We start from the raw sequence: 57,671 nt of genomic DNA, 5'->3' as shown, positions 1-57,671 counted from the left end.
TCAAATCCGGCAATCCCGCGGAGCGTGCTGCCGCCGTTGTAAAGGCGACCACGTTCTATGACGACGCTGATGTCATCGCTAAGGTCTCGCGGGGGCTGGGCGAGGCCATGGTCGGTATCAACGTGGACGAAATTCCCGAGCCGCATCGTCTGGCCACGCGCGGCTGGTAACCATGAGAACGGGTCCGTCACCATCCGGTGGCGGACCCGTTCTATCCCGCGTCGCGACCAGCCGGCATCGACGGCAGGGAACGGGATTATGCCGGCAGCCGAGACCCGGTCGTAACGGACGCGGTTGTAGCGGCGGTAGTAACGGACGCGGTTGTAGCGGCGGTAGTAACGGACGCGGTTGTAGCGGCGGTAGTAACGGACGCGGTTGTAGCGGCGGTAGTAACGGACGCGGTTGTATCGGGCCGGTGCGGAGTCCATGATAGGCACCATGGACCCGGAGACTGATGTGTGCATCGTTGGCGGCGGACCGGCAGGCATGATGCTCGGCCTCCTGCTGGCGCGCCAGGGCGTGGATGTCACCGTGCTGGAGAAGCACGCGGACTTTCTGCGCGATTTCCGTGGCGACACGGTGCATCCGTCCACCTTGGACGTGCTGGATCAACTGGGCCTGGCGGAGGCGGCAGCGGAGGTTCCACACCGCGATGTCGCGGAGCTGCGCACAACTTTTGCCGACGGCACGTATCGGGTGGCCGATTTTTCCCGGCTGCACGCGGCTCATGGTTACATCCGCTTTATGCCGCAGTCGGATTTCCTGGCGGTATTGGCAGGTGCCGCCGTGAAGCTGCCTGGCTTCCGGCTGCTGCGCAGTCATGAAGCGGTCGGTCTGCTGGAACGAAACGGGGTTATCCGCGGTGTTCGGGTGGAGGGGCCGGACGGCATCATGGACGTGACGGCGAAACTGACAGTGGCCGCCGACGGGCGGAACTCGGTCCTGCGCCGGCGCGCGGGTCTGCAGCCGCGGGAGTTTGGGGCGCCCATGGATGTACTGTGGTTCCGCCTCAGCCGCAGAGCGGGGGCGGCCGAGGGGCTGGATATGCATTTTGGCCCGGGCCGCGTACTTCTGGCCATCGACCGTGGCGAGTACTGGCAGGTCGCGTATGTAATCCCCAAAGGCGGCGACGAACGGGTGCGTGCGGCAGGCATCGAAGTGCTGCGGGAATCCGTAGCGGATCTGGTCCCGTCGCTGGCAAACGCCGTGGCCGAAGTGCGCGATTTCGGTGATGTCAGCACGCTGACCGTGCGGCTGGACAGGCTACGACGCTGGTCCGTACCAGGACTGTTGTTCATCGGGGACGCAGCGCATGCCATGTCCCCGATCGGCGGCGTCGGCATTAATCTGGCCATCCAGGACGCTGTCTGTGCCGCCCGCATACTGGCCGGCCCGCTGCACCTCGGGACCCCGGACAGCCGGACGCTCGCCTCGATCCACAGGCGTCGTTGGTTCCCGACCGCCGGAACACAGCTGCTGCAGCGGACGGCACAGCGCTTCCTGGTACTGCCAATGCTGGGCAGCACAGAGCCGGTGAATGCGCCCCGAATGCTGCGGCTGCTCGGTCGGCTACCCATGCTGCAGGTCCTGCCGGCGAGAATCATCGGCATCGGGCTGCGTCCCGAACGGTTGGGCCCCGGGCGGCGGGGCTTCGGGCGCCCGTGGCGTCGCCATCTCACCCGGAGGGGCTGACCGGCAGGCCGGTTCCGCTTCATCAGGCAGGCTGCTTCAAAGCTGCGCCAGCTCTTCCGCCGATCATGTCTTCCACCGGTTGGAACTGGCCGCCGAAACTGTCGGTGCTCCTCGCGATGATGAACGTACGGATTTGTTCCACGAAGGAGGACATGATGTGTGACATGTGCAAGGGCGCCACCGCCGAAGAAGCCAATGAGAAGTTCCGCCGGATGCTTGACCGGTACGGAGTTGCCATTCAGGGTGTAGAGGGGGATTCCGCCAACACGGCCTTCGTCTACACCGTGGGGCTCACGGCCCTTCAGGGGCATCCGGAGCTGCTGATGAGCGGCCGCCCGCTGCAGGATATGGCGCGGCTGCTCAATGAACTGGCCGACATGGTACGTTTCGGCGGCCGCCGGCTCGAGGCCGGCATGCTGGTAGCGCTGCAGGGCCGGTCGGTTCAGCTGCTCGACATTCCACGGGCCAGCACCGTGTTGCTGACGGCGGACACGTACTACGGCGAAGGGGTCCGGGCGCTTCAGGCCATTTGGGCGGACGACGACGGTCACTTGCCTTGGGAGCAGCGCGTTCCGGACACGCTCACGCAACCGATGTACTGCATGAACGCCGCCGCGTTTAGCCCGAAGTTACGTGGGTGGTGACGTGGGAAATCCCCGCCGTCCTTGACTTCCGGCGGGGATTTCGTGGTTTTGGGGTTTCTTCCTTCTGTCTACTTCAGGTTCAGCGGGAGGGTTTGGCCGATGAGTTCGAAGGCACGGCGCTGGATGGGTGTGGGCGCCGCGAGCGTCGGGACTGCGGGCATCGTGGTGTCGGTGCCGTAACGGATGTTGTTGCGGGTCAGGGTGGCGAGGTGTTCGAGCAGGGCCCGGAAACTGTAGGCGGGGGCCCCGTCGGCGGTGGTCCGCCGGCTGGCTTTGGTCTGCGCGGCGGTGGAGCGTTGTGCGGGGGCGACGGGGTCGGCCGGTTCGGGGCGGTGTTCGTCGGTGAAGGTCAGCGGCGCCCACGCTTTGCGGAGGTGCCAGGTGAGGTAGGCGGCGAGCATGCAGATGAACACGTGCGCCCGGACCCGGGTTTCGGTGTGGTGGTGGATCGGGCGCAGGGCCAGGTCGATGGCCTTGATGGAGCGGAAGTCACGTTCGACGTTGGCCAGGGACTTATACGTTGCCACGACTTTGGCGGCGTCCATCTGCTTGTCGGGGATGGTGGTGCGGATGATGTAGATCCCGTCCAGGGCCGCCTCGGCGGCGATGTTCTCCTCGTTGCGGGCGTAGGTGAAGGAGGTATCGGTGATGTCGAGTTTGTAGTGCTTTTCCATGTTGTATTTCCCGACGACTTTCCCGGCGCGGATCCCGATGCGCCCGGCGTCCTTGAGCCTGCCCGCTTCGGTGGCGGCGGTGATTTTGGCCAGTTCCTTATCGGTCGCGGCGAGCAGGTCGCCGCGTTTGCGTGAGCGTTCGGCCGCGAGGGCGGGGTCGCGGCAGGCGATCAGCCGTTCGCCGGGATAGTCCGGGTGGCTGATCTCGGCCAGGTTCGTTTCATCGAACAGGGACATCTGCAGGGGCCCGTCGTCGGCGGCCGGCGCCTGGATCGCCGGGGCCCGCAGCGCGGTGACCCAGCCGAGGCCGCCGAGTTCCTTCAGCGCCTCGATGCGGGCACTGGTGATCATGCCGCGGTCCCCGACCATGACCATCTCCTGGAGTCCATACCGGGTTTTGAGGTCCTTCGCGAGGGCCTCGAAAGCGGTCGGGTCCGCCGTGTTCCCCGGCACGACCCGGACGGAGACGGGACGGCCTTCCGGGTCGGTGAGCAGGCCGTATTCGATCTGCGGCAGTCCCTTCTTCCCGTCCCGGGAGTAGCCCCGTGCGGCCAGCGGGCAGTGGTGCCCGGTGACCCAGGAGGAGGACAGGTCGAACAGGGCCAGCCGGTCCGGGTTCGCCCCCGGGGACAGGTGTTTTTTGGCCAGGGCCTTTTCGATGCTCTCCTGCCGGGTCTCGAGCCAGTCCATCGCGGCGTAGACCTCGTCGGTGCCGGCTGCGGTGAGGCCGAGGTCCACGGCCAGGGTGGTGTCGGCCCACCATCGTGTGGTGGCCAGTTTCGAGCCGGGCCGGCAGACCCGGGCGATCACCAAAGCCAGGGCCAGGTCCCGCTGCGGGCAGGCGGGCCCGAGCAGGGCCGGCAACCCGAGGGCCTTCGCCTGCGCGGTGACCGCGGCGACGTGCCCGTGCGGGCGGGAGCGCAGGATCGTGGCCGCGGCATCGGCCGGGACCAGGTGCTGGCCCTTGAGTCCGGCCTCGATCAGGTCTACGACGTGGTCGGGCAGGGCCGAGAGGTTCGCCACCGTCTCGTTGCGGACCTTCCCGCCCTCCCGGAAGCTGCGGCGCAGATAAGCCGAACGGTAATCGCGTTCCAGGCCGTGCTTGTCAGTGTGGGACTTCCTCACTCTGACTACGTGAACCGGCTTCTCCTGCTGACTCATACCAACAAACTACACCCGTGTGTGGTCAGCACCGGTAACGACACGCCAAATATTCTGTCTACAGTTATTGGCCGAAAATGGACCTTCCGCCAGGAAACTCAAGGAATCAGAGCGAAAGGTCCACGTAACTTCGGTTTAGCCGGACCGGCCGTGGCAGCGCCTGACAGGCCAACCGCCGTTTCCTATTGGCGCCTGAACACCATGGACATGGGCGTGGTCTCCGTCGTCTGGCCCTGCGGATTATCCCGGAAGATACCTTCCACGACGGTCTGCGCCAATCCGGTGTCGTGTCCCAGCGCGACCACACCGAGGTCATTGGCGTCCATGATGGCCGTTCCGGCGAATGTGGCGGCGAATTCCTTGGGCACGCGCCCACGGACCAGCGCGCTCAGCCGGGCGGCAACACCTTCGGGATCCAACGGCGCGTACTTGACGGAGTGAGTCGAGGTGCCGACCTGGTAGCCGGCAGCTCCGTCAATGGCGTTGATGTTGTGGCCCACGACCTCGTAGAAGACTCCCGATTTGCCCTGCAGCTTGCCGACAACGCTGCGCCCGGCAGCGTACAGCAGCCGGGAAAGCCCGACCTCGTCGATGGCGAGCTGCATGGACCAGGGGCTGGCCAGCCCGATGCCGCCCGGATTGCGGGTCACAAAGCGGCTCAGTATCCGGGCGGCGGGGGTGACCTTGATGTCCCAGACCGGAATGGACCGTCCCTGCGTCATGGCAACGATCTTCTCGCTGACGAAGAGGTACCACGGGGTTCCGGACGTGGCGGCCTGATGCTCGTCGCCTGCCTCCGGAAGTCCGGCGAAAAAGCGCTCCACATAGCCCATAACGGCCGGGTCGAAGTCGGTGTCCTTGTAGAACACTTCGGTGCGCAGCGGGTAACGGCGGTAAGTGCCGCCACCTGTTTCCTTGCCATCAGAGGCGACCGTAATGTCCAGCTGCTTGTCGGCGTTCGGAACGTAGTCGCTCTTGTCTGCGATGCCAGCCTTGACTTCCGGCTCGTCGAAAAATTCACGCAGCCAGAGCTCGGTGTTAAGCAGCCGCCAGAAGACCATGGTAGAGGCGCTGCTCTTGCCGGTCAGGTACTCCTCAAAGGCGTAAAGGACGGCGTTCTGGTCCCAGTACGGCCGGTTCCCGAAGGACGAGGACAGGAAGATTTCGTAGATTCTTTCCTTCATCAGGATGAACCATTCCGCTTCCGGTGTGGTGAACCCGATCTTGTTGCGGCGGTTGCTGATCATTTCCGGAAGCAGGTCCCGGGTGGCGTCGCGCAGGATCCGCTTGTTCCAGCCGCCCTTGATGATCGATTCATCATCGAGGCTGAAGAGGAATTTCACCACTTCCTTATCCAGGAAGGGAACGCGGCCCTCGAGGGAGAAACGCATCGTGTTCTTGTCCTCATAGCGCAGCACGGCTGGCAGTGACTTGTGGAACAGATCGTCGATCAGCCGCAGTTTGAGGTTGTCGGCAATATTGGAGAACTTCTCGCCCTTGTGCGCGGCGGTGAAATCCTTCTTCAGCAGCGACGAGATGGCCAGCGGCTTTTTGGCCGTTAGCATGCCGCGCACCCGGAAACGTCCCAGCCGGAAGAGAATGTCGGCGCTGGAGGCCATCTCCTTGGCCAGCTTGGCCCGCTGGCCGTTCTTTTTCAGCTGTCGAAGGTAGGCGAAATAGTACGGGATGTAGCCGGCCATCATTTCGTCGGCGCCCTGACCGTCCAGCAGCACCGTGACGTGCTTGGAGGCCTCCTGCATGACCCGGTATTGCGCGTAGGGCCCGGACGAGATGATTGGCTCCTCCATGGTGCGGATGAAGTCGTCCAGGTCCTTGGCGAATTCCTCCGCTTTGGGCAGGAGCTTATGGCTGGTGACATTGCCCGTGCAGGTGGCAAGAACGGCGTCGGCGTACTTTTCCTCGTCATTGATCGAGTTCGGGAAGATCGCCGAGAACGTCTGCTGGGTGGCGCCGAGGGAGTCGGTGGCCGCCGCTTTCTCCTGCATGAGTTTGTTGATCGTCACGACGACGGCGGACGAGTCCAGTCCGCCGGAAAGGGCCGTGCCCACGGGGACTTCGGACTGCAGGCGCAGACGAACACCCTCGGTGAAACGGCTGCGGTATTCGGCTATGACGTCCTGGCTGTACGGGGTGCCGATCCTGGCCAGCTCGGCGAGCTCTTCCTTGAACCGCGTGTAGGGGCTGACGGTGAAGCCCGCCGGGGCGCCGGCGCTGGTATCGACCACGAGTTTTTCGCCGGGCATGAGCTTGTACACGCCGTCGAAGAACGTCTGGGCTTCCTCATCGTGGATGCGGAACTGCAGGTACCGGTAGAGAATCCGCTCGTTGGGGGCGGTTTCCAGTCTGCCCGTTGCCAGCAGGGGCTTGATTTCCGAGCCGAAGAGCAGCTTCGGGTCCTCGGCGGTGCCGGCATTGGCGTAATAAAGCGGCTTGATACCGAAGTGGTCGCGGGCCAGGACCAGCCGGTTGTTCTTCCTGTCGTGGATGGCAAAGCCGAACATGCCGTTGAAGCGGTCGAAGGCGTCGTCGCCCCACTCCTCGTAGGCCTGCAGCACCACCTCGGTGTCCGATACGGTGTTGAAGGTCCGGCCCAACGCCTCGAGTTCGGCCCGCAGATCCAGATAGTTGTAGACCTCGCCGTTATAGACCAGGACGGTCTGACCGTCCTGGCTGATCATGGGCTCCTGGCCATGAGCGACGTCGATGATGGACAGCCGTCGGTGAGCCAGGCCCACCTCTCCGTTGGTGTAGTACCCCTCGCCGTCGGGGCCCCGGTGCACAATGCACGCATTCATCTCCCGCAGGAGAGCTTCATCTTCCCCAAAACCGTAGTAACCGGCGATTCCGCACATACTGCCAACCTCATCTTTAGTACGTCAGTCCTCGGTCAATGCTACTGGGTTGGCGCCGCCGGATTGGCCCGAGTGCCCTCTCGGACCCTAGGGTGAGGGGGCCCACTATGATGACTTGGTGAGCATTCCCAGACCTTCCAACCATCCGCTGACCGTCGGCATTCTGGCCCTGCAGGGGGACGTCCGCGAGCACGCCCGGGCCATAGAGGCCTCCGGTGCGCGCGCGGTGAGCGTCCGCCGCCCGGCCGAGCTGGCCGCCGTCGACGCCCTGATTCTGCCCGGCGGTGAGTCGACAACAATCGACAAGCTGACCCGAATCTTTTCCCTGGCCGAACCGCTGAAGGAGCGCATTGCCGCCGGTTTGCCCGTCTACGGCAGCTGCGCCGGGATGATCCTGCTGGCCAACGAAATCGCGGATCCCGCCACGGACCGTGACGGCAACCCGCAGCAGACGCTCGGCGGGATGGACATCACCGTTCGGCGCAACGCCTTCGGGCGCCAGCGTGACTCCTTCGAGACGGACCTGGATTTTTCCGCGCTCACCGGCTCCGCTGCGACGGGGCACGGCGCGGCCGTGGTGCATGCGGTTTTTATCCGGGCCCCCTGGGTGGAACGCGTGGGCGATTCCGTGGAGGTGTTGGCGACTGTGCAGTTCCCGCCCGCCCCGAAATTGTCCATGCCGGGCTTAACGGGAGCGGAATTACGGGCAGCTGGCCGCCCGGCGCACCCTCAAAACGACCGGACGGCTAGAATCGAAGGTACGAGCCGAGCAGTGGCGGTGCGGTCCGGGAATTTGCTCGCCACCTCCTTTCATCCGGAGGTCACGGGGGAGCGGCGCATCCACGAGCTGTTTATCCGCATGATTAGAGGAGAAGCGTAAAGCATGTCAGGGCACTCCAAATGGGCAACCACCAAGCACAAAAAAGCTGTCATTGACGGCCGGCGTGCGAAGTCCTTTGCCAAGCTGATCAAGAACATTGAAGTCGCCGCCCGCATCGGCGGCGCCGATATGGTGGGCAACCCATCCCTGGAACTCGCCGTCTCCAAGGCCAAAAAGACATCGGTGCCGGCGGACAATATCGATCGCGCGATAAAGCGCGGCTCCGGCCAGCTCGGCGACGCGGTGGATTACCAGACCATCATGTACGAAGGGTATGGTCCGCAGGGTACCGCGATTTTGATTGAATGTCTGACGGACAATAAGAACCGCGCAGCCTCCGAGGTGCGGCTGGTGGTGGGACGCAACGGGGGGAACATGGGCGATCCCGGGTCCGTGGCCTATATGTTCGCCCGTAAAGGCGTCGTGTCGCTGGCCAAGAAGGAGCTGTCCGAAGACGACGTTCTGATGGCGGTCCTCGACGCGGGAGCGGAAGAGGTCAAGGATGACGGCGAGAATTTCGAGGTCATCTCCGAACCCCAGGATCTGCCCGCGATCCGAGCCGCGCTGGCCGAGGCCGGCATCGAGTACGACTCCGACGAGGCCGGTTTTGTACCGTCCATGCAGGTGGAACTTGATGTGGAGCACGCCCGCAAGTTCATGAAGCTCTACGACGCGTTGGAGGATCTGGATGACGTCCAGAACATTTACTCCAATGCGGACGTCAGCGCCGAGGTCATGGCCCAGCTGGACGAGGACTGACGCTGCGTGTTTTGGGTGTGGACCCCGGCCTGACGCGCTGCGGGCTTGGCGTGGTCGACGTGGAGCCGAACCGGCGGGCCACTCTGGTGGCCTTCGGCGTGGTGGGCAGCACCCCCGATAAGGGCCTCGACGCACGGCTGCTGGTGGTTGCTGACTCCATCGAGCGCTGGCTGAATGAATACAGTCCGGATGTGCTCGCCGTGGAACGGGTGTTTTCGCAGCTCAATGTCAGTACCGTGATGGGGGTTGCGCAAGCCTCCGGCGTGGTGATCGCTGCCGCCGCACGCCGGGGTATTCCGGTGGCTCTGCACACTCCGTCGGAGGTGAAGGCCGCCGTGACCGGCAGCGGCCGTGCGGACAAAGCGGCGGTCACCACGATGGTGACAAAGATCCTGCGCCTCGACGCGCCGCCCACTCCTGCCGACGCGGCGGACGCCTTAGCGCTGGCCATCACGCATGCCTGGCGGATGGGCACCCTGTCGGTTTCAGCGGCTGACCCGGTTCTCCCGGGCACTTCCCCGTCAGGGGCGACGGCGGCGCAGAGGCTATGGCGGGAAGCCGAAGCCAAGGCGAAACGGAACAAGGAAAAGTCGGGCCACAGCTGGCGTTGAGCGTGGCACTCCCGCAATGTCCGTCTGGTTCGCTACGCTGTTCGTAGATATGTTCTACATGCTGTCGGTTCAATCCGGACGGCCCTATACAAGAGGTAACCCCATGATCAGCTTTGTTCGCGGACCCGTGGCGCAGGTCGGTCTGTCGTCGGTGGTGATCGATGTGAACGGGATCGGCATGCTGGTCCATGCCACACCCAAAACCCTGGGTGCGCTCCGGACCGGCCAGGAGGCAACCCTGACCACGTCCATGATCGTCCGCGAGGATTCGATGACCCTATACGGTTTCGACAACAGCGGCGAGCGGGAGGTCTTCGACGTCCTGCTCAGCGTCAGCGGGATCGGTCCGCGGCTGGCCCTGGCGGTCCTGGCCGTGCATGAACCCGAAACCATCCGTGTCGCGGTCGCCGGTGGCGACGGCAAAACGTTCACCAAGGTTCCCGGCATCGGCCCGAAGGTCGCCGGCCGAATAGTGCTCGAACTGACCGGAAAACTGCATCCGGAGGGAACCGGCACCGGATCTGCGGCGGGCGCCGTTGCGGTTCGCGCCGCCTGGAAACCGCAGGTCATTGCGGCCATGACCGGGCTGGGCTGGTCCGAGAAGGACGCCGCGGCGAGCATCGACAGGGCCACGGCGGACGATCCGGCCCTGCTGGAGAGCGCGAATGTCGCGGCCATTCTGCGGGCCACGCTGCGCTGGCTCGGCCAGGACAGTTCCCGGGGGTCTGCCGGCGGAGTGCGGGCCCGTGGCTGAGCAGATCCCGGGAAAAATCAAGGGGAAGGCTACGGCGGGGAAGACCAGCACGGGGAAGGCCGCCACGGGGAAGACCCCACCAGTGAGCCCTGCCGATGCGGCGCGGCTGGTCGTTTCCCCGGAGGTGGTAGGGCCGGCGGGCGGCGAGCCGGAGGAGCGTGCCATCGAGTCGGCCCTGCGTCCGAAGAATCTGCATGATTTTGTCGGTCAGCAACGGGTCCGCAAACAGCTCTCGCTGGTGTTGGAAGCCTCCCGGATCCGCGGCCGCAGTGCCGATCATGTGCTGATGTCCGGCCCTCCCGGTCTGGGAAAAACCACCTTGGCGATGATCATCGCGGCGGAAATGAATGCCCCGCTGCGGATCAGCTCAGGACCGGCGATCCAGCACGCCGGCGATCTGGCGGCCATTCTGTCCTCGCTCTCCGAGGGCGAAGTGCTGTTTCTGGATGAGATTCACCGGATGTCACGGCCCGCAGAGGAAATGCTGTATATGGCCATGGAAGATTTCCGGGTCGATATCGTGGTCGGGAAGGGGGCCGGGGCCACCGCTATCCCGCTGGAACTACCCTCCTTCACTCTCGTCGGCGCCACCACGAGGGCGGGCCTGCTGCCGGGCCCGCTGCGGGATAGGTTCGGGTTCACCGGACACCTGGAGTTCTACTCGGTGGCGGAGTTGGAGCTCGTCCTGCGACGCTCGGCCGGACTGCTGGATCTGTCGCTGACGAGTGCCGGATTTGCCGAAATTGCCGGCCGCTCCAGAGGGACCCCGCGCATTGCCAACCGGCTGCTGCGGCGCGTGCGTGACTGGGCCCTGGTCCACGCCGTGGCGAGCATCGATGCCCGGACCGCGTCCGCCGCATTGGACATGTATGAGGTCGATGCGCGTGGGCTGGACCGGCTTGACCGCGCCGTGCTGCATGCTCTGATCACCAAATTCAATGGCGGTCCGGTGGGCCTCTCCACGCTGGCCATCGCCGTGGGCGAAGAACCCGAGACCGTCGAAACGGTCGCCGAGCCGTTCCTTGTGCGGGAGGGCCTGCTTGGCCGGACTCCACGGGGCCGGATCGCGATGGCGGCGGCCTGGGAGCATTTGGGGCTGCAGATGCCCCCGGATGCATCGGGCACCGCACCCTTTCCCATCATCGTGCCCGGGGATGGCCTGCCCGGCGACTTTCCCTGACGATCGTGCCCGTCCCCAGTGCCTGGCGTCACCGCATGGCCGCAGTGCTGTCCGACGGCGACCGGTCGCGGTGCCTGCCGACGGCGACCGGTCGCGGTGCCTGCCGACGGCGACCGGGCGCGGTGCCTGCCAACAACGCCGCCTAAGCCGGTGCCCGGCAGCGGATTGCCGCGAACTGAGGGCCGAATTGGGTGCAACGCGTTCGCTCGGCGAAAATCAGCTTAGACTGGTATGACGTCCGGCACGTTGTAAGCAGCCCCGGAACCCATTGACATAAAGGAACGGACCCCAGCTGTGTTCTCAAGCATTCTGGCCGCCGGCGAAACCCAAGCCGGCGGCTTTGACCCCATGACACTGATCCTCTTCGCGCTCTTCGCCGTCGTCATTTTGATGATGTTCCGCCGGCAGAAAAAGGCCAAAGCGGCGCAACAGCAGCAACAGGCCAAGCTGGCCACTGGTGTTTCGGTGATGACCAACTTTGGCCTGTTCGGAACCGTCCTGGCGATCGACGACGCCGAAAACAAGGTGGTCCTTGAACTGTCGCCGGGGAACACCGCAACGGTGCACCGCCAGACGATCACCAAAATCACCGCACCGGATGAGACTCACCAGGGCGTCCCCGACGACGCATCCTCGTTGACCGGTTTCTCCGGCCCCACCGGCCACGGTGAAGTTCCCGTCAACGAGAGCCCCGATGAGACGATCCTGCGGTTGAATAAAGACAACAACAAAGACAACTAGTCTCATCCAGGCGAGGAGTTCCCACCGGAACTTCGCCGCGACTGCCGCTCCCGCCCCTCCGGCTGGAGCGGCCCCGTTGCGTCGGGAGCGTATGACGAAGAGAAAGATCCACTGATGGCACGTACTGGCCCCACTTCAACGGCCCGCAGGACCCTGCTGTGGCTTGGGATTATTTTTATTGCACTGGCTATGCTGCTTGGCAGCGGGGCCATCTGGGGATCGGCGAGCTGGGCTCCCAAGCTGGCCCTTGATCTTGAGGGCGGCACGCAGATGATTCTGACGCCCAAGGTGCAGGGCGGCCAGTCCATCACCGACGAGCAGCTGAACCAGGCCGTGTCCATCATCCGCCAGCGCGTGGACGGATCCGGTGTGTCGGAATCCGAAATCAGCACCCAATCGGGGCGCAACGTGATCGTCAGCATGCCGGGCACGCCAACGGCGGAAACTCGTGAGCTGATTAAGGCCTCGGCGGATATGTCCTTCCGCCCGGTGATCACCGCCGGGCCCGGCGCGGCAACCACACCGGACAAGATGCTCCCTGATGCCCAGCTGCCCGTGCCGAAGGCGGCGCCGACGAACGCCAGCGATGAAAACTGGATCGATGCGGCGCTGTACAAGACATTTGAGACCACCAGCTGCGTGCCACCGGTGACCGAGGTGCCGACGAACACCGATCCGGCCAAGCCCGTTGTGTCGTGCGAGCTGGATTCCGGCACCAAGTACATCCTGGGCCCGGTCGAGGTCCCCGGCAAGGACATCAGCGACGCCACCTATGGGCTGCAGCAGGGCGCACAGGGCGCCACCACCAACCAGTGGTCCGTCAACCTGAAGTTCAACGGCGAGGGCGCCACGAAGTTCAGGGAAGTGACTTCCCGGCTCAACGGCTTCCTGCAGGCGAACCCGCAGGATCCGCGGGCCCAGTTTGCTATTGTCCTGGACGGGCGCGTCATTTCTGCCCCCGTTTCGCAGGCCGTCATCGCCGACGGGAACTCCTCCATCACCGGTAACTTCACCGAAGCGTCGTCGAAGTCCCTGGCGGATAAGCTCAAATTCGGTGCCCTGCCGATCAGCTTCGACATCCAAAGCGAGGAGCAGATCTCCGCGACCCTCGGTGGGCAACAGCTGGAAATGGGCCTGCTGGCGGGCGTGATCGGCCTGCTGCTGGTCGTCGTCTATTCGCTGTTCCAGTACCGGGCACTGGGCTTCGTGACCATCTTCTCGCTGGTCGTTGCTGGTGCACTGACGTATCTCGCCATTGCCATCCTCGGCTGGACACAGAACTACCGGTTGTCCCTTGCCGGTGTGGCAGGTCTGATCGTGGCCATCGGTCAGACGGCGGACTCGTTCATCGTGTACTTCGAGCGAATCCGTGACGAGCTTCGTGACGGGCGCGGTCTGGTCGCGGCGGTGGAAAACGGCTGGCGGCGTGCCAAGCGCACCGTGTTGGCGTCTAAAGCAGTGAACCTGCTGGCCGCCGTCGTACTGTACTTCGTCGCCGTCGGCAACGTCCGCGGCTTTGCCTTCACCCTCGGGCTGACGGCTATCGCCGACCTGATCGTGGTCTTCATGTTCACGCACCCGACCCTGCAGCTGCTGGCCCGAACCCGGTTCTTCGGCGAAGGCCATCACTTCTCCGGCCTTGATCCGAAGCGGCTGGGGGCCGTTCCGCTGTACCGCGGAGCGGGACGTTTCCGTGATCCGGTGCAGATTTCGCTCGGCGCCAGGGGTGCTGCGAAAGGGAAAAACTCCGGCGCGCAGGCCGAGGCCGAGCGCCGCCAGACCATCGCAGAGCGGCGGCTGGCTGCACGACAGGAACAAATGGCCGGCAGCAGGGGTGCCGGATCGGCGTCCGCAGGGTCGCAGGACGCAGCCAAGGAGAACAAATAATGACCAGTTTCGCCACCTTCGGCAACGAACTCTACACGGGCAAACGCTCCTACAACTTCGTCAGCAAACGCAAGATCTGGTTCACCATCGCAGCGGTGGCCGTGATCGTCTCGATCCTGATCCCGATCGTGCGGGGCGGCTTCAACCTGGGCATTGACTTCCGCGGGGGATCGGAGTTCACCGTCTCGGATGTCAAGGACACCAATTCCGGCATCGGTGAACGAGCGGTCACGGAGATTGTTCCCGGGGCGGTGCCGCGGGTGGCCAACATTGCCGGTAACACGATGCGCATCCAGACGGACAAGCTCAGCGACGACGAGACCCTCAAGGTCAAGGCCGCGCTGATCAAGGACTATGGTGTCCAGGAAGACCATGTGACCTCGACTTTCATCGGCCCCACCTGGGGAGCGGACGTCACGAGGCAGGCGCTGCTGGGGCTGGTGGCGTTCGTGCTGCTGGCGACGCTGCTGATGGCCTTCTATTTCCGCACCTGGCGTATGTCAGTGGCGGCCATCGTGGGTCTGTTGGTGGTCATGATCACCACGGCGGGACTATACGCGGCCAGCGATTTCGAGGTCACGCCGTCGGCCATCATCGGATTTCTGACCATCTTGAGCTACTCGCTCTACGATACGGTGGTGGTCTTTGACAAGATCAGGGAGAACACCGCGGATGTGGAGAGGTCGACCCGGCGGACGTTTGCCGAGGAGGTTAACCTGGCGGTGAATCAGACGCTGGTTCGTTCAATCAACACGATGATGGTGGCGGTTCTGCCGGTGGCTTCGGTGCTCTTCATCGGCGCCTACCTGCTCGGGGCGGGCACACTGCGGGATCTGTCCCTTGCGTTGTTCATTGGGATCATCGTCAGTACGTTCTCGACGATCTTCATTGCCGCGCCGATGTACGCGTGGCTGCGGATGCGCGAACCCGTTTTGGTCAAGCAGGCCAGACGCGTCTCGCAGCGGAGGGCGGCCGAAAAGGCAACCGACGACGCTCCCGGTGGCACGGCCGGTGGCACGGCCGAGGTCAGCGTATAGACGGAAGGTCTGACGCTGCCGGCGGCCGACCGGGGACTTTCCGGGCCGGGTGACGCGGGTATGGCGGCCGGCGCTTCGGCGCCGGCCGGTGGACTTTAACAGCACGGGCCGCGGGACCTTACCGGCGCACGCGGGACCTTACCGGCGCACGCGGGACCTTACCGGCGCACCCCGGCGCACGACCTTTCCGAGACCACGGGGCGGCCATTGCCTCTGCGCTTGAGGCCAGCCGCGTCACCGGTTTGGCGCGCCAATATGCGGGCTTAGACTAGAGGAATTCCATCTGTGGATGAAATGACGACGACTAGCTAAGGACACAGCAGTGGACGAGCAGGGCGCCCCGACCGGCAAGGTTGCGGAACCGACTCCTCCCGGCCCTCGGCAGCCGGGAGTGACGCCCGGGGATCTGGCGGTCCGGCAGACCGGTCAGAGCCCGGCTGAACTGCGCCCGACATTCCCCGGTCGCCGTGAACGCACCCGGGCGCGTCTGGCCCGGCTGACCGGGCGGGGTTCCAGCGGATACTCACCGATTCTGGAGCCGTTGCTGCGCACCGTGCGGGCGAATAATCCTAAAGAGGATTTCGATCTGATCCAGCAGGCGTTCGTGGTCGCCGAGCGCAGCCATCAGGGGCAGAAGCGCAAGAGCGGGGACCCGTACATCACGCACCCGGTGGCCGTGGCCACCATTCTGGGTGAACTCGGTATGACCGGCAGCACCTTGGCTGCCGCGCTGCTGCACGACACGGTCGAGGACACGCCGTATACGCTCGAACAGCTCCGGGCCGAATTCGGTGACGAGGTGGCGATGCTGGTGGACGGGGTCACCAAGCTGGACAAGGTCACGTTCGGCGAATCCGCGCAGGCCGAAACCGTCCGCAAAATGGTGGTGGCGATGGCCAAGGACATCCGGGTACTGGTGATCAAGCTGGCGGACCGGCTGCACAATGCGCGCACCTGGCGGTTCGTTTCCGCCGAGTCCTCCAGCAGGAAGGCGCGCGAGACGCTGGAGATCTTTGCCCCGCTGGCGCACCGTCTCGGAATGAACACCATCAAATGGGAACTTGAAGACCTTTCCTTCGCGGCGCTGTACCCGAAGGTTTACGACGAGATCGTACGGATGGTGGGGGACCGCACCCCGGAGCGGGAGAAGAGCCTGGCCGTCATCCGTAACCAGATTACCGAGGACCTGCGGGCGGCGAAGATCCGTGCAACGATTACCGGCCGGCCCAAGCATTACTATTCGATCTACCAGAAAATGATTGTCCGCGACAAGGACTTTGACGACATCAATGACCTGATGGGCGTGCGGATTCTGGTCGATTCGGTCAAGGACTGCTACGCAGCGCTCGGTCAGATGCATTCGCGCTGGAACCCGCTCCCGGGCAGGTTCAAGGATTACATTGCGATGCCGAAGTTCAATATGTATCAGTCCCTGCACACCACCGTCATCGGTCCGGACGGCAAACCGGTGGAAATCCAGATCCGGACGATTGAAATGCATCAGCGGGCGGAATACGGTGTTGCCGCGCACTGGAAGTACAAGACCGACCCTAAGGCAGGCCCCGCCGCGAATATGGGCGGGGACGACATGAACTGGCTGCGCATGCTGGTGGATTGGCAGCAGGAAACCCGGGATCCGGGCGAGTTCCTGGATTCGCTCCGGTTCGAGATGAACGCCCGCGAGGTTTTCGTGTTCACGCCCAAGGGCGAAGTCATGGCCTTGCCGGCCGGTTCGACGCCGGTGGACTTTGCTTACGCCGTCCACACCGAGGTGGGTCACCGCACCATCGGCGCCCGCGTCAACGGCAAACTTGTGCCGTTGAACAGCGAGCTCAATCACGGCGACTGGGTGGAGATCTTCACCTCCAAGGCAGAAGGTGCCGGGCCGAGTCAGGACTGGCAGAACTTCGTCAAGAGCCCGCGGGCGCGCAACAAGATCCGCCAGTGGTTCAGCAAGGAACGCCGCGAGGAGGCCATCGAGAAGGGTAAGGAGCTGCTGACGCGCGCAATGCGCAAGCAGAACCTTCCATTGCAGCGTCTGATGACGCACGATGCCTTGCTCGCCGTGGCACAGGATTTCCGTTATGTGGACATCACGGGACTGTACGCCGCGGTAGGCGACGGACACAGTTCTGCCCAGTCCGTCGTCGAAAAGCTCGTCGATTCCCTGGGCGGTCATGATGTGGCCGAGGACGAGGTCGCGGAGATCGCCGCTCCGGGCGTTCCGAGCCGACCCCGCTATTCGGATTCCGGCGTCATCGTGCATGGAGTGGGCGATGTGCTGGTCAAGCTGGCCCGGTGCTGTACGCCCGTGCCCCCGGACACCATCATGGGTTTTGTCACGAAGGGTTCGGGCATCTCCGTGCACCGCTCGGACTGCCGGAATCTGCAGAATCTGAAGAACGAACCCGAACGGCTGGTGGATGTCGAATGGGCACCCACCCAATCAAGCGTTTTTCTCGTGGAGATCCAGGTGGAGGCGCTGGACCGGAAGAGCCTGCTCTCCGATGTCACCCGGATACTGTCGGAGAACCACGTCAATATTCTTGCTGCCAGCGTCCACACCTCCAGTGACAGGGTGGCCATGTCCCGCTTCGCTTTCGAAATGGGCGATCCGAAGTACCTGCACCATGTACTCAGCGCAGTCCGGCGCATTGACGGTGTCTTTGACGTCTACCGCACCACCGGATCCCAACGCCGGGTCTGACCCGCCCCGAGCGGGGGCTAGTCACCGTCTCTGTCCCCGAATCTCAGCAGCAGCCGGATCCGTTCCAGTGCGGTGTGTTTGTGTGGCACCCGGCCGCGGGCTTCGAGCGCCTGCCGGACCAATCCGAGGGGGCAGTTCAGCAACGGATCCGCGGCCATCGCGCGCAGGGCCTGCAGCGCGTCGTCGGTCTGTACCTGGAGTGCCAGGTCGACGGCCGTCCGCAACGGTGTCGTCACCGGCATGGTTCCAATGGTTGCAACGTCGAACCTGCTCAGCTTCGCCTCGTGCAGGATGCAGCCGGTGCCAGCGGGTAGCGCCCCGGCCCTGTGCCCCTTGTCCACGAGCAGGGACACGGCGAACGGCGGCCGGGAGCAGCCGTAGACCCAGGCAGCACTCAGGCGGCAGGCCACGCCGCGTCCGGTCAGGTGCGCCGGCGTCAAGAGGGCCAGAGCCTGCCCGCGGAGTTCGGGGCCGATGTCTGTCCCGGACAGCACGTAAGCGTCCCCGAAAACCGGCTCCAGCACACCGTCCAGGCTCATGGCCTGAAGCTCGGTGTGGCTGAAACTCCGGCCGGGGGACAGCACCGCGCCGTACGCCGCTGGCGTCCAGGCTGGATTCGTCGCTGCTGTAGGCATCTGTCCAGTGTGACGTCCGGCTGCAGAGAGTGAAAGGCCCCCGCGGGAAGTGTGGACAACTACCTGCGGGGGCCTCTGGCGCCTTCGCGGACAAGCGCTTTTGTTTCTACTCGAAGTCCTCTGCGGCCTTCTGGATCTGTTCCAGCCACTGCTCCCGCGCAGCCAACGCTTCCTGCGCCGTCTTCAGCTTGCGCTGATCGCCGGCCTGCTCCGCCGTGGCCAAATCATCCCGCAGCCCCGCGATCGTCGCTTCCAGCTGGGAGAGCGCACTGCTGGTCCGCGCCTTGGCCTCCGGGTCGGTCCTGCGCCAGTTGTCGTCGTCGGCCTTGCGGACCGCCTCCTCAATCTGGCGCAGGCCGGCCTCGACCCGCTGCATATCGGCGCGCGGGACCTTTCCGGCCTCTTCCCACCGGTCGCGGATGGACTGCAGCGACTTCTTGGTGGCCGCGAGATCCTTGATCGGCAGCAGTTGCTTCGCCTCGATGATCAGCGCTTCCTTGACCACCAGATTGCCGGCAAATTCCTGATCCAGTGCTTCGTTCACGCTCTGTCGGGCGCCGAAGAATTTATCCTGTGCGCCGCGGAAGCGGGCCCAGAGTGCGTCGTCATCCTTGCGGCTGGCCCGCGGAGATGCCTTCCACTGGTCCATCAGACGGCGGTATTCGCCGGCCGCGTGCCCCCAGTCGGTGGAGCTGGCCAGTTCCTCCGCCTCCGCAATGAGCTTCTCCTTGGCGGACTTGGCCGCCGAGTTATTACTGTCCAGTGCGGAGAAATAGGCACGGCGGTGGCGGTCAAAGATCGTTCTGGCCGCCCGGAACCTCTTCCACAGGGCTTCTTCAGTGTTCCGGCCCAGCCGCAGACCGCTCTTTTGCGCCGTCTTCCACGTTTCGAACAGCTCATTCATCCGGGCGCTGCTGGTCTTCCACTGGATGCCGTCCGGGTTCTGGCGGGCGATCTCCTCGGCCTCCGCCACAATCGCCTCACGGGACTTCAATTCCACAGCGCGAGCCGCGTCATGCTCGGCGCGTTCGGCCGCTTCCAGGGCCTTGACCTTTACGGTCAATGCTTCCAGCCGCTGCTCGGCTGCGCGGATATCGCCCACGGAGTTATGCTCCGAGAGCTGCTCACGGAGATGGCCGATTGTCTTGTGCATGTCGGCGGCAGGTGCTTTTGCGTCGACGCGCTGCTCCAGCAGGGTGATCTGCGCTGCGATATCGTCAAATTTCCGGGCGAAGTAGGAAAGGGCCTCGTCGCGGCTTGCGCCGGGATACTGACCGACGGGATGCTCTTCCCCGTCGAGCACCACGAAGACATGTCCGTCCTCTTCCGCGCGGCCCCACTTGGCCGCCTCGGCCAGGCTCATGCCGGTCAAAACGGGGCCAGCGACCGGTGCGGCCGGGCCGCTGGCCGGCCGTGGAGAAGGCACAGCGGCGCGCGGACGGCCAGCGAAGGCTGCCGGCGAGGGCACTTTCGCGGCGGCGCGGTCGGCGGGGGGTTTCTCAGCCGAATTCTGTGCCGAGGGGATCGGCTTTTCTCCGGGAGCGTCCTCGGAGTCTCTTTCCGGTCCGGGAACGGGGGCTTCTTCGTTTACCCCGGGAGCCGAAGCTTCCGGGACAGCTGATGCGTCCGTTGCAGGTCGGTCGGCCTCTTCCACTGCGTGGATCGTGGCCCTGTCGTCGGGTTGCTGACTATCTGTCACCGCTAAAAGTCTTTCGCTGGAGGGTCATCGTGCACTGCTGAACTATATACACTTTGCTGCGCTACATACTCTGTCGTTTTCTCTTTCGATTAGTCGATCGTTTGGTGGTAGAGCCCGGATGCATATGGCTTTTCCACCAGAGGCAACCGGACCGGGCCACCCGATTTACTGGAGCGTAAACGAGTCTATCGTTACCGGTGTCACAGGGGCCCCATCCGTGGTCCCGCCGGTGATGCCGGCGTCGGCGATCTTCTGCACCACGTCGAGCCCCGAGGTTACTTTGCCCATGATGGTATAGCCGCCATCGGTCTGCGGCAGCACGGTGTCCTTGTACACAATGAAGAACTGCGTGCCGTTGCTGTAGGTGCTGCTGCCGCGGGCCACCGCGATTGAGCCGGCCGGGTATTTCCCGTCCGCCGGCGAGTTTTCCACCGGACCCCACTGGTAGCTGGGATCGCCGGAACCGTCGCCTGTCTTCGAGCCGCACTGCAGGACACCGAAGGTGTCGGCGTTGGTCAGTCGGTGGCAGCTCAGGCCGTTGAAGAAGCTCTCATCGGCGAGGGACTTGAAGACTGCGGCGGCCTGCGGAGCCGCGGTTCCGTTGATTTGGATGCCCAGGGGCGAGCCGTTCAGACTCAGTTCGCCGGTGAATGTTTTGCCGTCCGCGGTCGAAGCCGGCGGGATGTTCGCGGTGTTGGTCCCCGGGGCAGTGGCGGTCGCTCCGGCGGATGGCCCGGCCGAGGGTGTCGCGGAGGTCGCAGCCGATGGCGACGCGGAGGCGTCCAGACCGGCCTCTGCGGTTGCGGTCTGATCCGCCGTCGGATTGTGGCTAAAAACCGTCAGCTGAAGAATCACGGCCAGCACGACGACGGCCACAATCGCCACCGCGGCGGCCACGTTGTCCCGTTTGCGCCGGCGGGCCTGCCGCTTGCGGAGCCCGCGCTTGGCCTCCATAATGGCAATCCGTTTCCGGTTCTCCCGCGCGTCGCGTTTGGTGCTCGCCAAGGTTCTGCTCTCCGTCCTGGCGATTGTGGCGCCGTGGCAGCGGACTGGCCTCCGCCGCGGCAGCGGACCGGCTCCCGATTGGGACCGGCATGTCCGATGGTTCTAATGTCTGTTCGTCAAACTGGTTCGTGATGGCGCCGCTGAACCGCATAAAATGGCTGCCGCAGACAGTTTACCCATGTAATCGCTGTGAGAACCTTAGAAGACTCCCGGTAAACTGCCGTGTTTCGCAGCCTAACTGCACCGTTCATCGGCCCAGCGCGGCCCCTTCGGCGGCCATCCGCCAGAAAAGGAGAGCTTCACCCATGGCACGCAACGCCTCCCTGTCCGGTTTCCCCGAGTGGCTACCTCAGGAACGGCTGGTGGAGCTCCATGTGCTGGACATCCTGCGGCGCACCTTCGAACTGCACGGTTTCTCCTCCATTGAAACCCGGGCCGTGGAAACCGTGGGACAGCTGCTGCGCAAGGGCGAAATCGACAAAGAGGTCTACGCCCTGAGCCGGCTGCAGGAGGAGGAGTCCGATACCAAGCGCGAAACCACGTCCGATGCGAAAGCGGACGCCGCGCTGGCCCTGCATTTCGATCTGACCGTGCCTTTTGCCCGCTATGTGGTGGAAAACGCCGGTTACCTCGCGTTCCCGTTCCGGCGGTACCAGATTCAGAAGGTCTGGCGCGGGGAGCGGCCCCAGGACGGCCGGGCCCGTGAGTTTACCCAGGCGGATATTGATGTGGTGGTCGACGGCGAGCTGCCCTTCCGGTACGACATTGAGCTGGCGCTGGTCATCGTGGAGGCGCTGTCCGCCCTGCCGATTCCGGCGTTTAAACTTCGCGTCAACAACCGGCGACTGGCCGAGGGGTTTTATCGCGGGATCGGGTTGGCGGACACCGCTGGCGTGCTGCGCAGCATCGACAAGCTGGACAAGATCGGCGCGGAGGCCGTCGCGGAACTGCTCAAAGCCGAGCTCGGTGCCACGGACAGCCAGGCCAGGGCCGCGCTGGCCCTGGCCTCGATCCGGACCGAGGACACGTCTTTTGTGGACCAGGTCCGCGCACTGGGAGTTGCAAACGAACTGCTCGAACAGGGGCTCGGCGAATTGGAGCAGGTGGTTTCCGCCGCAGCCTCGCGCGCGCCCGGTTCCGTCGTGGCGGACCTCAGCATTGCCCGCGGCCTGGATTACTACACCGGAACCGTCTACGAGACGGTGCTGGTCGGGCACGAAAACCTCGGCTCGATTTGTTCCGGCGGACGCTATGAGTCGCTGGCCACGAAGGGCAACAGGAGTTTTCCCGGCGTCGGGTTGTCCATTGGCGTCACCCGGTTGGTCTCACGCATTGTCGGACAACACCTGGCTGTCGCCTCACGCAGTGTTCCGACGGCAGTCCTGATAACTTTGGCGGACGATGACAGCTGGCCGCAGGCCCAGGATGTGGCTTCAGCCCTGCGCGGCAGGGGAATCGCCACAGAGGTAGCGGTCAAAGCGGAGAAATTCGGCAAGCAGATCAAATATGCGGACCGCCGGGGCATACCGTTCGTCTGGTTTACTGCCGAGGACGGCAGCCACCAAGTCAAAGACATCCGCAGCGGCAACCAAACGGCAGCGGACCCGGCCAGCTGGGCACCGCCGGCCGAAGACCTCCAGCCGCTGATCGCCGTCGTCCCTTCCACCCCCTGACCCAACTAGGTCGCAGCACCTGCACGCAAACCGCGTTTTGACTGCAGGTGCTGCTACCTAGTTGGGAAGGGGACGGGGTCGGGGCTGGGATGAGGGAGGGCAGGGCATTCGACGGTAAACTCGAGGACGGCTGGAACATCGGGCAGCCACCATATTTGTCATCGGCTATTCGCCATCGGCCCGCGGTGCCATACTGCGGCCGAACCATTGAAAGGAATGCTGTGCTGCGCACACATGACCTTGGCTCGCTAAGGGCCGAGCAAATCGGACAAACTGTAACCCTCTCCGGTTGGGTTGCCCGGCGTCGGGATCATGGTGGCGTGGCCTTCCTGGATCTGCGGGATGCCTCCGGAATCGCCCAGATCGTGGTGCGTGAAGAAGAAGTTTTCCACGCGCTGCGCAACGAGTATGTTCTGCAGGTCACCGGTGCCGTGCAGCAGCGCCCCGAGGGTAACGGGAACCCGAATCTCGCTACCGGCGACATTGAGGTCATCGCGGACACCGTGACGGTGCTCAACGAAGCGGCGCCGCTGCCGTTCCAGATCGACGAGCACGTCGAAGTGGGCGAGGAAGCCAGGCTCAAGCACCGCTACCTGGACCTGCGCCGGCCGAATATGCAGCGGAACCTCCGCCTGCGCAGCGAAGCTAACCGCGTTGCCCGGAATCTTTTGCATGAGCAGGGCTACGTCGAAATCGAAACCCCCACGCTCACCCGCTCCACACCGGAGGGGGCGCGTGACTTCGTAGTCCCGGCCCGATTGGCTCCGGGATCCTGGTACGCCCTGCCGCAGTCGCCGCAGCTGTTCAAGCAGCTGCTGCAGGTGGGCGGCTTCGAGAAGTACTACCAGATTGCCCGCTGCTACCGGGACGAGGATTTCCGCGCGGACCGCCAGCCTGAGTTCACCCAGCTGGACATTGAGGCCAGTTTCGTGGACCAGGATGACATCATCGCCCTGGGAGAGTGCATCGTGTCGGCGCTCTGGAAGCTGATCGACGTGGAAATTCCGCTGCCGATCCAGCGGATGACGTACTGGCACGCGATGGAGAAGTACGGCTCGGACAAGCCGGATCTGCGGTTTGGTCTGGAGCTGACCGAGCTGACGGACTTCTTTAAGGACACGGACTTCGGCGTCTTCAAGGCTCCCTACGTTGGCGCCGTCGTCATGCCCGGCGGGGCCTCGCAGCCGCGGCGGACGCTGGACGCGTGGCAGGAATGGGCCAAACAGCGCGGCGCCAGGGGCCTGGCTTACGTTTTGTTCAAGGACGACGGCGAACTGACCGGTCCGGTGGCAAAGAACCTCACCGATGCGGAGCGGGCCGGCCTGGCGGAGGCAGTAGGGGCGAAGCCCGGAGACTGCATTTTCTTCGCCGCCGGAGAAGTGGGGCCCTCCCGGGCACTGCTGGGCGCGGCCCGCGTGGAAATCGGGCACCGGACCGGACTGATTAATCCAGCAGACTGGGCGTTCGTCTGGATCGTGGACGCACCGATGTTCGAATCCGCGGCAACAGCAGAGGCATCAGGCGATGTGGCCATCTCCGGCGGCGCATGGACGGCCGTGCACCATGCCTTCACGTCTCCCAAGCCGGAATTCATGGAGACCTTCGACACGGATCCGGAATCCGCTCTGGCCTACGCCTACGACATCGTCTGCAACGGCAATGAAATTGGCGGCGGGTCGATCCGTATCCACCGCCGGGACATCCAGGAACGCGTCTTTGAAGTCATGGGACTTTCCGCTGCGGAGGCGCAGGAAAAATTCGGCTTCCTGCTGGAAGGATTCAAGTTCGGTGCTCCGCCGCACGGTGGCATTGCCATCGGCTGGGATCGTGCCGTCTCGCTGCTCGCCGGGGCGGATTCCATCCGGGATGTCATCGCGTTCCCGAAGTCCGGCGGCGGATACGATCCCTTGACGGCGGCCCCCGCACCCATCACGGCTCAGCAGCGCAAGGAAGCCGGTGTGGATTTCAAACCGGAGACCAAGCCGGCGAACTGACGCGGTCAGGCTAAGGGCGCCCGCACGGGGCGCTGGCGCGGGCCTTGCCCGCGATGTTATGCAGCAGGAAAGGCTGGCGGGTCGGAACCCGCCGGCCTTTCGTGCAGTGTTGGGTTAGAACCGCGAGGACAGCCCCTTGCGGTCAGCGGCGGCTTCCCGCGCCTCGAGCTCGGTGACAATCCGGTCGTAGTGAGTCCGCGTTTCCGGATTGGGGAAGTTGCGGTCAAGCTCCTGGAAGAGTCTGTTTGTCAGCGCCCCCAACTCGTTCATGGACAGGCCGGTGAGGTCCCGGGGGACCGACCGGACGCTCGTCCACATCACAGTCGGGGGAAGCGCACTATTTGGGGCCTCATGCTACCGAGTCGTAGCTGAGGAAGTTCGCCGGTTCCGGGCATGCAGGCAGCGGGATGGGAACGATGACGTTGAAGGGATCCGACGCCAAGCCCGTGCCAAGGAACTTCAGGTAGTCCAGCGCGCCTTGGTCAACGTGCCAGGCAGCGGACATGTCCACGCTGATGACCGGGCACCCGATGAGTTCTCCAGTGCGCCTGATGATGGGAAGCAGGGCCGTGGCGTTGGCGTCCGTAACACATCCGCTGACGGCAATAACGGCCGATGCCGGTTCGATGTTCAACCGGACGACGACACGCAGTTTGTGATCCACAAAAACTCCCATTCAAAACGGCTTTGTGGCCAACTGCTTAGCCGCTCCTTGACTATAAATCGTTCCCTACACAACCGCAAGGGCACTACGGGCACAACAGCAAGGGCACTACCGGGGCACCGCCTCTACGTGGGATTCAGGGCAGAGGGCCGCGGCAAAAGGCCAGCGCGACAGGGCAGGATGGCAGGGCAGGACGATAAGAAGCGGTGCCGTCGGCTACCGGAGCCGGGACGGCGGGTCAGTGACGTCGATCCGTACCGCCCGCAGATTCCGTGCTGCCTGCTTGAGGACCGCGGTCTTCGGATCCGCAACGTCCAAAAACCGCAGCTGGGGGAGGACCAACAGAAACGTGGCCCGAGGCTCGGCGAGCAGCAGCCGTGAAAGTTCGCGGTCGCCGCCCAGAACCAGATATTCGGCCGTGCCCGGGGGCGGCCCGGAGTCCTGACCGGTGCCGCTGCCCGTACCCGTACCCTTAGCGGCAGCGGCACCGATCCCGGTTCCAATCCCTGTTTCAGTCCGGGTCCCGGCGCCGGTCCCAGGCTCGGGTGGCTGCGGTCGGAGGATGCGTGCCGCATGGCCGGCGACCACCTCGAGCATGGCATCGGCCTGGTTGGCCCGACGCCGCGCGAATCGCTGTTGGGACCAGCCTCCCGCCGCCGTGCGGGACTGGATATACCGGCTGCCGGATTTTGACACCAGCACCTCACCGTCCCGGCACAAGCCCACGGCATAACCGCCCCGTCGCACCAGGACGACGGCGACGGTACGGCTTTGGGCGGCGAGTGAGGCGAGCCTCTCCAGTGCCGTGGCGCCGCGTCCCGGTCTGCCGTCGGCGGGCCATGGTGGCCGCAGTACCGCGGTGGCGCCGTCGGCCGCCGTTAGCAGGACGCCGTCGTCGTTCTGGTCGCAACGCAGCGCGCCGTGTGCGGCGGCGAACCGTTCCGTCCAGCCGGGAATCCGGTCGGGGGAAACCAATGCTGTGCGGGAGACGGGGGTCATTTGCGCAAGCCTACCCGCGCCCTGCGCGCGCGCCCGCACGTGCGCCTGCACCCGTGCCTCGGACCGCGGAGCGTGGGCGGCAGCGGATCGGAGGATAGCCTTGGCAGGTGACCGATCTTTTCGACAGTGCTTTTTCCGACCCGGACGACGGCCAAGACCCGGCGAACGAGGAGTGGCAGGGCCAGGGCATCCCCGCCCGTCCGCGCAGCCCGCTGGCGGTGCGAATGCGTCCGCGCAGCCTGGACGACGTGGTCGGCCAGCAGCACCTGCTCGGCTCTGGATCGCCGCTGCGTCTGTTGGCTTCCGGCGCCCAGCAGACCGGCCCGGCCGGTCCCAGCTCGGTCATCCTGTGGGGGCCGCCGGGCACGGGTAAAACCACGCTGGCGCATGTCATCGCCCGCGGCCCGGGACGGAAATTCGTGGAACTCTCCGCGATCACCGCCGGCGTCAAGGACGTCCGCAAGGTCATGGATGAGGCGCTGACCGCCCGGGATCTGCACCGGCGGACCACCGTACTGTTCCTGGACGAGATTCATCGATTCAACAAGGCCCAGCAGGACGCTCTGCTTCCCGGCGTGGAAAACCGCTGGGTGGTGCTCATCGCGGCCACCACCGAGAATCCGTCATTTTCGGTGGTTGCGCCGCTGCTGTCGCGCTCTTTGCTGCTGACGCTGCGGCCGTTGACCGACGACGACGTGCGCGCGCTGGTTTTGCGGGCGGTGACGGACCCGCGCGGCCTGTCCGGCAAGGTCAGGCTCAGCGAGGAGGCCCTGGATCATCTGGTCCGCCTGGCCGGCGGCGACGCCCGGCGTGCGCTGACCACGCTGGAGGCTGCAGCCGGCGTTGCCCATGCCGATGGCGGCAGCCCCGGGAAGGCAAACGCCGGATCCAGCCCGGAACCGGTGCTGGTGGAGCTCAGCCACGCCGAACGGGCGGTGGATGCCGCGGCCGTGCGCTACGACCGGGCAGGCGACCAGCACTACGACGTGATCAGCGCCTTCATAAAATCCATCCGGGGCTCGGACGTCGATGCGGCCCTGCATTATCTGGCCCGCATGCTGGAGGCGGGGGAGGACCCTCGGTTCGTGGCGCGCCGCATTATCATCTCCGCCGCCGAAGATATCGGCATGGCGGATCCAACCGCCCTGCAGACGGCGGTGGCGGCGGCCCAAGCGGTGGCGCTGATTGGCATGCCGGAGGCCCGCATTGTGCTCGCCGAGGCGGTGGTTCATCTGGCCACGGCACCGAAATCGAACGCGGCCTATCTGGGCATCAACGCGGCCATTGCCGATGTCCGGGCCGGGCTTGGCACGATGATCCCGGCCCCGTTGCGTGACGCCCACTATCCGGGATCCAAGCAGCTTGGCCACGGCAAGGGCTACATCTACTCCCACGACGAGCCGCATTCCGTCGCCGCTCAGCAGTATCCCCCGGATGACCTGGTGGGTAGGGACTACTATCAGCCCACCGCGAACGGCGCGGAACGTGAGATCTCCGCCCGACTGACCCGGCTGCGCGGCATCATCCGCTCAAACGACGCGAAATAGCGCTGCAAATGCGCGCTGCCAGATGGCTTCCGGGCAGGCCGAATGTTCTCAACCGCCGATGGCCCGGACAGCAAGACCACAGAAACAGCGGGAGTGGGAGGCGCAGTAACCGTCCCCGGCGTGGCCGGACAGATCGGATCGTTTGACCGTTTCCCGTGACATGCCGCAGGGCACCGAGGTGGAGTCGAGAAGGCGCAGGATCTCGTGCCAGGACGGGGTGTCCCGGGCCAGCAATTAGCAGACCCCCGGCGCGAAGGCGCCCGGGGTCTGTTCTGCAACAAGCCGGATTAGGACTTACTCATCTACTAGTACTTTGTTAGGTTGGGGCGCGTGAGTGGCAGTGGGGGCAGTAACCGAGCCAAACGGCGAGGACTTGTTGGAGTTCTCTGATGATGCCGTACAGGCTCAGGCGGCCCCAGCTGCTTTTGGGTTCTTGAGCCGCAGCCTGGTGATGAAGAGGTGGGCCGCGGTCACGAGGGCGACGTGGCGGTGCCAGCCGGTGAAGGAGCGTCCCTCGAAGCGGGAGAGTCTGAGTCCGGTCTTGAGTTCGCGGTAGTCGTGCTCGATGCGCCACCTCATTTTTGCGAGTCGGACGAGGGTCTTCAGCTTCGTGTCGGCGGGCAGGTCTGAGAGCCAGAAGTCGGTGGGTCCGGGTTCGCTGGGCGGCCATTCGGCGAGCATCCACTGCTCGGGCAGGGACCGTCCTCATTCAGCGGGATGTCGCGGTTGGCGGGGCGGATGCGCAGGGCCAGGAAGCGTGATTTCATGGCCGCGCTCCGGTTGCCGGGACCGGTCATGATGCCGTGGCGCCACGTGGCCTGATGGAGCTCTTTGCGTTCCGCGGCGAGGGCCAGCTCCCGCAGCGAGGATGGTTTCTCCCGGTACCGGTCCGCTCCGAGGGCCCGCGCCCGCTGTAGGGTGCGGGTTCGGGCACGGCATGGGCCGGGTGGGCGCTGGTGGAGGGCTTGACCGCCAGCACGTACCCGATGCGCCGGTCGGCCAGGCCCTGGCGGAACGCGGTGATTTCCCCGTACCCGGCATCGGCCACGACCACCGGCGGGACCGGTCCCCAGACGGTGGCCTCATCAATCATTTCCAGGGCCTGGGACCATTTCGTGCGGTGCCGGACCGTGTCCGGGATCCCTGCCCGGGACCGCCGTTCCTGGATCCGGGAGGCGTCCTCGTTCGTCTCCGCGCAGGTATCGTCCCAGTCCTCGGGGACGAAGAGCCGCCAGTTCAGAGGGCACGAGGCCACATCGGTGGCCCCGTGCAGGCTGACGCCGATCTGGCAGTTCCCGATCTTCCCCAACGTGCCAGAGTACTGGCGGGCCACACATGGGGAGGCCGGCCCGTCCTTTTTGAACCCGGTGTCATCGATTACCCAGGCCTCGGGCCCGATCGTTTCCACTGCCCTCACCCATGGGCTGCATCGACTTGCGTCGGCCATCGAGCATCAACCCCCGCAGGTACAGGCTGCCCTTGGCCCGCTGGTCCTTGCGCGGCAGCGACGCGAAGACCTCGCCCACGAAGTCCTCCAGCTCGGTCCGCACCGCTGCGATCTCGTCATCCTTCACGATCCGAAATTACACGATCCGAAATTAACAGACCCGCGACAGGATTAAAAGAGCAACACTCAAAACCTAACAAAGTACTACTAGGATGCTGAGTCATGGACCATGTCATCGAAGTGCAGGGCCTCCGGAAGTCCTTTGGCGGCCGCGAAGTCCTGCATGGCATCGGCTTCAAGGTGGAGCGGGGCGAGGTATTCGGCGTCATTTGGACCTAACGGGCGGGCAAGACCATTACCATGGGCTTGCCTGTTGGGATATCTGAACACGCCGACAAACCCCAACCAAGCCCAGGAAACCGGTGGTTGGATGGGACTACGTTCTGTCCCCCGAGGTATGAGGAGCCGCTATGCGCGCAGCCGACCTGCAAGTTGCTTTACCCGTTGTGCGCCGTGAGACCAATGCGGTGGAAGCCGGACGCCTGATCGCGGATAGCGGACTGGTGGGGCTGGTTATTGCAAACAAGCTGGGAGTTCCCACAGCGATAGTCTCGGCCGTGGACGTGCTGCGGCTGATGGTGCCCGGTTACCTTCTGGATGACGTGTCGCTGGCGGCCGTGTTCGACGAGGCCGGGGCCGCTGAGTTGTGGGAACATCTTGCCGAACGGACCGTCGGGGAGATGCTTGACGATGAGGGCGTTGCCGTCCGCAAGATCCTGACCATCGAGTCCGACGCGGAGCTGGTCGAGATCGCGGCGCGCATGGTCGATGCCCGCACCCAGATTGCCCTGGTCCGCGACTCGCCTCGGGATGCCCCGATGTTTGTCACTCTTCCCGCCGTCATCAAGACCGTCCTGGCCAGCGCCGGCGCTCCTGACTCACGGAGCGAGGAGCAGTGACGGGCCAGGTCATTCTTGCTCTCGGTGTCTTTCTCACAGCGTATGTTCTGATCGCTACCGAAAAGCTGCCCCGGATGACCACCGCGCTGGGCGGCGCAGCTGCAATGGTGCTGATCGGTGCCACCAATGACACGGGAATGTTTTTTTCGGAGGAGAGCGGGATCGACTGGAATGTCATCTTCCTGCTGCTGGCCATGATGATTATTGTCGGCATCCTCCGGCAGACGGGACTCTTCGAGTTCCTCGCGATCTGGGCGGCGAAGAAGGCCCGGGGCTATCCGTTCCGGATCATGGTGATCCTGGTGGTCATCACGGCCGTGCTCTCGGCACTTCTGGACAACGTCACCACAGTGCTGCTCACCGCCCCCGTCACCCTCCTGGTTTGCGAGCGGCTCGCCGCGCCGCCCGTTCCCTTCCTGATCGCGGAGGTGATGGCCAGCAACATCGGCGGCACGGCAACGCTGATCGGCGACCCTCCAAACATCATCATCGCCAGCCGCGGGGGCCTGACCTTCAACGACTTCATCATCAACCTCGCGCCCATAATCGCGGTCCTCCTCGTCGTCTTCATCGGACTGTGCCGCTGGATGTTCCGCTCAGCCTTCCGTTTCCATCCGGACCGGGCCGCGCGGGTCATGGCCCTGAACGAGAAGGAGGCTTTGGGCGAAAGGTCATTGTTGATCAAATCGCTCGTGGTGGTGGGCCTGGTGCTGATCGGTTTCGTTGCCCGGCCGCTGTTGGGCCTCGCACCGTCCCTAGTCGCGATGCTCGGCGCAGGCCTCCTCATCCTGCTCGCCCGGCTTGAACCGCGAAAAGTGTTCGGGGACGTCGAATGGGAGACGCTGCTGTTCTTTGCGGGCCTGTTCATCATGATCGGTTCCCTGGTCAACCTTGGAGTCATCGACGCAGTGGGCAACGCCGCCGCTTCTCTCATCGGGGACAACTACGACGTCGCCGCCGTCGCAATGCTCGCAGGCTCGGCTTTCGCGTCCGGCATCATTGACAACATCCCCTACGTGGCCACACTCGCTCCGATTACGCATGACCTTGTGGAGGCAGGAGGCGCCGCAGCCAAGCCCCTCTGGTGGGCGCTGGCCCTCGGGGCGGACCTCGGCGGCAACGCCACCGCAGTGGGAGCCAGCGCAAACGTCGTCGTCATCGGGATAGCTAAGCGCTACGACCACCCCATCTCGTTCTGGACGTTCACCAAATACGGGCTGGTGGTCACCGCCGTCACCGTAGGGCTCTGCGTGCCCTACCTGCTCCTGCGGTACTACCTGTTCTGACGACACCAGGTTTCCTATGGTCTAGCGGATGACTGTGGCCGCGGCCACATAGCCAATGATTATCGCCAGCCAATAAGGACAGGACGGTCGCACTTCAGCCGTTCCCGCGGGCCGCGGCCTCTCGAACCGACTGGGCTCAACGCCATCTGTAGCAACACACGCATTGTTGGCGAATCCCGCCGGGGCAGACGTGGGAGTCAAGGCCACATCCAGATCGTGATTTACCCGGCGAAGGGAGGCACCCAACGGGAACCCCTGCCAGGACTGCCGTTAGTGGAGGCATCCCTCAACGTTTTCTCGATCCGGACCGTCATCGGGCCCGATGACGGACGCGGCGTAGCGGGCGTTACTTGCGGAAACGGCGCCGGCCCATCGAGTGGCAGCTGTAATTTCCGGCCCGGTGAGGCGCGAGAGGATGGCGGGAAGCAACTGCCCCGCCAGCGCGGTCAGGACTCCTGACCGGACGGTCTGGGAGGTAACGTGGGGGGCTATTCCGATCAAATTGAGGCGCTTGGTGATCGCTTGGCAGACACGCCGCTACGCGGGCATTACCAAATGATTCTTCGATAGCAGCTACGCGGGCATCTTTGATGAGTCAACGCGGGGACTCGACAGTAGAAGCAGCACCATTTACCGTAAGCATCAGCGCGGCCTTCCGCGGTAGATCGGCCCGGCATGGAGCTTAGAAAATCTGATGCCGGGCCGATCGTCTTTAACAGGTCATCGCCAGCCTCGCGCCGACGACCACACAAAACAAGACCTCACGCCATCAACCGCCCATCGTCACCAACTATGACGGCCTCAGCACCAGATCAGATGACGCATAACAGCAGCCCGAACAGAATCCTTAGCGCCAACCACTGTTACCCTGCAGCTCAGAACCCGGGTACCAGCGAGCCGGCGGCCGTCGACGGCGAGCACGGTACCGGTGATGAATGAGGACGCGTCAGAGCGCAGCCCCGGCGATCTCCACGACTTGGCCAACCGGCCGAAAAAGAAACCTTCCGCGCAGACTGACGGCGATCGCGCTGTCGAGCTGCTCACTGGTCCACCCGGCCGTCGGAGCGGGCGGCCGACCTCCGCCTGCTGCATTGTTGACCGCCACGTCGAGCCACCCGAACTGTGACCCAATGCCGGCCAGGAGCCCGCAGACCGACGGCTCGCTCGTCAGGTCGGCCGGCATCGCCACGGCAAGTCCACCGCTACCGGTGATAGGCTGCACCTGCCGTGACAGGGCTGCGGAATCGTGAGAGGCGAGTACGACATACGCGCCGGCTCCGGCCAGAGCCGCGGCGATGGCCGCGCCGATCACATGGCTCGCGCCGGTGAACAGTGCGACCTTCCCGTCGAGGCGTCCGGAACTGGTCATCTTTCCTGTCGATTCGCGGCGGCCGGTTCTGCGGGAGGAGGAAGCCGACCGCAATGAGCCAAGGGAGGCCGTCAAACCGCCCGACCGGGAGCAGGATCTGGAGCGGCGCGATGGGCACGGAGAGGAAGCTCAGTTCGGACAAGCCGGCGACGAGAAAACCCAGGCCGACGACGTAACCGAGGCCGCCGGCGATGAATCCGAGAAACGACAGGGCGTGGGTGAGCGTCACGTCGGTGGTGATCTCGGGGTGGCTCAGAACCCAGCTCAACAGAGCCGAGAGCTTGAGAAAAACGGTTGCGCTGATGCCGTCGGAGAATCCGATGCCCGGCCCGGGGACGCGTACACCAAGGCGAAGCTGACGCGCGTAGATGGTTGCGGCGAAGATGCCCAGGGGCACAACCCAGCTCGCCGGCGCTAACGCTCTCGACACGGACCTCCACCAGGACACCAAATAGGCGCCCCAAATAACTGCTAGAATCGTTGGTGCACTGGCAAGCCTTGGCTCCATACCTGCTGCCCTTCCTGACTTTCCCGCCTGTTCGATCCGTCGAACCAGCCAGATCAGCGATGCAGGTATGCCCAGCGGTTGCAGCAACGGGCAGCGGTAGCCCTAGCTCTCCATGATGGAGGCCGGAAACATAATCAAGCATTGGCATTGTCCGTTCGGGTATTTATCCGTTCGGCTGATGGCAGCGAGCTTTACCGCATGAATATTGGAAGGACAACGTGGCTAACAACCTACGTGCCCGTCGCCAGGCCCGCCTCTCGCGGTCCCTCGGCATCGCTCTTACCCCCAAGGCAGCTAAGTACCTCGAGCGCCGCCCCTACGGTCCCGGTGAGCATGGCCGAGCCCGCAAGAAGCAGGACAGTGACTACGCAGTTCGACTGCGTGAAAAGCAGCGTCTGCGCGCCCAGTACGGCATCCGCGAAGCACAGATGACCCGTGCCTTCGAGGAAGCCAAGCGCACCAAGGGGCTGACCGGTGAAAACCTGGTGGAGTTGCTGGAAATGCGTCTGGATGCCCTCGTGCTCCGTGCCGGCTTCGCCCGCACGACGGCTCAGGCACGCCAGCTTGTGGTGCACCGTCACATCATGGTTGACGGCGCCCGCGTGGACCGCCCGTCATACCGTGTTGCCGAAGGCCAGCTCATCCACGTGCACCAGCGCAGCGAGACCATGGTCCCCCTGCAGGTTGCAGCGGCCGGCGCACACCGCGACGTGCTGCCCATGGTTCCCGCTTACCTTGACGTCAAGCTCGAAAGCCTCCAGGCCCGCCTCGTGCGCCGCCCGAAGCGCTCCGAGGTCCCCGTGACCTGCGAAGAGCAGCTGGTTGTTGAATTCTACTCACGCTAAATCCGTTTAGCCCACAGTAGATCCGTTGCGGCGACCCCGGATCGGAAGCAGGACGGGCAGAAGCCTGTAGAGAAGCCCGCGGCACGCGCCGCGGGCTTCTTTGTAGGTAAGGTACTAACGGAACAGAACGCAGATTTTCCTACCCCCCAAAGAGAAGAGGCGGCGCACCATGTCCGGTGGAGATATTGCAGGCTTGATAGCGGCAGGCGTTTTCGCCGTGCTGGTGGCCATTCTGGCCGTCCCCGTATTCAAGCTGGGCCGGGTGTTTGATGAAGTCCGGCGCACCATCGCGACCATCAGCGAGGGCACGACGCCGCTGATCGACGAGGTGACGGCGACGGTCTCCACGACCAACGCCCAGCTGCAGAAAGTGGACGGAATTTCCAACAACGTCTCTGACGCCACCGCGAATATTTCCGCACTCTCCTCGTTGCTGGCCGCAACGGTCGGATCGCCTGTAATCAAGGTCGCGGCCTTCTCCTACGGCGTGCGGTCCGCCGTGTCGGGGCGCCGCAGCAGCAGATCCCGGCATTTGCGCAGCCGCTAGAGGCCGCCGCTATCCGCCAGCCGTGCTGGCGCAGATCAAGGAGTTACCAGACCATGAAAAAGATTTTCTGGCTCGGCGTGGGTATTGCCATCGGCGCCATCGCTGTCCGCAAGGTGACACAGGCACGTAGTGCCCTCGGTCCCGCCGGCCTGAACCGGGCGGTCGGTCAGCTCAGCGACAGCATCCACAATTTTGCCGACGCCGTGCGGGAGGGCATGAACGAGCGCGAAGGCGATCTGCGCGGAGCACTTGGGCTCGACGCGGCCGATGCTCCCGGCATCGATCAGCAGAACCGCCGATACACCCACTGAGTTCTTTAGTCATTCACCAACGAAGGGTCCCCCAGGATCATGCAGTCGCAGGAAATCGCACGCCGATGGACCAATTTTTTCACCAGCAAGGGCCACGTCGCAGTGCCCTCCGCCTCGCTGGTTTCCAGCGATCCATCGCTGCTGTTTACCGTCGCGGGTATGGTTCCCTTCATCCCTTACCTCACCGCCCGTGAGGAGGCTCCCTTCAGCCGTGCCGTGAGCGTGCAGAAGTGCATCCGCACCGGCGACATTGAAGAGGTCGGCAAGACCGCCCGGCACGGCACGTTTTTCCAGATGTGCGGCAACTTTTCTTTTGGTGATTACTTCAAAAAGGAAGCCATCGGCTACGCCTGGGAACTGTTGACCGGCAGCATCAGTGAGGGTGGTTTCGGTCTGGATAAGGAACGCCTTTGGGTGACCGTGTATTTGGACGACGACGAGGCGGCGTCGCTCTGGGTGGAAGCCTCCGGTCTTCCCGCGAAGCGGATCCAGCGGATGGGGATGGAGGACAACTACTGGTCCACCGGACAGCCTGGTCCCGCCGGCCCGTGCTCGGAGATCTACTACGACCGCGGGCCGGCCTACGGCCCGGAAGGCGGCCCCGCCGTCGACGACGTGCGCTACATCGAAATCTGGAACCTGGTCTTCATGCAGTACCAGCGCGGCGAAGGGACCGGCAAGGACAACTTTGAGATCCTCGGTGAGCTGCCCAAGAAGAACATCGACACCGGGCTGGGGCTGGAGCGTCTGGCGTTGATCCTGCAGGGCGTGGAGAACTTTTACGAAACGGACCAGGTCCGTCCGGTGTTGGACGCCGCTGCCCTGCTCGCCGGCAAGGACTACACCAGTGCCGAGACCGTCGCGGATCCGCACCACACCGACGATGTGCGGATGCGGGTGGTGGCGGACCATATCCGTTCCGCCCTGATGCTGATTTCCGACGGCGTCACCCCTTCCAACGAAGGGCGCGGCTATGTGCTGCGCCGGCTGATCAGGCGTGCCGTCCGCGCGATGCGCCTGCTGGGCGTGGAACGTGCCTGCCTGCCGGAGCTGTTGCCGGCGTCCCGTGATGCGATGAAGGGTGTCTATCCGCAGGTCGAAGCGGATTTCGAGCGGATCGCCCGGATTGCCTACGCCGAGGAGAAATCCTTCCTGCGCACCATTGCCAGCGGCACCGCCCGGATGGAGGAGGCGGTCGCAGAGTCCAAGGCTGCGGACAAGCCGCTTTCCGGTGCGGAGGCCTTCGCGCTGCACGATACCTACGGCTTCCCGATCGATCTGACCCTGGAGATGGCCGAAGAGGCCGGGCTGGCCGTGGACGAGGCCGGGTTCCGGTCGTTGATGCTGGAACAGCGGCAGCGTGCCCAAGCCGATGCCCGCGGAAAAAAGAGCGGCCATGCGGACCTCTCCGTGTTCCATGAGCTGCTGGCGGACGGAACGACGGTCTTCACCGGCTACGACGAGCTGGACGGGGAATCGCGCGTCCGCGCCATCCTCTCCGGCGGCCGGAAGGTTGCGCAGGCAGCCACAGGCGATGAGATCGAGATTGTGCTGACCGAAACGCCGTTTTATGCCGAGGCCGGCGGCCAGGCCGCCGATACCGGGCTGATCACCGGTGACGGGTTCGTCGTCGAGGTTCTTGACGTGCAGAAACCCGTTAAGGGGCTCAGCGTGCACAAGGCAGTAATCCGTGAGGGCGAGCTGCCTGCGGACGCCCTGGTCCGGGCAACGGTGGACCGGCAGCGCCGGCACGCAGCGGAGCAGGCCCACACCGGCACGCACATTGTGCATGCCGCACTGCATCAGATTCTCGGCCCGGAGGCGCTGCAGCGCGGCTCCTTCAATAAGGCCGGGTATCTGCGCTTTGATTTCGCCTGGGGCGAAGGATTGAGCCCTGCCACGCGTTCCGAAATCGAGGAAGTATCCAACATCGCCATTCGCAATAACTACCGGGTGGACACCCGGATCATGGCGTTGGCGGAGGCCAAGACGCTGGGCGCTACGGCACTGTTTGGTGAGAACTATGGCAGCGAGGTGCGCGTGGTGGAGATCGACGGCGCCTGGTCCCGCGAGCTCTGCGGCGGCACGCACGTGGCCAACACGTCGCTGATCGGCAGCCTGACGCTGCTCGGCGAGCAGTCGGTGGGCTCCGGCAACCGCCGTGTGGAGGCATTCGTCGGGATGGACGCTTTCCGCCACCTGGCCGCCGAGCGGGCGCTGGTCACCGAGTTGAGCGAGATGCTCAAGGTCCCCTCCAACCTGCTGCCCGAACGGCTCGCGGCGACGCTGAGCAAGCTGCGCACGGCCGAAAAAGAGCTGGAGCGCCTGCACAAGGAACAGCTCACCGCCAAGGCCGCGGCGCTGGCCGGTACGGCGCAGGACCGTGCCGGCATCAAGGTGATCGCGCACGACGCCGGCGCGATCGGCGGCGCCGATGACCTGCGCGCGCTGGCCCTGGATCTGCGGGACCGGCTCGGCTCCGATCCCGCGACGATTGCCGTGGCCGGGATCGCGAACGGGCGCCCGATGGTGTTGGTCGCGACCAACCCTGCCGCGCGGGACGCGGGCGTGAAGGCCGGGGCACTGGTGAAACTGGCGGCGGGGATACTCGGCGGCGGCGGCGGCGGCAAGGACGACGTCGCACAAGGCGGCGGCAGTGACCCCGCGCAGGTGACCGCGGCCCTGACCGCCGTCGTCGGCGCGATCGAGCAGCGGGCTTAGAGCCGCCGTCGTGGTCAGCGCAGGCATGTCAGGGACAGCCGGATCCAGCACCGGCCGTTCCGGAGCCGGATATCCCCGCGGCGTCAAGCTCGGAGTGGACGTGGGAACCGTCCGCGTGGGCTTGGCCTGCTGCGACCCGGACGGCATTTTGGCCACCCCGGTACGCACACTGCAGCGGGACGTCAAAAAGAACTACGATGTCCGCGTGCTCGTGCGGGAGGCCCGGGAGCGCTCGGCGGTGGAGATTTTTGTTGGTCTTCCGCGTACAATGAGCGGGGCGGAACGGTCGTCGGCTGAAATGGCACGCAGCTACGCCGCGCTGCTCGTACAAGCCCTGGCGGATGCCGACTACCAGGTGCCGGTTCGGATGATCGATGAGCGGCTCAGCACTGTCACCGCGCATCAGTCGTTGCACGCCGCTGGCATGAGCAGCCGCGGACATCGTGCCGTGGTGGATCAGGTTGCGGCAGTGGGGATCCTGCAACATGCCATCGAGATGGAGAAATCACGCGGCAGCACGGTCGGTACCGTGGTACCCGGACAGCAGAGCGGCGCGATGGGGCGCGCGGCGGGTATGACACAAGCGAAGGACGGCGTCATCAGCCCCAGCACGTATGACCCCACCAAGTGTGACCCCAACAAGAATGAACAGGGACGATCCATTTGAGCAGCATTTACCCGGAGCGTCCCGGCCGTCATCAGGGGGAGTCGGCACAGCCGTCCGCCGAGGCATCGCACCCCGACGACGCAAACCAGGACGACGGGCACCCGGACAGCGCATACCAGGACGACGCGCACCCGGACAGCGCATACCAGGACGACGCGCACCCGGACGGTGCCCGCCAAGAGGAGAGTGCGCACCCGATTTTTGCGCGGGCTGAACTGCCGACGCGCCGGGTGCGGGGAACCTCCAAACGCGTCCGCCGCCGTCGACGCAGCCTGATTTTCCTGGTCGTTATCGCGTTTGTTGTGGCCGTGTCCTATTTCGCGTTCCAGGCCGTCCAGCCGATGCTGACAGCGAACTCGGCCAAGGACTATCCCGGCCCGGGCCACGGCTCCGTGACCTTCATTGTCCCCGCGGGAGCAACCGGGCGTACGGTGGCCGCCGGTCTGGTGCAGGACGGCGTCGTGCAGAGTGAATCGGCGTTCCTGGACGCCCTCCAGGCCGTCAGCGGCGGAGCGCTCATCCAGCCCGGGACCTTCGGACTCAAGCTTGAGATGAAGGCCTCCGACGCGGTGTCGGTGCTGCTCGCGCCGGATAACAATAAGGTCCACTACGCCGCCATCGACCAGAACCTGCGCGAACCGGAAGTTCTTGCGCTGCTGGCAAAGTCCACCGGCATCGCCGAATCGGAATTCACCACCCTCGCCAAGACGCCTGCCACCTTCGGGCTGCCCGCCGCGGCCCGGAGCCTGGAGGGCTATCTGAAACCGGGGGAGTACCGCTTCCCGCTTGAGATGACTGCCCAGCAGATTCTGGCGCAGCTGGTCCAAGCCACGAAGGACACATTGGTCAAGGACGGCGTGACGGATCCGAAGGATCAGTACCGGGTGCTCACCATCGCCTCCATCATCGAATTTGAGGGCAACGAAGCCAACTACGCGATGATTTCAGGCGCCATCGAGAACCGGTTGAACAACCCCAACGCTGAGACCGGTGGCCGGCTTGAGTCCGATGCGACGGTGGCCTACGGGCTTGGCCTGAAAACCTACAACATCACCGATGCGCAGAAGAACGACGCCAGCAACCCGTACAACACCTTTGCCAACCCCGGTCTGCCTGTCGGGCCGATCGGTTCCCCCAAGGCCAAGGCCATTGACGCCGCAGCCCATCCGCAGGTCAATCCGTACTATTTCTGGGTGACGGTGAATCTGACGACCGGCGAGACGCTGTACGCCACCACTTATGCGGAGCATCTGACGAACGTGGCTAAATACCAGGCCTGGTGCGATGCGAACGCGGGGAAATGTAAGTAAATGACCGGCTTTCACGACCCGGCCGACGATCCGGTTTCCGCGCAGCCCGCCCCTCGGCCCCGCACGCACCGCGGCCCGCAGATGTATGGGGCCGTGTTGGGGCATCCGATCGGGCATTCGAAGTCACCGGCCATGCATTCCGCCGCCTATGCACGGCTGGGTCTGCCGTATGTCTACACGGCGTTGGATACCGAAGCCTCCGGATTAGCCGCGCTCTTTGCCCGCGTACGCGCGGAGCGAAACTGGTTCGGACTCTCCGTCACCATGCCGCTTAAGACGGCCGTGCTGCCGCTGCTGGATGCGCTCGAACCGGTTGCCGCGGCGCTGCGGGCCGTCAATACAGTGGTCGTCGACCGGGAGGATCCGGACCGGCAGCGCCTAGTGGGCCACAACACCGACGTTACCGGCATTGTCAACGCGCTTCGGTTCGCCGGAATCGGCGAAAGGCCAACCGCGGCCGTCCTCGGCGGCGGCGGGACCGCGGTCTCCGCGGTGGCCGCGTTGCAGCGGCTCGGGGCTCCCGCCGCGGACATCTTTGTCCGCGGCAGCGGCAGCGCCGCTCCGGCCACTGACGCCGGCAGCGCCGTCGGACTTAGTTGCCGGTTGCGGCCATGGACGGAGACCGCGGCAGCGCTGGCGGACTACGACGTCGTCATCTCCACTCTCCCGCCGCGTGCCGCAGATCCGCTGGCGGACAGCCTGCCGCCGTCGTCCCTCCGCGGCAGGCTGCTGCTCGACGTGGCCTATGATCCGTGGCCGAGCGCGCTGGCCGCGGCGTGGGAGCTGCGCGGCGGGACCATTGTGCCGGGGATCGAGATGTTGCTCTATCAGGGCGTGGAACAGGTACGGCTTTTTACCGCCGGATCAGCCCATAGCACGCCGGACGTTATCAACGTGATGTGTGACGCGATCGGGGTACCCCGGCGGTAACGGGATCCCCTGAGCATGGCAGGATGGAAGGTATGTTGCGTTGGTTGACCGCCGGGGAGTCTCATGGCCCGGCACTTGTGGGAATTATTGAGGGCGTGCCCGCCGGAGTCGAGCTGACCGGGGCTCAGATACGGGACGCCTTGGCGCGCCGACGGCTCGGTTACGGCCGCGGTGCGCGGATGAAGTTTGAGCAGGACGAGGTGACCATTCTCGGCGGTGTACGGCACGGCCAGACCCAGGGCGGACCTGTGGCCATCCAGGTCGGCAACTCCGAATGGCCCAAATGGGAGCAGATCATGTCTGCCGACCCGGTAGATCCGGCCCTGCTGGCGGAGCAGGCGCGCAATGCGCCGCTGACCCGCCCGCGGCCCGGCCACGCGGATTTCACCGGCATGCAGAAATACGCATTCAGCGAGGCACGGCCGGTGCTGGAAAGGGCCAGTGCCCGCGAAACGGCCGCCCGAGTGGCCCTGGGAGTGGTCGCGTCGCAGCTGCTGAAGGCCCTGGGTATTGAACTCGTCAGCCACACGGTGGCCATCGCCGCGGTGGAGTCCCCCGAGAGTTCCCCGGTGCCGGTACCGGCCGACGTCGCGGCACTGGATGCCGACCCGCTGCGCTGCTTTGACCCGGAGACCTCCGCCGCCATGGTCGCCGAGGTGGACGCCGCCCACAAGGACGGCGAAACGCTGGGCGGCGTCGTCGAGGTGCTCGCTTACGGTCTTCCGCCAGGCCTGGGGAGCTACGTGCATTGGGACCGGCGACTGGACGCCCGCCTGGCCGGCGCCCTGATGGGAATCCAGGCGATTAAGGGAGTCGAGGTGGGGGATGGGTTTCGGACGGCCCGCCGGCGCGGCTCGGCGGCTCATGATGAGATAGTCCGTGGAGAGGACGGCGTCATCGGCCGTACCAGCAACCGCGCCGGTGGCATCGAGGGCGGCATGAGCATCGGAGACGTCCTGCGGGTCCGGGCGGCCATGAAGCCGATCGCCACTGTGCCACGGGCCCTGCAGACCATCGATGTTGCCACCGGAGAACCTGCCAGGGCACACCACCAGCGTTCGGATGTCTGCGCTGTCCCGGCCGCAGGCGTGGTGGCGGAAGCCATGGTGGCGCTGGTGCTGGCGGAGGCCGTGACGGAGAAGTTCGGCGGCGATTCGATCGCCGAGACAGCCCGGAACCTGGCCTCCTATCTGGCGCATATCCCGCAGGCTCTGGATTCACTGGGTCAGTGATGCCGGGAACGCATGCCCGGAGCGGGGGCTTTGTGCCACGACATACTCTGGTGCTGATCGGGCCGATGGCGGTAGGGAAATCCGCCATCGGCCAGGAACTGGCCCGTGCGCTTGCCCTGGAGTTCATCGACTCCGATCAGGCAATTGTGCAGAAGCACGGCAGCATCGCGGATATTTTCGCCGGCCGGGGCGAAAACCATTTCCGCCGGCTGGAGGCAAAAGCCATCGCCGATGCGCTGGAATCGGGCCTGCGCCGGCCGATGGTTCTTTCACTCGGCGGCGGTGCCGTGCTGGACACCGGCACCGCGCAGCTGCTCGGGGAAGCCATTGTCATTCATCTGGATGCCGATCTGGACACCGTGCGGGGCCGGATCCTGCGCGGCGGACGTCCACTGCTGGCGGGGGATCCACTGGAACGCTGGCAGCACCTGGCCGCCGCCAGGGGGCCGGTCTACCGGGCGCTGGCGGATGTGACCCTGAATGTCCGCGAAGGTACGGTGGAGGAGCTGGTGCAGCAGCTTATCCGCCTCCTGCAGCAGCACGGCGGCGCGGACGGACCCGGATCTGGACTTGGGCCCGGATCCGGATCCGCCGCAAAATTTGCTGCCACCGAAGCAGCGGACGGCACCATCAATGCACAAGAGAGCGGTACACAGTGACATCGGCAGTGACAACCATCAAGGTGACCGGAAGCCGGCCCGCAGAGAATTATGACGTCGTCGTCGGCCGCGGTCTGCTCTCGCAGCTGCCGGGGCTTCTCGGGGAGCGCGTCCGGAAGGTGCTGGTGATCCATCCGCGGGCCCTGCGGCTGACCGGGGATACGGTCCGTGACGACATCGCGGCCGCCGGTTTCACCGCCCTCACGGCGGAAATCCCCGACGCTGAAGAGGGCAAGCACGTACAGGTGGCGGCATTCTGCTGGCAGGTGCTCGGACAGAACGACTTCACCCGCTCGGACGCCATTGTTGCCGTGGGTGGTGGAGCGGTGACGGATCTGGCGGGATTCGTGGCGGCCACCTGGCTGCGTGGGGTCAAGGTCATTCATCTCCCGACCAGTCTGCTCGGCATGGTGGATGCCGCCGTGGGCGGCAAGACCGGCATCAACACGGCCGAGGGCAAGAATCTGGTGGGGGTCTTCCACCCGCCGGCCGCGGTGCTGGCCGATCTGGACGCACTGGCCACACTGCCGCAGAATGAGCTGCTCTCGGGAATGGCCGAGGTGGTCAAATGCGGCTTCATCGCCGACCCGGAAATTCTGACGTTGATCGAGCAGGACCCGGATGCCGTGAAGGATCCGGGTTCCGCTACCGTCCGCGAGCTGATCGAACGGTCCATTGCGGTCAAGGCCCGGGTGGTCTCCTCGGACCTGAAGGAAGCGGGACTGCGGGAGATTCTGAACTACGGCCACACCCTTGGCCACGCAATCGAGCTGGTGGAGCGCTATTCCTGGCGGCACGGGGCGGCGGTATCGGTGGGCATGATGTTTGCTGCCGAACTCGCGCGAAGCGTCGGACGACTCTCCGACGAGGTGGCGGACCGACACCGGAACATCCTGACGGAACTGGGACTTCCCGTGACCTATCGCCGGGACAGGTGGCAGGGACTGCTCGACGGCATGCGCCGGGACAAGAAGGCGCGCGGGGATCTGCTTCGCTTTGTGGTGCTGGACGGCGTGGCCAGGCCCGGCATCCTTGATGTGCCGGATGCATCTTTGCTTTTCGCCGCCTACCAGGAAATTGCGTCCTGATATATGAGCTATCAGGACTGGCCCGCTGCGGGTTTCCGGGTATGTCGATCAACCCCGGGACGCTGCTGCCGGAGGTAGTGGATGTGAATATCTGCGATCGGGCGGTCATTGACACCGATGATCCGGCCGATCTGGTGTTTGTGCTGCTGGCCTGCGGTCGGTTGGCGGACGCAGCCGAGCTGGCCGCGGCCGCCAGAATCGCGGATCCGGATTCGTTCCGCCTGCAGCTGCTGGACGTGGATATCCTGCGGGCCACCAAACATACCCAGCATGCGGTGGACCGGCTGAAATTGCTGGCGGCGGCCGTGGCCGGCACGTTCACCGAATCCTGGGTCCACCAGCAGCTGGGAAAGGTGCACTTCTGCGCCGGGAACTATCCGGCCGCTGTCCGGAGCTTTGCGACCGTCTTGGACCAGCGCGTTACCTGCGGTGCAGACGCGGCGGCCGGATCGGCGTGCCGCGGATGCCGCTGAGCAGGTAGAATGGTCAATGGATTTTTGATAACTCTTCCCCCTGCACCGCAGTTCTGCCCCGCCCCGGCGTGCGGGCGCGCGTTTCGGGGGACTATAGCCGGCCGACAGAGAGAGAAACAGTGGCAACTACTAACGACATCAAGAACGGCACGGTTCTGAAGCTTGAAGGACAGCTCTGGAACGTCGTCGAATTCCAGCACGTCAAGCCGGGCAAGGGCGGCGCCTTCGTCCGAACCAAGATGCGCAATGTGCGCTCCGGAAAACTGGTTGACAAGACGTTCAACGCCGGCTTGAAGATCGAAACCGCGACCGTTGACCGCCGCGATTACCAGTACCTGTACCAGGATGGCGCGGACTTCGTCTTCATGGACACGCAGGACTTCGACCAGATCACTGTCAGCGGCGAAACGGTGGGCGACGCGACCAATTTCATGCTGGAGAACCAGTCCGTCAATATCGCCATCCACGACGGCACCCCGCTGTACATCGAGCTGCCTGCGTCGGTCGTACTGCAGATCACCTACACGGAACCGGGCCTGCAGGGTGACCGATCCTCCGCGGGCACCAAGCCGGCCACCCTGGAAACGGGTTATGAGATCCAGGTCCCGCTGTTCGTCGAGAACAACACCCGCGTCAAGGTCGACACCCGCGACGGCAGCTATCTGGGACGTGTCAACGACTAGTGGCAGCAGCAGATTCAGCCCGGCCGAATTCGGCCCGGAGCAAGGCCCGGCGCCGGGCGCTTGACATCCTTTTTGAATCGGAGCAGCGCTCGGTTTCTGTAACGGAGGCGATCCGGCAACGTCGCGAAAGCACCGACCAGGTCATTAATCTCTACACCGTTGACATCGTGGAGGGAGTCTGCGCGCTGCAGCCCGCCATTGATGAGTTCCTTGAGACCTATTCGCAGGGCTGGTCCCTGGAGCGGATGCCGGCAGTGGACCGAATGCTGCTGCGCATCGGCACCTGGGAGCTGCTGTACAACGACGACGTGCCCGACGGCGTCGCCGTCAGCGAGGCCGTGGAGCTGGCCAAGATCCTCTCCACCGATGAATCACCGCAGTTCATCAACGGTCTGCTCGGCAGGCTTCAGCAGCTCAAACCGACCTTGCTGGCGTAAGCACGACGGCGTAAGCACGACGTGCCGTAAGCACGACGGTGTAAGCACGACGGCGCAGCGCGACAGTGTAAGCACGACGGCGCAGCGCGACAGTGTAAGCACGACGGCGCAGCGCGACAGTCGGGCGGTGGCCGGGATCAGACCCGGACACCGCCCTGTGTATTTCGGTCCAGTGCTTTTTGGCCCGCATTTCATGGGTATGGACGCGTTGCCTGGTTATGCCATAGCTGCCCGTTGGACACTGCGGGTGACGCGGGTGGAGCGGGTGAAGCGACGCGCCGTGCCGGTCAGGAATGCCCCGGCCGGGCGGTCCCGGCCTGCCTGGACAGCAGCTCCTCCCGTGCGGCCGTCACCCGTTCCAGCAGCACCGACTCCTGCTGCAGGGAGTCGGAGAGCCGGGAGCCGGCCAGTATGCGTTGCCGGGTGAAGGCGAGCCTGGTCGCCAGGTTGATGAAGCGCTTCATTGTCCTGGCCGCGCCGAACGTCCTGGCCCACGCCGCAGCGCGCCGGCGGCCGGCGCCCGTGCCGATCATCGTGATCTCCTCGGGAAGGAACCAGCCGGAGGGAACATATTCGGAGAGCCGGCGCCTGGTCAGCCTCGCCTCTGAGAGCCGCAGCAGCACTACACCGAGCACGTAGAGGATAAAGATCGGCAACTGCAGGGCCCCGTAGACCACCAGGAAATTCGCGCTGATCATGGAACTGCTGTTCCATAGCGCGTGCAGGAGCATCGCCGGGATGAGTCCGGCGGTCCAGGCGCAGAGCGCGAGGGCCGTACCGCCGTGTCGGGCTGCGTATCCGAGAATAGCGCCTAGGGTGGCGGTGAACATGACGTGGGCGAACGGGGACATGAGTCCGCGGATGACGAAGGTGGCAATAAGCCCCGGTCCGACGTCTTGCTGGGCCGTCATTGCCGAGCCGAAATACAGAATGTTTTCGGTGAAGGCGAATCCCGCCGCGACCGTACCGGCGTACACCACGCCGTTGATGGGGCCGTCGAAGGTCCGACGGCGGAGCAGGAAGATCAGCAGCACGCCCAGCCCCTTGAAGATCTCTTCCACTAGGGGAGCCTGGAGCAGCGCGCTGACGCTTTCCGGATTGCTCAGCGCGGACCCGGCGAGCAGCAGCGGCCGGACCAACTGGCCCACAACCAAAGACGCCGCAACGGACATTCCAGCCCCCCAGGAGAAGGCAAAAAGCAGCGCACTTTTGGGCTCGGGCTCCCAGCGATCGATCCAGAGCAGGGTGAACAGGCAGATTCCCAGCGGGATCAAGGCCAGTGCGCCGCAGATCAGGAACACGTTTGCACCCAGAGAATCGGCAAAATAGACCAACGTCCCAACGGCCACCAGCGCCAGTAGACCGACCAAGATGAGGTTGAGGACGCGGTTTCCCCGGCCACCGTCCAATCCGGCAAGCTGCGGCCCGCGAGGATATGCCCGGGCCGGCAGCGGCGATTGTGCGCGGTCGTGCTCCGGGTGGGGAAGCCCGGCGGCGGCGTCCTGCCATGGCCCGGGCTCCGTCATGGTAGAAGCCTATGCGGCGGCCTGAGCGGCACCAAGCGGACACACGTTTCCCCGGGCACGGATTTCCCCGACACGATGGGTTCCCTATCTGAGGTGCAGAGGGCGCCTATCCCTTGCGGGCAGGTTGTGGGAGCCTGAGAGCATGAATAAGACGGACCTTGAAGAAGCCGTACGGCTGGCAGCGGCGACGGAGCGCGAGGTGGCAGCGGACTACCGTCATGAAATTGCCGAACACGATGCGGGGGAGTCAAGCACTGCAGATCCGTTATCGCCAAGAGGCAGGGAATGGGTCATTGCGTATGACGCGCTGAAGTCCGCGCGGGACATTTTGGACCGGGAGTTCGGGCCGGAACACAGGAGAGCTTCATGAGGACGGACCAGTACACGTTCCAGGACCCTACCACCCGGTATCCGTCCATCAGGCCGCCAAAGCAGGATCAGCCGAAACCCGGTTTGGATCAAAAGCTGGAACCAACAACCGACCGGGGCCAGGAATCGTACCGCGGCACCGGACGGTTGACGGGGCGTAAAGCCCTCGTGACGGGCGCTGATTCCGGGATCGGCGCGGATGACCCGGCGCTGTGGAACCCGCTGCGACGCTGATCCGGACCCGGCCCTGACACGGTGGCGACGGGGACGGCCATGGTTCAAAATCACCGGGCCGGCCGGCGGAGCCGCCGAAACCGATGGGGGTTCGCGCTGTGATAGTTTTGGGATGCAATGATCCTTTTAATTCCGTCCTGTGAGGCGGGGAAGGGGGAAGCGGGACATGAGTTCTGAAACAGCTGTCGGCGCGTCTCGCGTCGTCATGAGCGCGGCGGATATCGATCGCGCACTCACTCGTATAGCCCATGAAATTCTGGAGGCCAACAAGGGCTCCAGGGACCTGATTCTTCTTGGCATTCCGCGCCGCGGCTTTCCGCTGGCCCAGCGGCTGGCGCTCAAACTCGGAGCCGCTGATCCGGATCTTGATGCCGCCGCGATCGTCGGTCAGCTCGATGTCACTATGTTCCGCGATGATCTGGCCCGCCAGCCCACCCGTGCGCCCGAACGGACCAAACTTCCCGCCAGCGGCATTGACAACAAGGTGGTGGTTCTGGTCGATGACGTCCTATACTCCGGACGGACGATCCGCGCCGCGCTGGACGCCCTGGTGGATCTTGGCAGGCCGCGCGTGGTCCGACTCGCCGTGCTGGCCGACCGTGGACACCGCGAGCTGCCCATCCGCGCCGACCACGTGGGCAAGAATCTGCCCACCGCATCGGCGGAAAAGGTCAGGGTGCGGCTATGCGAGACCGACGGCGCCGGTCCCGGTTGGACCGCCGACGAAGTGGTTATTGAGGCCAACGCGTGAGGCACCTTCTCTCCACCCAGGACCTGAGCCTGTCGAACGCCATACGCATCCTGGACACCGCTGAGGAAATGGCCGCCGTCGGCGAGCGCGAAGTCAAGAAACTGCCGGCTCTGCGCGGCCGTACGGTGGTGAATCTCTTTTTTGAGGATTCCACCCGTACCAGGATCTCCTTCGAAGCCGCAGCCAAGCGGCTCTCGGCGGATGTGATCAACTTTTCAGCAAAGGGATCGTCGGTGTCCAAGGGCGAGTCCCTGAAGGACACCGCCCAAACCCTCGAAGCGATGAGCGCGGACGCCGTGGTCATCAGGCACTGGGCGTCCGGAGCGCCCCAGCAGTTGGCGACATCCGGTTGGATTGACGCCGCGGTGATCAACGCCGGCGACGGCACGCATGAGCATCCCACCCAAGCGCTGCTTGATGCATTCACGATGCGCCGGCACCTGGCCGCGTTGAATGGGACCGACTCGGTTGGCAGCGATCTGACGGGGTTCCGGGTGGCCATCGCCGGGGATGTACTGCATTCACGGGTGGCCAGATCCAACGTGTGGCTGCTGCAGACCCTGGGTGCGGAGGTGACGCTGGTCGCTCCGCCCACCCTGCTGCCGGTCGGCGTCGAGCACTGGCCCTGCAAGGTCAGCTATGATCTTGATTCCGTGCTGGAATCAGGCATGGACGCCATCATGGTGCTGCGCGTCCAAGCCGAGCGGATGAATGCCTCCTTCTTCCCATCGACCCGGGAATATTCGCGCCGCTGGGGGCTTGACGACGCCAGGCTCGCCCGGCTGGATACGCTCGGGATGAAGGACACCATCATTATGCATCCCGGTCCGATGAACCGCGGCCTGGAGATCTCCTCCTCGGCGGCGGATTCCCCGCGCTCCACCGTGCTCGCCCAGGTGCGCAACGGCGTTTCCGTCCGGATGGCGGCGCTGTATCTGCTGCTGTCCGGCGATCTGCGCGATCCCGTGCCCGTGTACTCACCAGCCAGCGCCCGGCAGCCCGGCCCCGCACCGCGCAGTACTAATGAAACCGGAGAGAACGCCCGATGACCAATGACCCGACCCGTGGCAGCTTTTTGATCCGCGGAGCCGCTGTTCTGGGGAAGGAACGGACGGATCTTCTCCTGCAGGACGGCCGCATTGCCGATATCGGCGCCGGGCTGGATGCCGGCTCCGCCACCGTCATCGATGCCGATGGGCTGGTGGCGCTACCCGGCATGGTTGACCCGCACACGCACCTGCGTGAACCGGGCCGCGAGGATGCCGAGACCGTTGAGACCGGCTCCCGCGCGGCGGCGCTGGGCGGCTACACCGCGGTCCACGCCATGGCCAACAGTTCCCCGGTGGCCGATACCGCCGGAGTGGTGGAACAGGTCTTCAGCCTGGGCCGCGAAGCCGGCTGGGTGGACGTGCGCCCGGTGGGCGCCGTCACCGTCGGTCTTGCCGGTCAACAGCTGGCGGAACTGGGCGCGATGGCGGATTCCCGCGCCCGGGTCCGGATCTTTTCCGACGACGGGATCTGTGTGAGCGATCCGGTGCTGATGCGCCGGGCGCTGGAATACGTCAAGGCGTTCGACGGCGTGATAGCCCAGCACGCGCAGGAGCCGCGGCTGACCGAGGGCGCGCAGATGAACGAAGGCAAGGTCTCCGCGGTGCTGGGGCTGGCGGGCTGGCCGGCGGTGGCCGAGGAGAGCATCATCGCCCGGGACGTGTTGCTCGCCCAGCATGTGGGCTCGCGACTGCACATCTGCCACGTCTCCACCGCCGGGTCGGTGGAATTGATCCGCTGGGCCAAGACGCGCGGCATCAAGGTCACGGCCGAGGTCACCCCGCACCACCTGTGGCTGACCGAGGAGTTGGTCCGCAGCTACAACCCGGTCTACAAGGTGAACCCGCCGTTGCGGGCCGAAGAAGATGTGCTGGCCTTGCGCGCAGCGCTGGCGGACGGCACCATCGACGTCATCGGCACCGATCACGCGCCCCACCCGAGCGAGGCCAAGGATTGCGAATGGGCCCAGGCGGCGATGGGCATGACAGGGCTGGAAACGGCACTCTCGGTGGTGCAGCACACCATGATCGAATCCGGGCTGTTGGATTGGGAAGGGTTTGCCCGCGTCACCTCCGCAACCCCGGCCAGGATCGGTCGTCTGGCCGATCAGGGCCGGCCCTTGCATGCGGGGGAGCCGGCCAACCTGGTCCTGGTCGACCCCGCCGCGCGCTGGACGGTGGATCCGCAGGCCATGGCGACGAAGGGCCGCAACTCGCCCTTCAGCGGCCGGGAGCTTCCGGGCTCCGTCATCGCGACGTTTTTCCGCGGCCACCCCACGGTGCTGGACGGGAAGCTCAATACCCCGGACCGGTCCCGCAGCACGGCCGCCGCGGCAGCCGGAGGCGGGCAGTGACGGACAGGCTCGGTCCCACCCTGGTTGCAGTGGCATTGGTACTGGTGATTTTTGCTCTGCTGTGGCTCGGCTGGCGGCATCGGCTCCAGCGCCAGGCCGGCATGGCGCCGCTTCCTGTTGTGCCGCAGCAGCTTTCCGCCGCCCTCGCCAGCGCGGAAGGGCAGTACGTCGTGACGACGACGGAGGGAGACTGGCTGGACCGCTTGGCGGTGCACGGGCTGGGCGTCCGCGGCAATGCCGTTCTGGCGGTGCATCCGGAGGGCATTTTGATCAGCCGCTCGGGAGCGCCGGATGTCTTCATCCCGAAAGACACTTACCACAGCGTCAGAACCGAAAGCGGCATGGCCGGGAAGTTTGTCGAGCGGGACGGGCTGATTGTCCTGTCCTGGCGTTTGGGCGGACACTCGGTGGACACCGGCTTCCGCACCCGGAACGCCGCAGCGAAAACCCCGCTGCTCATCACCCTGACCGATTTCGCCCCCATCGAGAATGGCACGGTCGAGAATGGCACGGTTGAAAACGACACGGCCAAAAATGACACGATTGAAAATGCCCCCCGTGAGCATGACACCGAGCAGGCCGATACCGGAAAGAACAAGAATGACTGAACCCGAACAGAGCACATCCGCAACCGCCGCCTTGCTGATTTTGGAAGACGGCAGGACCTTCCGCGGGGCTGGCTACGGCGCCACCGGAACGGCACTGGGCGAGGCGGTCTTTGCCACCGGCATGACCGGCTACCAGGAGACCATCACCGATCCGTCCTATGCCCGGCAGTTGGTGGTCCAAACCGCGCCGCACATCGGCAATACCGGCGTCAATGACGACGACGCCGAGTCCCGTCGGATCTGGGTGGCGGGCTACATTGTGCGCGACGCCGCACGGCGGCCCTCCAGCTGGCGCAGTGAACGCAGCCTGGACGACGAACTTCTCGCGCAGGGCATCGTCGGGATCCAAGGCGTGGATACCCGCGCGATCACCCGGCACCTGCGTGAACGCGGGGCCATGCGTGCCGGCATCTTCTCCGGTACCGCCGCCGACCAGTCCGAAGCAGCGCTGCTGGAGCAGGTGCGCGCCAGCGCCGGGATGGAGGGGGCCAAGCTGGCGGAGGAAGTCAGCGTCGGTGAGCCCTACGTCGTCGAGCCGTCCGATCATGGCTGGGACGGCGAGCCGCGGTTCACCGTGGCCGCGCTGGATCTGGGCATCAAGGCCATGACGCCGCAGCGCTTTGCCGAGCGCGGAGTGCGCGTGCATGTGCTTCCCGCGGCTTCAACTTTTGCCCGGTTGGAGTCGGTGCAGGCCGATGGCGTCTTCATGTCCAATGGCCCCGGCGATCCGGCGACCGCGGACGGGCAGGTGGCGCTGCTGCGCCAGGTGCTGGATGCCCGGGTGCCGTTCTTTGGCATCTGCTTCGGCAACCAGATTCTGGGCCGGGCGCTGGGCTTCGGGACGTATAAACTGCGCTACGGCCACCGCGGCATCAACCAGCCGGTGATGGACCGGCGTACCGGCAAGGTGGAAATCACTTCGCAGAACCACGGGTTCGCCGTCGACGCGCCACGGGAGGGCGCAGGGCTGGCTCCCGAGGAGCGGTTCGGCCGGGTTGAGGTCAGCCATGTCAGCCTCAATGACGACGTCGTCGAGGGCCTGTCGTGCCTGGATATCCCGGCCTTCTCGGTCCAGTACCACCCGGAAGCGGCCGCTGGCCCGCACGATTCCGCCTACCTTTTCGACCGCTTCATTGATTTGATGGCAGCCAACGCCGCCGGCGCAGCGGACACCAGCACAGAAACCTCAGTCGTTTCAGAAACTTCGTCACAGAATCGGGACAAGAACTAATGCCCAAGAGAGAAGACCTCAAGAGCGTTCTGGTCATTGGCTCCGGCCCCATCGTGATCGGCCAGGCAGCGGAGTTCGATTACTCCGGGACGCAGGCGCTGCGCGTGCTCAAGGAGGAGGGCCTGAGGGTCATCCTGGTGAATTCCAATCCCGCCACCATCATGACGGACCCGGAGTTCGCGGACGCCACCTACGTTGAGCCGATCACACCCGAGGTGGTCGAGAAGATCATCGCCAAGGAGCGTCCCGACGCGCTGCTGCCGACCCTGGGCGGCCAGACCGCGCTGAACACCGCCATCGCGCTGGATAAGAACGGCGTGCTGGCCAAATATGACGTGGAATTGATCGGGGCAAATATCGCCGCGATCGAGCTCGGCGAAGACCGGGAGAAGTTCAAGGGCGTAGTGGAGCGCTGCGGCGCCGAATCCGCCCGAAGCCACATTATCCACAGCATCGACGAGGCCCTCATTGCCGCCGGGGATTTGGGCTACCCGATGGTGGTCCGACCCTCCTTCACCATGGGCGGGCTCGGATCCGGGCTGGCCTATGACGAGAAGGACCTGCGCCGCATTGTCGGCCAGGGCCTGCAGTACAGCCCGACCACCGAGGTTTTGCTCGAAGAGAGCATCCTGGGCTGGAAGGAATATGAGCTGGAGATGATGCGGGACAAGAACGACAATGTCGTGGTGGTCTGCTCCATCGAGAACTTCGACCCGGTCGGAGTGCACACCGGAGACTCCATCACGGTGGCGCCGGCCATGACGCTCACGGACCGCGAGTACCAGCGGCTGCGCGATATTTCCATCGCCGTGATCCGCGAGGTGGGCGTGGACACCGGCGGCTGCAACATCCAGTTCGCGATCGAACCGGACACCGGCCGCGTCGTGGTGATTGAGATGAATCCCCGCGTCTCGCGGTCCTCCGCGCTGGCGTCCAAGGCGACCGGCTTTGCGATTGCCAAGATCGCCACGAAGCTCTCGCTCGGCTACACCCTGGACGAGATCCCGAACGACATCACCTTGAAGACACCGGCGTCCTTTGAGCCGGCTCTGGACTACGTCGTCGTCAAGGTTCCGCGCTTCGCTTTCGAGAAGTTCCCGGCCGCGGACCCCACCCTGACCACCACGATGAAATCCGTCGGGGAGGCGATGGCGATCGGCCGCAACTTCACCGAGGCGCTGCAGAAGGCGCTGCGGTCGCTGGAGCAAAAGGGCGCGAGCCTGGACTTCAGTCCGGTCACTTCCCTGGACGTACCGGACCTGATTGCGGCCTCCAGACGGCCGACGACGGATCGTCTCGCGCAGGTGCAACGCGCACTGCTCGGTGGAGGGACGGTGGAACAGCTTTACGAGGCCACCGGAATCGATCCGTGGTATCTGGACCAACTGCAGCTACTGAACGAGATCTCCGCCGAAATCAAGGCATCCGCCGCGCTCGAACCCGCGATGCTGCGCCGCGCCAAACGGCATGGTTTCTCCGACGAGCAGATCGGCGCACTGACGCACAACAGTGAGGACGTGGTCCGCGGGGTCCGGCAGGCGCTGGGCATCCGCCCCGTCTACAAGACGGTGGACACCTGCGCCGCGGAATTTGCCGCCTACACGCCGTATCACTACTCCTCCTACGACGAAGAGGACGAGGTGGCACAGCACGCCAAACCGTCCGTGATCATTCTGGGCTCCGGGCCGAACCGGATCGGCCAGGGCATCGAGTTTGATTACTCCTGCGTGCACGCGTCCATGGCGTTGCGGGCGGCCGGGCACGAAACCGTGATGATTAACTGCAACCCGGAAACGGTCTCCACGGACTACGACGTCTCCACCCGGCTCTACTTCGAACCTCTCACGCTGGAGGATGTCCTGGAGGTCATCGCGGCGGAGGAACGCACCGGCGGAGTGTTGGGGGTGTTCGTCCAGCTGGGCGGCCAGACCCCGCTGAAGCTGGCGCAGGCCCTGGCGGATTCCGGCGTGCCGATTCTTGGCACCTCGCCGGAGGCGATCGACCTGGCCGAACACCGGGGCATGTTCAGCCGCGTGCTGGATGCCGCCGGGCTGATCGCGCCCAAGAACGGCACCGCAGCGTCCTTCGACGATGCGAAGAAGATCGCCGACGAGATCGGGTACCCGGTTCTGGTGCGCCCTTCCTACGTGCTGGGCGGCCGCGGTATGGAGATTGTTTACGACGAGCCGAACCTCTCGCGCTACATCAAGAATGCGACGGAAATCACCGAGAACCATCCGGTGCTGATCGACAGGTTCCTGGAGGACGCCATCGAAATTGACGTCGATGCGCTCTACGACGGCACCGACATGTACCTGGGCGGCATCATGGAGCACATCGAGGAGGCCGGCATCCACTCCGGTGACTCCGCCTGCGTGCTGCCGCCGCTGACCCTGGGCCAGGACGTCTGCGACCGGGTCCGCGAGGCCACGCTGGCGATCGCCGAGGGCGTGGGCGTGCGCGGCCTGATCAACATCCAGTTCGCGCTGGCCTCGGATGTGCTCTACGTCCTGGAAGCCAACCCGCGGGCATCGCGGACCGTCCCGTTCGTCTCCAAAGCCACCGGAGTCCAAATGGCCAAGGCCGCGGCGCTGATCGGCACCGGAGTGTCCATCAGGGACCTGCGCAGCGTGCACCACCTGCTGCCGGAAACCGGCGACGGCGGCACGCTGCCGGCGAGTGCGCCGGTCGCTGTCAAGGAGGCCGTGCTGCCGTTCAACCGCTTCCGCACCCCGGAAGGGACCGTCGTCGACTCCCTGCTGGGTCCGGAAATGCGCTCCACCGGCGAGGTCATGGGCATCGACAAACACTTCGACACCGCGTTTGCGAAGAGCCAGGCCGCCGCGAACAACGCCCTGCCGACCTCCGGCAAGGTTTTTGTCTCGGTGGCGAACCGGGACAAGCGCGCCATCATCATGGCCGTCAAACGGCTGGTGGATCTGGGCTTTGAAATCCTTTCCACCGGCGGTACCGCGGACGTGCTCCGCCGCAATGGCATCGCCGCTACGACGGTACGAAAGGTGGCCGAGGGCACTTCAGCCGAGGGGGAGGGAACCATCACCGACCTGATTAATAACGGTGAAGTGGATATGATTTTCAACACTCCCTCCGGCGGCCAGGCCCGAGGGGATGGGTATGAGATCCGGGCCGCCGCCGTCTCCAACGGGCGCCCGTGCATCACAACGGTGGCGGAATTCAACGTCGCGGTGCTGGCGATCGAGGCGATGCGCACGTACGAGTGGGACGTGACGAGCCTGCAGGAGCATGCCGCCACGCTCCGGGGATCCGTCGGTGCCTGAACCCGTGTCTGAGCCAGTGTCCGAGTCCGTTTCGGAAACCACAGCTGATCCCGCTGCTGATCTCAATGAGCGCGCGGGGACCAGCCGGGACCCCTTCGGGGCCCGGCTCGCCGCCGCCATGGCAGCACGGGGACCGTTGTGCGTGGGTATCGACCCGCATCCGGCGCTGCTCGCCAGCTGGGGACTGCGCGACGATGCTGCCGGATTGCGGCGTTTTTCGCTCACCGTGCTGGAGTCCGTCGGGCCGCTGGCCGCCGCCGTCAAGCCGCAGGTGGCACTCTACGAGCGGCACGGCTCCGCAGGCATCGCAGTACTGGAGGAGCTGCTGGCGGCGGCCGCAGGCGCTGGCGTGCTCAGCATCGCCGACGCCAAGCGCGGAGACATCGGCTCCACCATGAGCGCCTATGCCGACGCGTGGCTGCGCGACGGCTCAGCGTTGGCCGCGGACGCCGTGACGCTGAGCCCGTACCTGGGATTCGAGTCGCTGCGCCCGGCCCTGGACCTGGCCGCCATCGAGGGGAGGGGGGTGTTTGTCCTGGCTTTGACATCGAATCCGGAAGGCGCCTCCGTCCAGCATTCCGGGGGCGCGGATTCGGTCGCTCGCAGGATCGTCGCGGCCGCAGCAGCGGAAAACGCCAGGACGGCGGGACCAGGATCCGTCGGACTGGTCATGGGCGCCACCGTGGGTTCCGCCCTGACGGATCTGGGCATCGACCTCACCTCCCTCAACGGGCCGATCCTGGCCCCGGGCTTGGGCGCCCAAGGCGCGACGGGAGCTGAAATGCGCGCCACCTTCGGCGCGGCGTATCCGCAGGTCCTGGGGACTTCCAGCCGCGGCATCCTGGCCGCGGGGCCGGACCGGGAGGCCCTGCGTGAAGCCACCCGCCGGACGGTGGATTCCCTCCGCGGCTGAGTCCCCTCCCAACTGAGTAGCAGCACCTGCACTCAAAACGCGGAATGGGTGCCGTAAGTGCGACTCAGTTGGGAGGGAAGCGCTCCATCCCTGTGTCGCCGACGCCTGCGAGGGGCACCGGCGTCTGTGAGGGGTACCTCGGCAGATTGATGCAGATTGATTTTGCCTCCCCGGTGCGGATAGGTTCAGGGGAAGCCCATTCCCCGTGCGGTGGCCCCCGCCCCCGCTTCCAAGGAGTCCCTCGTGAGTCTGCGCCCTTTGACGGCACAAGAACGTTCCGCAGCACTCGCCAAGGCAGCGGCGGCCCGCACCACGCGAGCCGAAGTCAAAAGTAAACTGAAGACCGGCGCCGCCACCGTGGCGGAGGTCCTGTCCGCCGGCGACGGTGACGACGCGATCGGCAGGCTTAAGATCACCGAACTGCTCGAAGCTCTGCCCGGCATTGGAAAGGTACGCTCAACTGTGATCATGAATGAGGTCGGCATCGCTCCGACACGCCGTCTCCGTGGGCTGGGCATCCACCAGCGTAAAGCGCTGATTGACTTCCTGGGACAAGGCTCATGAGCGGAGCACCGGCCGCCGCCCCGCAGACTGCCGGCACCCGCAGGGGGGCCGCGGGCACCGGGCTGACAGTCCTGGCCGGTCCCACTGCCGTCGGCAAGGGTACGGTCTCCACCTACATCCGGGACAACTACCCGCAGGTGTGGCTCTCGGTCTCCGCGACCACGAGGGCGCCCCGGCCGGGCGAAACTGACGGCGTGCATTACTTTTTCAAGTCCCCGGTGGAATTTGACGCCCTGGTGGCCGACGGCGGATTCCTGGAATGGGCCGTGGTGCATGGCCAGAACCGCTACGGCACGCTGCGCAGCACCGTTACTAAGGCCATCGCGGACGGGAAGTCCGTGCTGCTGGAAATCGATCTGCAGGGCGCCCGGCAGGTCAAGGCCGCCGTTCCGGAGGCGAAATTCGTTTTCCTGGCACCACCGAGCTGGGACGAAATGGTGCGCCGGCTGGTGGGCAGGGGCACCGAAACAACCAAGGAACAGCAGCG

The 57,671-nt window shown here is 65.0% G+C and carries 52 protein-coding genes and 3 pseudogenes (2 of these 55 only partly in view); 43 read left to right on the top strand and 12 right to left on the bottom strand.

Going from position 1 to position 57,671, the window contains the following annotated elements; genetic code table 11:
- The 3 genes from pdxS to ACLLJI_RS11245 form a co-directional block, all read left to right on the top strand.
- Positions 1 to 170: the 3' portion of a pyridoxal 5'-phosphate synthase lyase subunit PdxS gene (gene pdxS, locus ACLLJI_RS11255; RefSeq protein WP_434621456.1), read on the top strand. Its footprint begins 745 nt before the window's first position; only the last 170 of its 915 coding nucleotides appear in the window; its start codon lies beyond the left edge, outside the window; its stop codon occupies positions 168 to 170.
- 268 nt (positions 171 to 438) lie between these two features.
- Positions 439 to 1,692 carry an FAD-dependent oxidoreductase gene (locus tag ACLLJI_RS11250; protein ID WP_434612318.1) on the top strand — a complete coding sequence of 418 codons (1,254 nt, stop codon included), beginning with the start codon at positions 439 to 441 and terminating at the stop codon, positions 1,690 to 1,692.
- 65 nt (positions 1,693 to 1,757) lie between these two features.
- The gene (locus ACLLJI_RS11245) at positions 1,758 to 2,336 is read left to right on the top strand and encodes a DUF4262 domain-containing protein (protein WP_434612316.1); all 579 of its coding nucleotides are present in this window, start codon (positions 1,758 to 1,760) and stop codon (positions 2,334 to 2,336) included.
- A gap of 68 nt (positions 2,337 to 2,404) precedes the next feature.
- On the opposite strand, the gene ACLLJI_RS11240 is transcribed toward ACLLJI_RS11245, so the two are convergent.
- The gene (locus ACLLJI_RS11240) at positions 2,405 to 4,135 is read right to left on the bottom strand and encodes an IS1634 family transposase (RefSeq protein WP_434612314.1); all 1,731 of its coding nucleotides are present in this window, start codon (positions 4,133 to 4,135) and stop codon (positions 2,405 to 2,407) included.
- Between the two features lie 218 nt (positions 4,136 to 4,353).
- Positions 4,354 to 7,044, bottom strand: coding sequence for an asparagine synthase (glutamine-hydrolyzing) (gene asnB / locus ACLLJI_RS11235; RefSeq protein WP_434612312.1), 2,691 nt, complete (start codon positions 7,042 to 7,044; stop codon positions 4,354 to 4,356).
- 115 nt (positions 7,045 to 7,159) lie between these two features.
- Here asnB and pdxT point away from each other — a divergent pair, with 115 nt between their 5' ends.
- The 9 genes from pdxT (at position 7,160) to ACLLJI_RS11190 (ending at position 17,600) form a co-directional block, all read left to right on the top strand.
- The gene (gene pdxT / locus ACLLJI_RS11230; RefSeq protein WP_434612310.1) at positions 7,160 to 7,924 is read left to right on the top strand and encodes a pyridoxal 5'-phosphate synthase glutaminase subunit PdxT; all 765 of its coding nucleotides are present in this window, start codon (positions 7,160 to 7,162) and stop codon (positions 7,922 to 7,924) included.
- 3 nt (positions 7,925 to 7,927) lie between these two features.
- Positions 7,928 to 8,683: a YebC/PmpR family DNA-binding transcriptional regulator gene (locus ACLLJI_RS11225; protein WP_283559332.1), complete on the top strand. Its 756-nt coding sequence runs from the start codon at positions 7,928 to 7,930 to the stop codon at positions 8,681 to 8,683.
- Complete coding sequence (gene ruvC, locus ACLLJI_RS11220; RefSeq protein ID WP_434621453.1) at positions 8,680 to 9,294, top strand: crossover junction endodeoxyribonuclease RuvC; 615 nt, start codon at positions 8,680 to 8,682, stop codon at positions 9,292 to 9,294. The genes ACLLJI_RS11225 and ruvC overlap by 4 nt, the downstream gene beginning before the upstream one ends.
- A gap of 103 nt (positions 9,295 to 9,397) precedes the next feature.
- Positions 9,398 to 10,048: a Holliday junction branch migration protein RuvA gene (ruvA, locus tag ACLLJI_RS11215; RefSeq protein WP_283559333.1), complete on the top strand. Its 651-nt coding sequence runs from the start codon at positions 9,398 to 9,400 to the stop codon at positions 10,046 to 10,048.
- Between the two features lie 124 nt (positions 10,049 to 10,172).
- A complete protein-coding gene (gene ruvB, locus ACLLJI_RS11210) occupies positions 10,173 to 11,228 on the top strand; it encodes a Holliday junction branch migration DNA helicase RuvB (RefSeq protein ID WP_283559396.1) in 1,056 nt (351 codons plus the stop codon).
- Positions 11,229 to 11,522: 294 nt separating this feature from the next.
- A complete protein-coding gene (yajC, locus tag ACLLJI_RS11205; protein ID WP_349361652.1) occupies positions 11,523 to 11,969 on the top strand; it encodes a preprotein translocase subunit YajC in 447 nt (148 codons plus the stop codon).
- Between the two features lie 114 nt (positions 11,970 to 12,083).
- Positions 12,084 to 13,856, top strand: a complete 1,773-nt coding sequence (secD, locus tag ACLLJI_RS11200; RefSeq protein WP_434612307.1) for a protein translocase subunit SecD — start codon at positions 12,084 to 12,086, stop codon at positions 13,854 to 13,856.
- Positions 13,856 to 14,893 (top strand): protein translocase subunit SecF, encoded by a 1,038-nt coding sequence (secF, locus tag ACLLJI_RS11195; RefSeq protein WP_434612305.1) that lies wholly within the window; start codon positions 13,856 to 13,858, stop codon positions 14,891 to 14,893. Before secD ends, secF begins: the two co-directional genes overlap by 1 nt.
- Positions 14,894 to 15,284: 391 nt before the next feature.
- Entirely contained in the window at positions 15,285 to 17,600 is a 2,316-nt protein-coding gene (locus tag ACLLJI_RS11190; protein WP_434621449.1) for a RelA/SpoT family protein, read from the top strand.
- Between the two features lie 17 nt (positions 17,601 to 17,617).
- Here the strand turns inward: ACLLJI_RS11190 and ACLLJI_RS11185 are convergent, their stop codons facing one another.
- From ACLLJI_RS11185 to ACLLJI_RS11175, 3 genes are all read right to left on the bottom strand, one after another.
- Positions 17,618 to 18,235 carry a hypothetical protein gene (locus ACLLJI_RS11185; RefSeq protein ID WP_434612303.1) on the bottom strand — a complete coding sequence of 206 codons (618 nt, stop codon included), beginning with the start codon at positions 18,233 to 18,235 and terminating at the stop codon, positions 17,618 to 17,620.
- A 106-nt stretch (positions 18,236 to 18,341) separates the two neighbouring features.
- Positions 18,342 to 19,934: a DUF349 domain-containing protein gene (locus tag ACLLJI_RS11180; protein WP_434612301.1), complete on the bottom strand. Its 1,593-nt coding sequence runs from the start codon at positions 19,932 to 19,934 to the stop codon at positions 18,342 to 18,344.
- A 165-nt stretch (positions 19,935 to 20,099) separates the two neighbouring features.
- Positions 20,100 to 20,939 (bottom strand): peptidylprolyl isomerase, encoded by an 840-nt coding sequence (locus ACLLJI_RS11175; RefSeq protein ID WP_434612299.1) that lies wholly within the window; start codon positions 20,937 to 20,939, stop codon positions 20,100 to 20,102.
- Between the two features lie 305 nt (positions 20,940 to 21,244).
- Here ACLLJI_RS11175 and hisS point away from each other — a divergent pair, with 305 nt between their 5' ends.
- Together hisS and aspS are read left to right on the top strand one after the other, a co-directional pair.
- Complete coding sequence (hisS, locus tag ACLLJI_RS11170) at positions 21,245 to 22,612, top strand: histidine--tRNA ligase (protein ID WP_434612297.1); 1,368 nt, start codon at positions 21,245 to 21,247, stop codon at positions 22,610 to 22,612.
- Between the two features lie 221 nt (positions 22,613 to 22,833).
- Entirely contained in the window at positions 22,834 to 24,606 is a 1,773-nt protein-coding gene (aspS, locus tag ACLLJI_RS11165) for an aspartate--tRNA ligase (protein WP_434612295.1), read from the top strand.
- A 114-nt stretch (positions 24,607 to 24,720) separates the two neighbouring features.
- On the opposite strand, the gene ACLLJI_RS11160 is transcribed toward aspS, so the two are convergent.
- From ACLLJI_RS11160 to ACLLJI_RS11150, 3 genes are all read right to left on the bottom strand, one after another.
- Positions 24,721 to 24,876, bottom strand: a complete 156-nt coding sequence (locus ACLLJI_RS11160; RefSeq protein WP_434612293.1) for a hypothetical protein — start codon at positions 24,874 to 24,876, stop codon at positions 24,721 to 24,723.
- Between the two features lie 79 nt (positions 24,877 to 24,955).
- On the bottom strand, positions 24,956 to 25,270 hold the full coding sequence (locus ACLLJI_RS11155) for a hypothetical protein (RefSeq protein ID WP_434612291.1): 315 nt from the start codon (positions 25,268 to 25,270) through the stop codon (positions 24,956 to 24,958).
- Positions 25,271 to 25,486: 216 nt separating this feature from the next.
- Positions 25,487 to 26,269 carry an acVLRF1 family peptidyl-tRNA hydrolase gene (locus tag ACLLJI_RS11150; protein WP_434612289.1) on the bottom strand — a complete coding sequence of 261 codons (783 nt, stop codon included), beginning with the start codon at positions 26,267 to 26,269 and terminating at the stop codon, positions 25,487 to 25,489.
- A 107-nt stretch (positions 26,270 to 26,376) separates the two neighbouring features.
- Here ACLLJI_RS11150 and ACLLJI_RS11145 point away from each other — a divergent pair, with 107 nt between their 5' ends.
- Entirely contained in the window at positions 26,377 to 27,816 is a 1,440-nt protein-coding gene (locus ACLLJI_RS11145) for a replication-associated recombination protein A (protein ID WP_434612287.1), read from the top strand.
- Positions 27,817 to 27,891: 75 nt separating this feature from the next.
- Here ACLLJI_RS11145 and ACLLJI_RS11140 read toward each other — a convergent pair.
- Positions 27,892 to 28,047, bottom strand: a pseudogene (locus tag ACLLJI_RS11140) (IS982 family transposase); the annotation flags it as partial.
- 174 nt (positions 28,048 to 28,221) lie between these two features.
- Positions 28,222 to 29,390: pseudogene (locus ACLLJI_RS11135) on the bottom strand (IS701 family transposase).
- Between the two features lie 343 nt (positions 29,391 to 29,733).
- On the opposite strand from ACLLJI_RS11135, the gene ACLLJI_RS11130 reads away from it, so the two are divergent.
- The 3 genes from ACLLJI_RS11130 to ACLLJI_RS11120 all read left to right on the top strand — a co-directional run bounded on the left by ACLLJI_RS11130 (position 29,734) and on the right by ACLLJI_RS11120 (position 32,447).
- Entirely contained in the window at positions 29,734 to 30,222 is a 489-nt protein-coding gene (locus tag ACLLJI_RS11130; protein WP_283559345.1) for a hypothetical protein, read from the top strand.
- Complete coding sequence (locus ACLLJI_RS11125) at positions 30,219 to 31,508, top strand: ArsB/NhaD family transporter (protein ID WP_283559346.1); 1,290 nt, start codon at positions 30,219 to 30,221, stop codon at positions 31,506 to 31,508. The genes ACLLJI_RS11130 and ACLLJI_RS11125 overlap by 4 nt, the downstream gene beginning before the upstream one ends.
- Before the next feature lie 816 nt (positions 31,509 to 32,324).
- Positions 32,325 to 32,447 (top strand): hypothetical protein, encoded by a 123-nt coding sequence (locus ACLLJI_RS11120; RefSeq protein WP_434612284.1) that lies wholly within the window; start codon positions 32,325 to 32,327, stop codon positions 32,445 to 32,447.
- 7 nt (positions 32,448 to 32,454) lie between these two features.
- Here ACLLJI_RS11120 and ACLLJI_RS11115 read toward each other — a convergent pair whose 3' ends face one another.
- Positions 32,455 to 32,820 (bottom strand): SDR family oxidoreductase, encoded by a 366-nt coding sequence (locus ACLLJI_RS11115; RefSeq protein ID WP_283559347.1) that lies wholly within the window; start codon positions 32,818 to 32,820, stop codon positions 32,455 to 32,457.
- Between ACLLJI_RS11115 and ACLLJI_RS11110 the strand changes: the two genes are divergently transcribed.
- The 14 genes from ACLLJI_RS11110 (at position 32,804) to nusB (ending at position 45,288) form a co-directional block, all read left to right on the top strand.
- Positions 32,804 to 33,295 (top strand): hypothetical protein, encoded by a 492-nt coding sequence (locus ACLLJI_RS11110; protein WP_434612282.1) that lies wholly within the window; start codon positions 32,804 to 32,806, stop codon positions 33,293 to 33,295. The genes ACLLJI_RS11115 and ACLLJI_RS11110 overlap by 17 nt on opposite strands.
- Positions 33,296 to 33,603: 308 nt before the next feature.
- The gene (gene rpsD / locus ACLLJI_RS11105; protein ID WP_283559349.1) at positions 33,604 to 34,230 is read left to right on the top strand and encodes a 30S ribosomal protein S4; all 627 of its coding nucleotides are present in this window, start codon (positions 33,604 to 33,606) and stop codon (positions 34,228 to 34,230) included.
- 169 nt (positions 34,231 to 34,399) lie between these two features.
- Positions 34,400 to 34,777: a DUF948 domain-containing protein gene (locus ACLLJI_RS11100; protein ID WP_283559350.1), complete on the top strand. Its 378-nt coding sequence runs from the start codon at positions 34,400 to 34,402 to the stop codon at positions 34,775 to 34,777.
- A 53-nt stretch (positions 34,778 to 34,830) separates the two neighbouring features.
- Complete coding sequence (locus tag ACLLJI_RS11095) at positions 34,831 to 35,088, top strand: DUF6167 family protein (protein ID WP_434612279.1); 258 nt, start codon at positions 34,831 to 34,833, stop codon at positions 35,086 to 35,088.
- Between the two features lie 39 nt (positions 35,089 to 35,127).
- On the top strand, positions 35,128 to 37,809 hold the full coding sequence (gene alaS, locus ACLLJI_RS11090) for an alanine--tRNA ligase (protein ID WP_434612277.1): 2,682 nt from the start codon (positions 35,128 to 35,130) through the stop codon (positions 37,807 to 37,809).
- A 25-nt stretch (positions 37,810 to 37,834) separates the two neighbouring features.
- Entirely contained in the window at positions 37,835 to 38,476 is a 642-nt protein-coding gene (gene ruvX, locus ACLLJI_RS11085) for a Holliday junction resolvase RuvX (RefSeq protein WP_434612275.1), read from the top strand.
- On the top strand, positions 38,473 to 39,786 hold the full coding sequence (locus tag ACLLJI_RS11080; protein ID WP_434612273.1) for an endolytic transglycosylase MltG: 1,314 nt from the start codon (positions 38,473 to 38,475) through the stop codon (positions 39,784 to 39,786). The genes ruvX and ACLLJI_RS11080 overlap by 4 nt, the downstream gene beginning before the upstream one ends.
- Complete coding sequence (locus ACLLJI_RS11075) at positions 39,787 to 40,716, top strand: shikimate dehydrogenase (protein WP_434612271.1); 930 nt, start codon at positions 39,787 to 39,789, stop codon at positions 40,714 to 40,716.
- A gap of 32 nt (positions 40,717 to 40,748) precedes the next feature.
- Positions 40,749 to 41,948, top strand: a complete 1,200-nt coding sequence (gene aroC, locus ACLLJI_RS11070) for a chorismate synthase (protein ID WP_434612269.1) — start codon at positions 40,749 to 40,751, stop codon at positions 41,946 to 41,948.
- Positions 41,949 to 41,980: 32 nt separating this feature from the next.
- A complete protein-coding gene (locus ACLLJI_RS11065) occupies positions 41,981 to 42,607 on the top strand; it encodes a shikimate kinase (RefSeq protein ID WP_283559356.1) in 627 nt (208 codons plus the stop codon).
- Positions 42,604 to 43,695: a 3-dehydroquinate synthase gene (gene aroB / locus ACLLJI_RS11060; protein WP_283559357.1), complete on the top strand. Its 1,092-nt coding sequence runs from the start codon at positions 42,604 to 42,606 to the stop codon at positions 43,693 to 43,695. The genes ACLLJI_RS11065 and aroB overlap by 4 nt, the downstream gene beginning before the upstream one ends.
- A 41-nt stretch (positions 43,696 to 43,736) precedes the next feature.
- Positions 43,737 to 44,168: a tetratricopeptide repeat protein gene (locus tag ACLLJI_RS11055; RefSeq protein WP_434612266.1), complete on the top strand. Its 432-nt coding sequence runs from the start codon at positions 43,737 to 43,739 to the stop codon at positions 44,166 to 44,168.
- Positions 44,169 to 44,287: 119 nt separating this feature from the next.
- Complete coding sequence (gene efp, locus ACLLJI_RS11050; RefSeq protein WP_283559359.1) at positions 44,288 to 44,851, top strand: elongation factor P; 564 nt, start codon at positions 44,288 to 44,290, stop codon at positions 44,849 to 44,851.
- Positions 44,851 to 45,288: a transcription antitermination factor NusB gene (gene nusB / locus ACLLJI_RS11045; protein ID WP_283559360.1), complete on the top strand. Its 438-nt coding sequence runs from the start codon at positions 44,851 to 44,853 to the stop codon at positions 45,286 to 45,288. The genes efp and nusB overlap by 1 nt, the downstream gene beginning before the upstream one ends.
- A 287-nt stretch (positions 45,289 to 45,575) precedes the next feature.
- Here the strand turns inward: nusB and ACLLJI_RS11040 are convergent, their stop codons facing one another.
- Positions 45,576 to 46,814 carry a PrsW family intramembrane metalloprotease gene (locus ACLLJI_RS11040; RefSeq protein ID WP_434612263.1) on the bottom strand — a complete coding sequence of 413 codons (1,239 nt, stop codon included), beginning with the start codon at positions 46,812 to 46,814 and terminating at the stop codon, positions 45,576 to 45,578.
- Between the two features lie 142 nt (positions 46,815 to 46,956).
- Here ACLLJI_RS11040 and ACLLJI_RS11035 point away from each other — a divergent pair, with 142 nt between their 5' ends.
- The 11 genes and pseudogenes from ACLLJI_RS11035 to gmk all read left to right on the top strand — a co-directional run.
- Positions 46,957 to 47,184, top strand: coding sequence for a hypothetical protein (locus ACLLJI_RS11035; protein WP_434612261.1), 228 nt, complete (start codon positions 46,957 to 46,959; stop codon positions 47,182 to 47,184).
- A pseudogene (locus ACLLJI_RS11030) lies at positions 47,181 to 47,381 on the top strand (NAD(P)-dependent dehydrogenase); the annotation flags it as partial. The gene ACLLJI_RS11035 and the pseudogene ACLLJI_RS11030, both read left to right, overlap by 4 nt.
- A 202-nt stretch (positions 47,382 to 47,583) precedes the next feature.
- The gene (gene pyrR / locus ACLLJI_RS11025; RefSeq protein ID WP_434612259.1) at positions 47,584 to 48,168 is read left to right on the top strand and encodes a bifunctional pyr operon transcriptional regulator/uracil phosphoribosyltransferase PyrR; all 585 of its coding nucleotides are present in this window, start codon (positions 47,584 to 47,586) and stop codon (positions 48,166 to 48,168) included.
- Positions 48,165 to 49,217: an aspartate carbamoyltransferase catalytic subunit gene (locus ACLLJI_RS11020; protein WP_434612257.1), complete on the top strand. Its 1,053-nt coding sequence runs from the start codon at positions 48,165 to 48,167 to the stop codon at positions 49,215 to 49,217. Before pyrR ends, ACLLJI_RS11020 begins: the two co-directional genes overlap by 4 nt.
- A complete protein-coding gene (locus tag ACLLJI_RS11015; RefSeq protein ID WP_434612255.1) occupies positions 49,214 to 50,569 on the top strand; it encodes a dihydroorotase in 1,356 nt (451 codons plus the stop codon). Before ACLLJI_RS11020 ends, ACLLJI_RS11015 begins: the two co-directional genes overlap by 4 nt.
- Entirely contained in the window at positions 50,566 to 51,177 is a 612-nt protein-coding gene (locus ACLLJI_RS11010; protein ID WP_434612253.1) for a hypothetical protein, read from the top strand. Before ACLLJI_RS11015 ends, ACLLJI_RS11010 begins: the two co-directional genes overlap by 4 nt.
- On the top strand, positions 51,170 to 52,408 hold the full coding sequence (gene carA / locus ACLLJI_RS11005) for a glutamine-hydrolyzing carbamoyl-phosphate synthase small subunit (RefSeq protein WP_434612251.1): 1,239 nt from the start codon (positions 51,170 to 51,172) through the stop codon (positions 52,406 to 52,408). The genes ACLLJI_RS11010 and carA overlap by 8 nt, the downstream gene beginning before the upstream one ends.
- Positions 52,408 to 55,707, top strand: a complete 3,300-nt coding sequence (carB, locus tag ACLLJI_RS11000; RefSeq protein ID WP_434612249.1) for a carbamoyl-phosphate synthase large subunit — start codon at positions 52,408 to 52,410, stop codon at positions 55,705 to 55,707. Before carA ends, carB begins: the two co-directional genes overlap by 1 nt.
- A gap of 4 nt (positions 55,708 to 55,711) precedes the next feature.
- Positions 55,712 to 56,620, top strand: a complete 909-nt coding sequence (pyrF, locus tag ACLLJI_RS10995; protein ID WP_434612247.1) for an orotidine-5'-phosphate decarboxylase — start codon at positions 55,712 to 55,714, stop codon at positions 56,618 to 56,620.
- A gap of 243 nt (positions 56,621 to 56,863) precedes the next feature.
- On the top strand, positions 56,864 to 57,184 hold the full coding sequence (gene mihF / locus ACLLJI_RS10990) for an integration host factor, actinobacterial type (protein WP_283559369.1): 321 nt from the start codon (positions 56,864 to 56,866) through the stop codon (positions 57,182 to 57,184).
- Positions 57,181 to 57,671 carry the 5' portion of a guanylate kinase gene (gene gmk, locus ACLLJI_RS10985; RefSeq protein ID WP_434612245.1) on the top strand. Its footprint extends 130 nt past the window's final position, so only the first 491 of its 621 coding nucleotides appear in the window; the start codon lies at positions 57,181 to 57,183; its stop codon lies beyond the right edge, outside the window. Before mihF ends, gmk begins: the two co-directional genes overlap by 4 nt.

Source organism: Arthrobacter sp. A5 (assembly GCF_051131705.1).
Lineage (GTDB): Bacteria > Actinomycetota > Actinomycetes > Actinomycetales > Micrococcaceae > Arthrobacter_M.
This window is presented reverse-complemented; position numbering and strand designations above follow the sequence as displayed.

Bases quoted from the DNA above. Each gene is read 5' to 3' on its own strand.
- ACLLJI_RS11250 (WP_434612318.1), top strand. From the start codon at position 439: ATGGACCCGGAGACTGATGTGTGCATCGTTGGCGGCGGACCGGCAGGC.
- ACLLJI_RS11245 (WP_434612316.1), top strand. From the start codon at position 1,758: ATGTCTTCCACCGGTTGGAACTGGCCGCCGAAACTGTCGGTGCTCCTC.
- asnB (WP_434612312.1), bottom strand. From the start codon at position 7,044: ATGTGCGGAATCGCCGGTTACTACGGTTTTGGGGAAGATGAAGCTCTC.
- ACLLJI_RS11225 (WP_283559332.1), top strand. From the start codon at position 7,928: ATGTCAGGGCACTCCAAATGGGCAACCACCAAGCACAAAAAAGCTGTC.
- ruvA (WP_283559333.1), top strand. From the start codon at position 9,398: ATGATCAGCTTTGTTCGCGGACCCGTGGCGCAGGTCGGTCTGTCGTCG.
- secD (WP_434612307.1), top strand. From the start codon at position 12,084: ATGGCACGTACTGGCCCCACTTCAACGGCCCGCAGGACCCTGCTGTGG.
- secF (WP_434612305.1), top strand. From the start codon at position 13,856: ATGACCAGTTTCGCCACCTTCGGCAACGAACTCTACACGGGCAAACGC.
- ACLLJI_RS11185 (WP_434612303.1), bottom strand. From the start codon at position 18,235: ATGCCTACAGCAGCGACGAATCCAGCCTGGACGCCAGCGGCGTACGGC.
- hisS (WP_434612297.1), top strand. From the start codon at position 21,245: ATGGCACGCAACGCCTCCCTGTCCGGTTTCCCCGAGTGGCTACCTCAG.
- ACLLJI_RS11160 (WP_434612293.1), bottom strand. From the start codon at position 24,876: ATGAACGAGTTGGGGGCGCTGACAAACAGACTCTTCCAGGAGCTTGAC.
- ACLLJI_RS11150 (WP_434612289.1), bottom strand. From the start codon at position 26,269: ATGACCCCCGTCTCCCGCACAGCATTGGTTTCCCCCGACCGGATTCCC.
- ACLLJI_RS11130 (WP_283559345.1), top strand. From the start codon at position 29,734: ATGCGCGCAGCCGACCTGCAAGTTGCTTTACCCGTTGTGCGCCGTGAG.
- ACLLJI_RS11120 (WP_434612284.1), top strand. From the start codon at position 32,325: ATGACGCATAACAGCAGCCCGAACAGAATCCTTAGCGCCAACCACTGT.
- ACLLJI_RS11110 (WP_434612282.1), top strand. From the start codon at position 32,804: ATGGCCGCGCCGATCACATGGCTCGCGCCGGTGAACAGTGCGACCTTC.
- ACLLJI_RS11100 (WP_283559350.1), top strand. From the start codon at position 34,400: ATGTCCGGTGGAGATATTGCAGGCTTGATAGCGGCAGGCGTTTTCGCC.
- ACLLJI_RS11095 (WP_434612279.1), top strand. From the start codon at position 34,831: ATGAAAAAGATTTTCTGGCTCGGCGTGGGTATTGCCATCGGCGCCATC.
- alaS (WP_434612277.1), top strand. From the start codon at position 35,128: ATGCAGTCGCAGGAAATCGCACGCCGATGGACCAATTTTTTCACCAGC.
- ruvX (WP_434612275.1), top strand. From the start codon at position 37,835: ATGTCAGGGACAGCCGGATCCAGCACCGGCCGTTCCGGAGCCGGATAT.
- ACLLJI_RS11075 (WP_434612271.1), top strand. From the start codon at position 39,787: ATGACCGGCTTTCACGACCCGGCCGACGATCCGGTTTCCGCGCAGCCC.
- aroC (WP_434612269.1), top strand. From the start codon at position 40,749: ATGTTGCGTTGGTTGACCGCCGGGGAGTCTCATGGCCCGGCACTTGTG.
- ACLLJI_RS11055 (WP_434612266.1), top strand. From the start codon at position 43,737: ATGTCGATCAACCCCGGGACGCTGCTGCCGGAGGTAGTGGATGTGAAT.
- ACLLJI_RS11040 (WP_434612263.1), bottom strand. From the start codon at position 46,814: ATGACGGAGCCCGGGCCATGGCAGGACGCCGCCGCCGGGCTTCCCCAC.
- ACLLJI_RS11035 (WP_434612261.1), top strand. From the start codon at position 46,957: ATGAATAAGACGGACCTTGAAGAAGCCGTACGGCTGGCAGCGGCGACG.
- pyrR (WP_434612259.1), top strand. From the start codon at position 47,584: ATGAGTTCTGAAACAGCTGTCGGCGCGTCTCGCGTCGTCATGAGCGCG.
- ACLLJI_RS11015 (WP_434612255.1), top strand. From the start codon at position 49,214: ATGACCAATGACCCGACCCGTGGCAGCTTTTTGATCCGCGGAGCCGCT.
- carA (WP_434612251.1), top strand. From the start codon at position 51,170: ATGACTGAACCCGAACAGAGCACATCCGCAACCGCCGCCTTGCTGATT.
- carB (WP_434612249.1), top strand. From the start codon at position 52,408: ATGCCCAAGAGAGAAGACCTCAAGAGCGTTCTGGTCATTGGCTCCGGC.